A 57,671-nucleotide genomic window follows, 5' to 3' on the forward strand; every position below is an offset into this window, starting at 1 on the left:
CCTTAAGGCATAATGCTGGTAATGTGCCCTTATAGGGCTTAAGGAAAAACCACCAGCTAAGCTGGTGGATATTTATTTTTAAAATGGTTATAACTTCAAGTTAGCTATAATATATTTTAATGTACACTAATTGTGGAGGAAATACTATGGTTGACTATAGAAGTACTGAGTTTGTTGAGATCTTAAAAAGTAAAGAATATAGAATGATAAATAAGGTTATTAGCAAATATGAATTTATCGTTAAGGATATTAAAAAGGTTAGAAGTGCTTATAGAATTGAAACCAATAGTGGAGCGTTTTGTTTAAAAAGAATGAAGCATGGAAGTAAAAAAGCTTATAACGGAAGCTACTTAACGACTGAGCTTAAGAAAAATAACTTTTACAATATAGCAGGTTATATTAAAACTAAAGACAATAAGCTTTTTGTTCGTCATAAAGGATATGTGTTTTATGTTACTGAATGGATAAATGGTGATGAATGTAATATGAACGACATAAAAGAAACTATTAATTGTGCTAAATTGCTTGCTAACTTTCATTCTGCTTGTAAAAATATTGACAAGTCTAAGCTTTATGTAAGAAGTAATACGAAAAATCTAGTGATATTTTTCACTCATTGTGTAAATGATATGAGTAATTACAAAAAACTTATAAGTATAAAAAGATTAAGAAATGAATTTGATGAGGAATATGAAAAGCTTATTGATAAGTACTGCGATATAGGCTCATTATCTCTTAAACTTTTAAATGAATCATCCTATTTAAATTTTTTGAAAAACTATGAAAAAAAACAAACAATATGTCATAATAGTTTCTATTATCAAAACATAATAAAAAAGGACGATAAATATTATATTATAGATTTAGATAGTATAATTGTTGATTTTGAAATAAGTGACCTTGGTAAAATGATTAGAAGACTTATGTTTAAAAAAGAATATAATTGGGATTTTGATAAAGCTAAATTAATTATGGAAGCGTACATGTCAATTAATAAACTTACTATAGAAGAACTTCAAATAATGCTTTCTATTATAATCTTTCCACATAAATTTTGGAAGCTTGGTAAAAAGAGATACGTAAAATGTAAAAATTGGACTGAGAAAAAATATATAAAAAGATTAAATAAAATAATAGATGCTGGTAAATTTCAGGATAATTTTATAGAAAAATATATTGATTACTTAAAGAAATACAATTATAATTGACATAAAAATGCTATTATTTATAATTTTTGTAAGAGGTAGATATGTATAGTTGTGAGATTTTAAATAAATATAATCTTAAATATTTAATATGGTTAAATTCTAAAAGGCATAATTTTAATAAACTTAATATGGATTTCATGGATGAATTTAAAAAAGATAATATGCTAAAAAAACTTTTAATAAAAAAAAATGTACATTTGCTTAAATATGATAATAAATACATAGGCTTCATTTGGGTAAAAAAAGAAAACTCAAAAGAAACTTATAATATAAATTGTATAGAAATGTGCAAAGAGTTTTTCTTTGATACTAATACCTATAATATGCTTTTGGAGTCATTTAAATCGGCTAAAACTTTTATGTATAAATGTGAAAAAAATTTATACAATTATGAAATATTAAAAAAGCTTAATTTTGAAGAAATAGAAGGTAACTATGAACTTGAGATTTCTCTTGAAAAATATTTTGAACTTAAGCATTTTCAAAATATTAAAGTTGAAGCTTTAGTAAAATCTAAGGAAGAAGAAATAAGATGTTATATTCAAAATGAAGTATTTCATAAGGATGGACGTATTCCAATAGCTGTTGATGATATATATTATGATGAAACTCAAAGCTATTATGTGGACGATGGTTCACTCTTCATTAAGTTAAATAATGAGGCTATAGGGTATGGACAATTAATATTCAAAGGTGGTTTGCCATTTGTTGTTAACTTTGGACTGCTATCAAAATACAGGGGAAATGGATACGGAAAATACTTTCTTCAGTATATACTTAATTATATAAAATCAATTGGATATGACAAAGCTTATATTAATGTAGATATAAAGAATTCTATTGCTATTAATCTGTATAAATCAGTAGGATTTGTTGAAAGCAAAGAATGCTGTCTTTGGAAAAAGATTATATAAAAAAGAATGATTAATAAATAAGACTATTAATTGTTCTTTTTTTATTGATGTGATTTAGTTAAAAAGGTGAAGGGAAATATTAAAAGATTCCCCTCACTAAAGGATTTTTACTGTGTATCTTTATTTAGTAAACCATCTATGGGAACATGTAATGATTTATTGTAAAACAACCTTTCACCTGGATACTTTTGAAAATAACACAAATCGCATATAGAATCACTTTTTAAAAGCGAAGCTTCATTAGTTTCTTCATTCTCAAGAAGTTTTGCATCATACATATGAAAACCTCCTTTTTGTTTTTTTTATATTATTAGTATTTTCAGAAGTTTAAAAGTTATTCATAATAAATGTAATTTAATTACTTCAATAATTAAATTACATATGATATAATATTAAATTGACGTTTTATAAAATTTTATATTATGTGTTTTAATAGGAGGAAATATGGAGAGTAAATTTTATATAGAAACATGGGGCTGTCAGATGAATGCTGAAGACTCCGAAAAACTTTCAGGAATGCTTAAAAAACTTAATTATACTAGTACTGAAAATAAAGATGAAGCTGATCTTATTATATTTAATACCTGCTGTGTTAGAGAAAATGCTGAACTTAAGGTCTTTGGAAATTTAGGTGTTTTGAGAAAACTCAAAGCAAAAAACCCCAATTTAATAATAACCGTATGCGGCTGCATGATGCAGGAAAATAAAATGGCAGAAGATATAAAGAAAAGATTTCCTTTTGTAGATATAATAATGGGAACTCACAATATTCAAATGTTTCCTTCATATTTAAAAGAGGTTAAGGAAAGTAGAAAGTCAATACTTGAAATATGGGATAAGGAAGAAGATATAATAGAAGGCCTTCCAATTGATAGAGAAAGTAAAATTAAAGCCTTTGTAACCATTATGTATGGCTGCAATAATTTTTGTACATATTGCATAGTTCCATATGTAAGAGGGCGAGAAAGAAGCAGAAAACCTTCTGATATAGAAGCTGAAATTAAAAAACTAGTTGGAGAAGGTTACAAGGAAGTAACTTTACTTGGCCAAAATGTAAATTCCTATGGAAAAGGTCTTGAAGAAGAGATCAATTTTGCGGGACTTCTAAGAAGAATAAACAAAATTGAAGGACTTCATAGAATAAGGTTTATGACGTCGCATCCAAAGGATTTAACTGATGATGTTATAAAGGCCGTAGCAGAATGTGATAAGGTGTGCGAGCACATACATTTACCTGTTCAATCCGGTTCTTCAGAGATAATGAAAAAAATGAACAGGCATTATGATAGGGATTACTATATGTCTCTAATTAAAAAGATAAAAGAGCAAGTTAAAGATGTAGCTATAACTACAGATATAATAGTTGGTTTCCCTGGAGAAACTGAAAAAGATTTTGAAGATACTTTAAGCTTAGTTGAAGAAGTAAGGTACGATTCAGCCTTTACTTTCCTTTATTCAATAAGAGAAGGTACTCCCGCTGCAAAGCTTCCTAGCCAAATTCCAGAGGATGTAAAGCATGAAAGATTTAATAGGCTAGTAGAAGCAGTAAATAGAATATGTGCAGAAAAGAATAAAGAATATGAAGGCAAAGTCGTAGAAATCTTAGTAGAAGGAAAAAGCAAAAATAATGATGGTAAGTTAATGGGAAGAACAAGAACTGGAAAGCTTGTTAACTTTATAGGTTCAGAAGATGCTATAGGTAAACTTATAAATGTAAAAATAACAAAGGCACAATCTTTTTCTTTGGTAGGAGAAGAAATTTAGTTATTGAGGGATGATATACTTATGGGAATGACTCCTATGATGCAGCAATTTTTAAGTGTAAAAGAAAATTATAAAGATTGCATTCTTTTTTTTAGAATAGGTGATTTTTATGAAATGTTTTTTGAAGATGCTGAAACTGCTTCAAGAGAACTAGAACTTGTTTTGACGGGAAAAGACTGCGGACTTAGTAAAAGAGCTCCTATGTGTGGTGTGCCTCATCATGCATATGCAATCTATGCAAGTAAATTAATATCAAAAGGCTATAAGGTTGCAATAGCAGAGCAGCTTGAAGATCCAGCACTAACAAAGGGTCTTGTAAAAAGGGATGTAATAAAGGTTCTTACGCCTGGAACCTATACAGACTCATCTTTTCTTGAGGACACTAAAAACAATTACATTATGTCAATTTATATAGGAAATGATAAAGCAGCAATGTGCTTTGCAGATATATCTACTGGAGAATTCAAATGTACTGAAACAGACTATGATCCTGATTTAATATATAATGAAATATCAAAGTTTTCTCCAAAAGAAATATTAATTCAAAATACTGCTGATTTGAAGTTGATAAAAAATATGAAGGAAAGATTCTCAGTATCCTATACTGAACTTGAAGATAAGTATTTTGATGAATTTGCAGAAAGTAATTTAAAGACACAATTTTCTAATTACGCTGAAATAAACATGAATTCTCTACTTAAAAGCTGTGCTAATGGACTTTTGCGCTATATAATGGATACACAAAAAATAATGCTTACTCACTTAGATGAGCTAGAGTATTACAATGTAATTGATTTTTTAAGTATAGATTTAAATTCAAGAAGAAATTTGGAGCTTACTGAAACTTTAAGAGACAAAAGTAAAAAAGGTTCTCTCTTGTGGGTACTTGATAAAACTAGTACTGCCATGGGTGCAAGACAGCTTAGAAAGTGGGTTGAACAACCTTTAATAGAAGAAAATAAAATAAAAAATAGACTTGATGCTGTAGAAGAATTAGTAAACAGTGTAAATGCTCATGAGGATTTAAAGGAAGCTTTAAAGCAAATATATGATATAGAAAGACTTGCTGGTAAAATATCCTCTAAGAGTGTAAATGCAAAAGAACTTTTATCACTTAAAAGCTCTATACAAAATCTTCCTACAATAAAACAGCTGATGGCACAATTTAAATCTAATTTTTTGATGAACATGGAAAAAAATCTTGATGATTTGAAGGATATATATCTTTTACTGGACTCAGCTATATTATCAAATCCTTCTTTATCAGTAAAAGAGGGTAATATAATAAAAGATGGATATGACCCTAAGGTTGATGAATTAAGGCTTGCAAAAGCTCATGGTAAAGAATGGATAGCTTCTCTTGAAACAAAAGAAAAAGATGAAACTGGAATAAAATCTTTGAAGGTTGGATATAATAAAGTTTTTGGATACTATATAGAAGTTACTAGATCAAATTTAAATCTTGTTCCAGAGGGAAGATATATAAGAAAGCAAACTCTTGCAAATTGTGAAAGGTATATAACTCCTGAACTTAAGGAAATGGAAGAAAAAATATTGGGAGCAGAAGAAAAGCTCATAGCTTTAGAATACGATATTTTTGTAAAAGTAAGGGATGAAATAGAAAAGCAAATTGACAGAATAAAGCTGGCTGCAAAAATATTATCTAAGATTGATTGCATAAGCTCCTTTGCACAGGTAGCACGTGAAAATAATTACTGCAAGCCTGTGATCAAAAATCACGGTGAAATCAAAATAAAAGAAGGAAGGCATCCTGTTGTAGAAAAAGTAATACCTCATGGTACTTTTGTTTCTAATGATACAGAAATGGATACAAAAGAAAATATGCTTATGCTTATTACAGGCCCTAATATGGCAGGTAAATCTACATACATGAGACAGGTAGCCCTTATAGCTTTAATGGCTCAAATGGGCAGCTTTGTTCCTGCAAGTGAGGCTGAAATATCAATATGTGATAAAATTTTTACAAGAATAGGAGCTTCTGATGATCTTGCAGCTGGAAAAAGTACTTTTATGGTAGAAATGTGGGAAGTGTCTAATATTCTGAAAAATGCTACTAATAATAGTCTCATACTTTTAGATGAAGTCGGTAGGGGAACAAGTACTTATGATGGGCTAAGTATAGCTTGGTCTGTAATAGAATATATATGCACTAATAAAAAAATGAAATGTAAAACTCTTTTTGCTACACACTATCATGAACTTACAAAACTTGAAGGAATAGTAGATGGACTTAAAAATTATTCTATAGCTGTAAAAAAGGTTGATGATGACATTATTTTTTTAAGGAAGATAATAAAAGGTGGAGCAGATGAATCTTATGGAATAGAGGTTGCAAAGATAGCTGGAATTCCTGATGATGTTATTATTAGAGCAAGAGAAATATTAAAAGAACTTGAGAGTAATAATAAAAGTGAAATAGCAGCTGATAAAATCGTAAATAGTGTTGAACCTCAAAAACCTAAAATTGCTAAGAAAGAACAAAGTAAACTTCAAATTGACTTTAATGACATAGAAAGAGATAATTTAATTAAAGAATTGAAAAATACTGAAATTCTTGAAATGAACCCTATTGAATGCATGAATAAGCTGTATGCTTTTATAAAGCAGGCCAAAGACATGGATTAAGGATTTTAAATGTACAGTAAAGAAGGGAAACACTTTGAGAAGAATAAATTTATTAAGCGAAGAAACTTCAAATAAGATTGCTGCAGGAGAAGTTATAGAAAGACCTGCATCAGTTGTAAAAGAACTAATCGAAAACAGCATTGATGCTGAAGCAAAAACCATAAATATAGAGATAGAAAATGGTGGAGAAACCCTTATAAGAATAGTTGACGACGGTCATGGAATTTACAGTGATGACGTTGAAAAAGCGTTTAGGCCTCATGCTACAAGCAAAATTTCTAAAATAGAAGATATATACTCTATAAATACACTTGGCTTTAGAGGAGAAGCTCTTCCAAGTATTGCAGCTGTATCAAATACAATTTTAAGATCCAAAACTAGTGAAAGCGATTTTGGAAGAGAGATATCAATAAGTGGGGGCAGTATAAATTATGTAAAAGATTGCGGCTGCAGTATAGGAACTACCATTGAAGTTAAAAACTTATTTTATAATGTTCCTGCAAGAGCAAAATTTTTAAAATCACCTCAAAAAGAGATGGCCGCTATTTCTGATATAGTTAATAGATTGGCTTTATCTCACAGCAGTGTATCCTTTAAGCTTATAAATAGTGGTAAAAAATCTATAACTACATATTCTACAGATAAACTTATCGATACAATAAGAGAGATATATGGTAAAAAAATAGTTGATAATGTAGTTTATTTTGAAAGGCATTCAGATTTGGTTTCTGTTCACGGTTATGTTGGAAATGCAGAAATAAGTAGAGGAAGCAGAAACAACCAAAGTATATTTATAAACAATAGATATATAAAAAATAGGCTTATAACCACAGCTGTTGAAAATGCAGTAAAATCCTTTACTATGATTAATAAGTTCCCTTTTTTTATAATTTTCTTAGATATTTTTCCTGAATTTGTAGATGTAAATGTTCATCCTACAAAATCTGAAATAAAGTTTAGAAACGAAAGGGAAATATTTAAAATTATATTTGACACAGTTCATGAAGCTTTAAGAGAAAATATCAAGGATAGTTTTCAAATTGATGCTGTAGTTAAAGAGGAAAATGCCATAAATAAACTAAAAAATGAAGTGAAAGATGAAAGTATAGATGTTGTTCAGCTTCCAATTGATTTAAAAAGTTCTTCTATAAATGAAAATAATGTGATAAAACCTAATGAGGCTAATAATGAAAAGATAGAAGTTCCTTATTATAAAACAGAAAATGAAAGGTTGCCTTCTCATGATTTTATCAAAGAAAAAATTGATAATAATATAGAAAGCATTTCCTCAGAGAAAACTCCTAAATTTGAAAAATTAAGAGTAATAGGTCAGTTTGATAACACATATATTTTAGCTGAGGGAATCAAAGTATTTTATGTTATAGATCAACATGCTGCTCATGAAAAAGTGCTCTTTGAAAAATATAGAAATGAAATAAAAAACAGAAATGTGGTATCTCAAATATTGATAACTCCTGCAGTTATTGAATTAATTCCGTCAGACTATGTTTATTATGTTGAAAACAAAAATATATTTGAAAATGCTGGATTTAAGAGCGAAATTTTTGGAGATAACACAATAATAATAAAAGAGGTTCCTATGTTTTTAGGAAAGCCTTATATTAAAGACATGTTTTTAAGCATACTTGATAACCTTAAAAATATGGGAAGTGGAGAAACAATTGAAGTAAAATACATGAAAATAGCAACTTTGGCATGTAAAGCTGCTGTAAAGGCATATAATAAATTAAGCACAGTCGAAATGGAAAAACTCATAGATGATTTAAGATATCTAGATGACCCATTTAATTGCCCCCATGGAAGACCTACTATAATAAAATACACAGTAAATGATTTTGAAAAAAGGTTTAAGAGAATTCAATAGGGTGAAGTTTCACTATATAGATAAAAAGAAGGATGAGTTTGCAATATGAAAAAACTTCTTATAATAGCTGGACCTACAGCTGTTGGAAAAACAGATATATCAATAAAACTTGCTAAAGAGCTAAATGGAGAAATAATTTCAGCAGATTCTATGCAAATTTATAAGCACATGGACATAGGCTCTGCGAAGATATCTTTGGATGAGATGGAAGGGATAAAACATCATCTTATAGATATAATAGATCCCTCAGAGGAATTTAGTGCTGCTGAATTTAAAAGTAGAGCAGAAAATGCAATAGATGATATAATAGCAAGAGGAAAATATCCAATAATCGCTGGAGGAACAGGTCTTTATATTAATTCTATTATATGCAATTATGAATTTACAGGAGCATATAAAGATGAAGAGTATAGAGAGTATTTAAATAAGCTTGCTCTAGAAAAAGGTAAAAATTATGTTCATGAACTTCTCAAAGATATAGATAAGGAATCTTATGAAAAACTATATCCAAATGATTTAAAAAGAGTTATAAGAGCCTTAGAGGTATATAGAGTAACTAAAAAAACTATAAGTTCAATAAATAAAGGGGTTAATTTATATGACATTCCCTACGATATAAGTTATTATGTACTTAATATGAATAGAGAGAAGCTTTATGAGCGCATAGATAAAAGAGTTAATAAAATGCTTCATGATGGTCTTGTAACTGAAGTTGTAAAACTTAAGAATATGGGATATAATTCAGATATGCAGTCAATGAAGGGTATCGGATACAAAGAAATTTTATACTACCTTGATGGTGAATTAAGCTTTGAAGAGGCTGTTGAGCTTATTAAGAAAGGAAGTAGACATTATGCCAAAAGGCAGCTTACCTGGTTTAGAAAAGATAAACGTGCAAAATGGATAAACAAAGACATATATAAAGATGACAATGAGATAGTTGCTAAAATTAAAGAGGATTTATTAAACAATAACTAAAAAGAAGGATTTTATAAAATTTTATAGAATTATATATTTAAAACAAAGCGGAGGGTGAGTAACATGAATAATAAGCCAACAAATAATCTACAGGATATATTTTTAAATAATGCAAGAAAAAATAAAATACCTGTTACAATTCATTTAACTAATGGATTTCAATTAAGAGGAAATGTAAAAGGATTTGATAGTTTTACAATAATATTAGATAACGATAATAAGCAGATGATGGTATACAAACATGCAGTTTCAACTATAACACCATTAAAACCTATACTCTTTAATCAAATCCCACAAGACGAAGAGTAATTTAAAGTGCATTTTTATGCAGTTAAAATAAAAAAATAGGCAGTGGTTTGCCTATTTTTTTTATTGTGATACCATATTTAAGGATGAATTTTCAGGAGGTTTATTTTATTATGCTAAATTTGACAAAAGAAATGTTAATGAATACATACGACATAAGTGAGGAAGTTTTTGACTTATATGAAAAAGCACTTACAGATGTCAAAGATGAATTTGCTTACTATGATGAAATAAGAGAATTTAATCAGCTTAAAGTTTTAAAGGCTCTTCAAGACGAAAAAATAAGTGAATCACATTTTACTAATTCCTCTGGCTACGGTTATGGGGATATAGGAAGGGATTCTCTTGATAAGGTATATGCAAATATATTCAATGCAGAAAGTGCTCTTGTAAGACCTCATTTTGTAAATGGCACTCATGCTATAGGTGCTGCTCTTTTTGGAAACTTAAGAACAGGAGATACTCTTCTTTCTGTATGTGGAATGCCTTATGATACACTTCATGACATAATAGGAATAGGAGATGAAGAAAGGGTAGGATCACTTAAGGAATACGGTGTAAAATATAAAATGATTGATTTAAAGGACGGAAAAGTTGACATAGCTAGGATAAAAAGTGAATTAGAAAATGATCATAGCATAAAGCTAGTTCATATTCAGCGTTCTACAGGTTACGGATGGAGAAAATCCTTAAGTGTAGATGAAATAGAAGAAATTATCAAAAATATAAAATCAGTTAAACCAGAGGTCTTGGTTTTTGTTGACAACTGCTATGGTGAATTTATTGATAAAAAGGAGCCAACTGATGTTGGAGCAGATATAGTTGCAGGTTCACTTATAAAAAATATAGGTGGCGGAATTGCACCAACTGGTGGATACATTGCTGGAAAAGCTGAGTGTGTACAGCAGGCTTCCTACAGACTTACTGTGCCAGGAATAGGAGGAGAGTGTGGCTCTACTTTTGGCGTTATGAGACAGCTTTATGAAGGATTATTTCTTGCTCCCCATGTTGCAATAGAAGCTGTTAAAGGAGCCGTTTTTTGCGCTAGAATAATGGAACTTTGTGGTTTTGAAGTTCTTCCTAAATATAATGATAAGAGAAGTGATATTATTCAGGCAATTAAATTTAACGATAAAACAAAACTAATTAATTTTATAAAAGGAATACAGCACGGATCACCTATAGACTCTTTTGTTGAATGTGAACCATGGGATATGCCTGGGTATGAAGATCAGGTTATAATGGCAGCAGGTGCTTTTATTCAAGGTTCTTCTATAGAACTTTCGGCAGATGCACCTATAAGAGAACCTTACATAGGATATCTTCAGGGAGGACTTACCTTTGATCATGCAAAGATAGGAATTCTTATAGGTTTATCAAAGCTTCTTAAAAACAATTAAAAAAGAGAGTTATACTCTCTTTTTTAATATTTTCTATATATTCCTGTTAATTTACCTACTATTTTGCAATCATTAACAATGATAGGCTCCATAGTATGATTTTCAGGTTGAAGTCGTATTCTACCATCTTCTTTATAAAACCTTTTTATGGTAGCTTCATTTTCTATTAAGGCTACAACAATTTCTCCATTTTCAGCAGAATTTACTTTTTCGATGATAGCTAAATCTCCATCATAAATACCGGCTTCTATCATACTTTCACCGCTGATTTTTAAAATAAATAAGTCGTTGTTTCCTCTAACAAAATTTAGTGGAATAGTAAAGTAATCCTCTATATTTTCAACTGCCAAAATAGGCTGACCAGCTTGAACCTTTCCTATTATAGGAATATCCACCATTTCTTTTTTTGCAATAGGATCTTTAATTATTTCTATAGCTCTTGGCTTTGTAGGATCTCTTTTTATAAGACCTTTTTTTTCAAGTTTTGATAAATGACTATGTACTGTCGAAGTTGAACTAAGACCCACCTTGGCACATATTTCTCTTACAGATGGAGGGTAACCTTTATCTAATACTTCTTGTCTTATAAATTCATAAATTTCGCTCTGTACGTCCTTATCTTTATGTACTGCCATTATTACACCTCTCAAATCTTATTTATATAAAAAATTATAACACAAGTATTATTTCTATGCAAACTAATGTTCGTAATTAAAAATATGCTACGCCTATATTGATTTATTTTTTTTACTTTGATATAATATAGTTTCATGGAAAATATCTTATAAGAGTGTTTTACTATAAATTCTTGAAAATTATAAATTGTAAAGAGGGTAGGTGCTTTATGAAAAAGAATTGTGTCCTTGATTTAAATAAAATATGCAATAACTGTGGTGAATGTGATAAATGTGATTTAGATCCAAATAAAATATGTAATAACTGTGGAAAGTGCTTGAATATCGATGGGTTTGATACACGCTCAATAAGAATAGATGATGTAATAGAGGATGAAACGGAAATCAAAAAAATTCAAGAAGAGCTTGAAGAGGAAAAAACAAATAGTGCAGATTATGATGAGATTAATCAAACAGAACTTTTGAATGATTATGACGATGACTATGTTGATACAGATAAAAAGGAAGAAATCGATTTTGAATTAATTGATGATATAGATGGGTTAAACGAAATATTAGAAGATGAAGAAAAAAGAAAGAAATATATCGAAGAAACTTATCCTGGAATGTTTTCTATTAAAAAAGCGAAATAAATAAAAATACTTACAAGCAGTAAAAACTTGTAAGTATTTTTATTTATTCTAAGGAATTTAATGGATTAGATTTCACTGCTTCTCTTAATTTTTCGTCGTCAACATGAGTATAAATTTGAGTGGTAGAAACACTCTCGTGACCTAGTATTTGTTGAAGACTTCTAATGTCTACATTACCGTACTTATACATAAGCGTTGCAGCAGTATGCCTAAGCTTGTGGGGAGTGAATTTTTCATAGCTGAGGCCTGCTTTAGCAACGTATTTTTTAACCATAAGTTCTATTGTTCTTTTATTTATTCTAGTTAATTTTCTACTTATGAAAAGTGCATCTTTATCTTCTTTATGTATTTTATCAAAAATTTTATTTCTCTCAATTAAGTATGAATTTATAGCTCTTATACAGGAATCATTTAAATAAACAGTTCTTTCTTTGTTTCCTTTACCTACAATAGTAAGGGTGTCACCTTTTATTTTTGATATATCTATACTTACAAGTTCTGATAAACGCATACCGCAGTTTAAAAATAATGTTATTATGCAGTAATCTCTTTCACAAAAGGGGCCGTCTATTACACTTAGAAGCTTTTTACTTTCATCTAACGTTAGATAAACCGGATTCCTCTTGCTGATTTTCGGAGATTCCAATTCTAGGGTAGGGTTTTCTTTTATTATTTTAGCTTTTCCGGTAAGATATTTAAAGAAAGACCTTAAGGTTGCAACTTTTCTGGCTCTTCCATAGGCACTGTTATGTCTATAGTTTTCAACAAAGGACAAAAAAGCATATATATCGCTTAAAGATATAGTCTCTATAAATCTATTATCTATATCATTTATTTTTATATTATTAAAATCTTCATTATTGCTTACAAGTCCTTTATATAATTTTAAAAACCTAAAAAATAAAATTAAATCAATTTTATAATTATATATAGTATTTTTAGATTTGCCGCGAATAGTTCCTAAATAATTTAAAAAGTTATTAACTTCAAAGGGAATATCAGAATCAAAAGCTTGTTTAATATCATATTTCATATAAAAACCTCCTAAAAATTACGCTTATTTCGTCAAATTCACATTTTACGAATAAAATATTCGACGTAAGGGGGGCGAATTCCTTCTTTTGTATAGTATATAGTAATTAATTTGTGATAATTTTTTTAAGTATAGTTTTTTATAAGCCATAGAAATACACTCACTTTAAAAAGTATATTTCTGATTTTTAACAGAATGCAGTTTTACTATACTATAGTAAAACTTATTTTTGTGTCCCCTCCATTCCATTGATAATCAAATGATAAAAATTATCAATAAAACATAAGAGGATATTTGATGCTTTTCAAACAATTAAAATAAAAATCGAAGAGAAATTAAATTTCTTCGACTTTCTGCTTACTTTTATACAGTTTTACTGGTTTCTTTATCAATTATAACACTGTTTATTGCATTTACAAAAGCATAAGCACTAGCTCTTACAACGTCAGTATCAACTGCTTTTGCAGTGTAATCTTTATTTTTATAGATCACTTGAATATCAACTTTTCCTAAAGCCTCTTTGCCTTTTGAAACACTTTTTATTTTGTATTCTCCAAGTTCTATATTTAATTTTATAACATCTCTTATAGCGGTATAAACAGCATCCACAGGTCCGTTGCCTACGCCTTCGCCTTGAAAAACACTATCTTTTCTTTTTATTTTAACAGTAGCTCTTGAAAATAAAATATTGCTCACAACTTCTATGTCTATCAATTCATAAAGCTTGTTTTTAACTTGCAAAAATTCTTCATCTTGTTTACTGCTTTCTTCAAGATTTTTTTCTATAAGATATAAAAGATCATAAGAGTATACTTCTTTTTTCTTGTTAGCAAGTTCAAGAAACTCTTTAAATAAATTTTTGAATTCTTTATTAGTGAACCTATCAAATCCAATTTTAGCCAATCCTTTTTTTAGAGCACTTTCTCCAGAACGTGAAGTTAAGATAAGCTCTGAATTTTCTATTCCGACGTCTTCGGGATGTATTATTTCATAAGTATTCTCAGAATTTGTAATTTCCTTCATTCTTAAATTTGAATAATGCGAGAAAACATTACTGCCGGTTATAGGTTTATTAATTTGTATATCTATCCCCATAAGATAACTAACAAGCTTTGATGTATTATTTATTTCCCTTGTAACGAGTCCTGTATAAGCATTGTAGTATTTTTTGTGAAGCTTAAGTGCCATTGCAACTTCTTCCAAAGCAGTATTTCCGGCTCTCTCTCCAAATCCGTTTATAGTACATTCTATTTTATCTGCACCATTTTTTATTGCAATTAGTGAGTTTGCTGTGGCAAGACCTAAATCATTATGACAGTGAACGCTTAAAATTATATCTTTATCTAAATTTTTAAGCCTATAATTTATCTTATTTATTATTTCACCATATTCATCAGGCACCATAACACTTACCGTATCAGGAATATTTATTATATTAGCTCCAGCTTCAACAACAAGTTTGATTTTTTCCCAAAGAATATCAAAATCTTGTCTTGAAGCATCTGTAAAGGAATATTGAACTTTAGGCAATATTGATTTCGCATATTTTATAGCATCTATATTCTGCATGAATATCTGCTCTTTGTTCTTTCCATTATACAAGTCAGATGATCCTAAAACAATATGAATTATTGGGTCATAAGAATTTTTTACGCAACTATAGACCTCATCAATATCATGTCTTATAGCCCTTGATGGTATAGAAATTGTAGTTTTATCACCGATCTTTTGAGCTATGATCTTGGTAGCTTCTAAATCATTATGAGATAGAGAGGGAAAACTTGTTTCTATTACATCAACATTCATTTTTTGAAGCTGATACGCAATCTTTAGTTGCTCATTAATATTAAGCTTAGTGCCTGGAACCTTTTCACCATCTCTTAAAGTTGTATCCATAATCAATATTTTTTTCATAATACTTTTACCTCCATCATATATTAACTATAGCCGTATATTTGTCTATAAAACAAAACCTCATCTCAAATCAGAGACGAGGTTATAATATCCCGCTGCCAGTGTAAAAACAAATAATTGTATATACTTATGATAATATTTATACTTATGCCTGTCAATAGCTATTTTATTTTTTTAATCTCATATGGAGTTTCCTGATATACATAATAATTAAGCCAATTTGAAAAAAGCAAATTAGCATGCCCTCTCCAAGTAACAACTGCTCCCTTTGATGGATCATCATCTCTAAAATAATTTTTAGGAGGTTTAATATCCATACCTAATTTTAAATCTCTAACATACTCGTCATTTAAAGTATCCTTATCGTATTCAGAATGTCCCATTACAAATATTTGTTTTCCATTCTTGTTTGATACTATATATATGCCTGCTTCATCTGACTCCGCAAGAATTTGAAGATTGGGATTTTTTTCTACATCTTCTTTTTTAACAGTTGTATGCCTTGAATGAGGTGCATAGAAGCTTTCATCAAAGCCTCTTGTAAGCTTAACATGTTCTTTTGTTACAGTATGTTCAAACACCCCAAATAATTTTTCTTCAAGTTCATATTTTTTTATTCCATAATGGTAGTATAAGCCAGCTTGAGCTCCCCAACATATATGAATCGTAGATGTTACATTTGTATTAGTCCATTCAAATATCTGGCAGAGTTCCTTCCAGTAATCGACATCTTCGAATGCCATTGTTTCTACCGGTGCACCAGTTATTATCATTCCATCAAATTTCTCATCTTTAACCTCATTAAAGTTTTTATAAAATGTTAGAAGATGTTCTTGAGATGTATTTTGTGAAGCATGCGTTTCTGTATGAATAAATGTTGGATTCACTTGAAGTGGTGAATTACCAATCAATCTTAAAATTTGGGTCTCAGTAACTATCTTTTTAGGCATTAAATTTAAAATCAAAATATCAAGCGGCCTTATGTCTTGATGATAAGCTCTATTTTCGTGCATAAAAAATATGTTCTCGTTATCTAAAGTTTGCGCTGCTGGAAGATTATCCGGTATTTTTATTGGCATATATATCACCGTCCTACACATAAAATTTAAAGTATAAAAAAATCCGTTTCGCACAAGAAAAACGGATTGTAAGTAATCAAAATACTCAAAACTGTTTTTCTTATCTCTCAAAACAATAAGCTTTGCAGGAATTAACACCGTACATTGAAATGATAATGCCGGTTGTTAGGCTTCACAGGGCCAGTCCCTCCACCGTTCTAGATAAGAATTAATTATATTACTTTTATATTATAATTGTTTGTAAAATAAAATGCAATATTTTTAGTTAGTTTACATAAGATTGCATTTACATAATAATTATTATGTAAATGCAATGCTTTTTATAAAAGACAAAGCATATAAAATTATATGCCTCATCAAAACTCCACTTTTATTGAAGCTGCTATCTTAATATATTTTATAATTTATTAATTATACTTGCATTATATGCTGCACCAAATCCGTTATCAATATTTACTACACTAACACCACTAGCACAGCTATTTAGCATTGATAATAGAGCTGATATCCCTCCAAAATTAGCTCCATAGCCAACGCTTGTTGGGACTGCTATAACTGGCTTATTAACAAGGCCGCCTATAACACTAGCCAGTGCCCCTTCCATTCCTGCAACTACTATAACAACCTTAGCTCCTCTAATAATATCTAGTTTGGCAAAAAGTCTGTGTATACCTGCAACTCCTACATCAATTACTTTAACAACTTTATTTCCTAGTATTTTTGCAGTTTCATATGCTTCTTCTACAACTGGCAAATCAGAAGTGCCTGCTGCAACAATGGCTATATAGCTATCTGTAATCTGCTGTTCTTTTTTTCTTACAGTTATTGTTTTCCCAAGCTCATTATATTCTGCTTCCAAGCATATTTCTTTTACTGCGTTAAACATTTCTTCAGTAGCTCTAGTACCTAATATATTATTGTTTTTTGTAAGCATAAATTTAACAATATCTCTAACTTGAGCGACTGTCTTTCCAGCACAATATATTACCTCTGGATAACCAACTCTAATTTCTCTGTGATTATCTATTTTTGCAAACCCCAAATCTTTAAAAGGCAAGTCTTCTAATTTTTTTAGAGCCTCTTCTACATTTATTTTATTTTCTTTAACTTCGTTTAATAAAATTTTAATTTCATCTTTATCCAATATGTTCACCACCCTATTCAAAATACAGTGTAATCTGTTATCTGTACTCTATTTCTTTAAAATTGTTTCATTAAAGCTTCCTACTCTATATCCTTGAAAATCTAATGCTGCATATTTAAAACCACATTTTTTTATATTCTCAGCAATAGTATCTAAAAGTTTTTCATCAAACAACTTACTTCTATCTTCTTTACTTACTTCAACTCTTGCTAAGTCTCCATGACATCTTACTCTAATAGCTCTAAAACCTATACTCATCATATATCTTTCTGCTTTTTCAATTTTCCTAAAATCCTCTACTTTTAACTCATTTCCATATGGTATTCTTGTCAAGAGGCAAGCATATGGCGGCTTGTCCCAAGTTTTAAGTCCCAATTCTTTAGAAAATGCTCTTATTTCTGCCTTAGTTAGTTTGCATTCCAAAAGTGGGCTTTTTATTTTTAATTCCTTTAGAGCTTTAAGACCTGGTCTATAGTCTTTTGTATCATCAAAGTTAGTTCCATCAATTACATACTCATAACCCTGCTTTTTAGCTATTTCTAATATCATGCTAAAAACTGCAGTTTTGCAAAGATAACATCTATTTTCCGGATTAAATTTAATTGAATCAATGATAGGAGCATCTATGATTTCATGATCAACTCCTAATTCTTTAACTAGTTCCTTTGCCTCTGCTATTTCCCATCTTGGAATATATGGTGACATAATTGTCACTGCCTTTAGGTTATTGCCAAGCGCTTCTTTAGCTGCTCTAAGTAAGAAGGTACTATCTACTCCTCCAGAAAATGCCAAAACTACTCTTCCTAAGCCTTTAAGATATTTGATTAATTCATCATATTTTTCATTGTTTATCATTTATTTTCCCACCTTTTAATTTTAATTTAAATCTTGTTTATATACAGCTTTATATATTTTATCTAAGGGTAATTTTTTCTCTTTTGCTATAGTTTTGCATTCTTCGTACTCTGGTTTGTATTTTACTAACTTTCCTTTATAATAAGCTTTCTTTACTGTAATGTCTCCATATTCTGTATTTACTTTTGAAAATTCTCTATCCAGCATTATCTTTTCAACCTTATATTTTCTAATACCTAAGGAAGTTGTTTCTTCAAAAATAATATCCAAAATACCATTTTCTTTTTTTAACTCGGTTAATACACTTAATTTTATACCTGGTCTTCCTTTTTTCATATATATAGGTGTTTTAAACACATCCAAGGCTCCAGCTTCAAAAAGTTTATCTTCCACATATCCGTAAAGTTCTGGATTCATATCGTCTATATTAGTTTCAAATATATACTGTTCATCCTTTTTTTCACTGGCTTCCTTTTCACCTAAGTATACTCTTAATACGTTCGGTATTTCTAAGTCTCTATGTCCTATTCCATACCCTATCTTCTTAACTTCAAAATCAATATTTTTAGTAAATTCCTCAGCATTTGCAGCAAGTATTGCAGCACCCGTAGGCGTAGTTGTCTCAAATTGTACAATTCCAGTATTCATAGGAATATTTTTTAAAATCTCTGCTGTTGCAGGAGCTGGCACTGGCATAATACCATGGGCACACTTAACAAAACCGCCTCCAACCTGAACTGGCGATGCTATAATTTTATCAACTTTTAGGTAATCTATACAAATAGCTGCTCCTACTATATCTACAATAGAATCAATAGCACCCACCTCATGAAAATGCACTTCATCTATCATTTTTCCATGAACCTTTGCTTCCGCCTCTGCAACCTTCATAAATATATCTAGACTGAGTTTTTTTACTTCATCACTTAAATTGCTTGAATTTATTATATCCTCTACATCCTTTAAGTTTCTATGATGATGCTCATGACTATGTATATGTTCTTCATGACTATGTCCATGCATGTTATTTTTTAATGTAACATCCACTCTAGTTCCTGTTATTCCAAGTTTCATAGACCTTTCAATTCTTATTTCATATTCGGAATTTAAGTTAAGCTTTGAAAGTTCCTCAGTTAAATATTTTTTAGGAACTCCTAAATCTATCAATGCCGCTAAGTTCATGTCCCCACTTATTCCACAAAAACAATCGTAGTATAAAATTTTCATCCTTACCTCTCCTCTTTATCGCTTATTTTTTAACTCATATAATATTATATTTTTTTAAAAATTCCTTATCCTTTATAACATTTTCATACCTATCGTCCCTTATTATTTTATGATCCTCTGAAAAAACTATAGCTCTCTTAAAAACACCTTTTATGTATTCAAAATCGTGAGTTGCGCAAATTATAGTTTTGCCGCTTTTATTTAGAGCTATTAATAACTCTTTTAAAAAGCTTTTTCCTTTTGGATCTATTCCATTCATTGGTTCATCCAAAGTTATTACTTCTGGATTCATAGCAAGTACACTAGCAATTGCAACTCTTTTTTTTTCACCTCCACTTAAATTGTAAGGATGTTCATCTTTTAGCTTATCTACATTAAGAAGTTTAAGACAATCAAAGGTTCTCTTATTTATTTCCTCTACTTCTAATTGCATTTGTATAAGTCCAAATGCAACTTCTTCAAAAACCGTAGAACAAAATAACTGAGCATCAGAATTTTGAAATACAAATCCCAATCTTTTATGAAATAATTTTAAGGCCATAGCATCTTTTAATGCATGTTCATTTATTTCAATATTATCAAATATATACTTGCCTTGGTTAGGAAAAATAATAGCATTCAATAGCTTTAAAAAAGTTGACTTTCCACTTCCATTAGGTCCTATAATTGCTATAGCTTCACCATCCTCTATATGAACATTCACATTATCAAGTGCTATTTTATTTTTGTATGTAAATGAAATATTCTCTAATTTTATCATAAATAATTCTCCTCAATTTTTAATAATCTATAAAAAATAATAACCTCAATCCTTCCATAATTCCCTTGAGAATTTACATTTTACGAATAAGTGAATAAAATTTGTCGAAATAAATAAACATACCATCATTATTATAATACATACAGGACATAAAGTTAAATTTATTGACTAAATTTAACTTTATGTCCTAAGAATAATTTAAATACTTTTAAACCTGTGTTTTCTAGTTATTAAGCTTTTAACTGTATTACAATCATTTAGCTCCTGCCTCATATATTCCTTAAAATATTTATCCAATAGCATTAAATAAAAATACATTATAATAATTCTAATTCACTAAAAGCCTTTATAAATTCTTTCACTCCATAATTTTCAAATTCAACTTCAACCATCATATCATCTTCTTTAATAACCTTTCCAATTCCATATTTCTTATGTTTTACTCGTTTTATGGGAATCTTATTTACTGGTTCAGCTGCTGTCTCGTCTTTCTTGTTTTGATTTTTTTCCTCTTGAATTTGTTTCTTAAGTTCCTGCAAACTTACATTAGAATTTTTAACTTCATCACTTTCAATTAACTGCTGGGGAATCATATGAATGTATAAGCTTTCACCTGGCGTTGCTCTATAATAATCCGGATTCGTATAATAGGAAAGCTCCAAGTAATCCTTTGCTCTTGTAATTCCCACGAAAAATAATCTTTTCTCCTCTTCTTCCTCTTCCATACATTTAGACTGAAGCGGAATCAAACCATAATTTATACCTACAATGAACACATGAGAAAATTCTAGTCCCTTAGAAGCATGGAGTGTCATAAGTTTAACCGATTCTTTATTACTATCTATATCCTTTTTTAAGATATTCACTCCATACAATACAGAAGAATTAATAAAATCTTTAAGTCCATCAAGAAAGGTCATTTTTCTTTCTTTAACATATTCCATAATAATATGGAGCAAAGTACAAATTGCTTCTTTGTCTTCTATGTATGTTGCTGCTGTTGGTCTAATATATTTATCAAAATTAAAATAATTATAAAGTTCCTCTTCTTTAGTTATTTGAGAGCATTTTAAAGTGAATTCTTGCATTTTTATAAATAAATCAGGTTTATCTAGTCTTTGTCCCTTAACTATTTTTCTTGCTTCCTTTTCTGTTATTCTTTCACCATACTCCTTGCTACTAAGCACATATTCTGCTGATGACAAATCATTGGTATTTACAGAAAATCTTAATAGCTTAATAACCCAATTTAGCACTGAAATATCGCGTATGTTTTTCTTTAATGATAATTCATATGGAATCTCATTTTTGAAAAAAACATCTTCAAATACCTTGGACTGATTTTGTAATCTATAAAAAACTGCAATTTCATTATATGGTACCCCTGATTTATGTATTTCTTTAATTTTATCTGCTAAATAGCAAGCTTCATTAAATGGATTATATTGATTTTTTACTACTATTTTGCTTCCCTGCTCTCGTATTCCCTTTAAGCTGTTTCCATCATCTAAAAAACATTTTGCTGCTTCTAAAATAGAAGTACTTGAGCGATAATTAATGGGAAGAGATAGTTCTTTTGCAGCATATTTATTTTTTAAGGTATAAAACACATTAAGTGAGCCTCCACGCCAGCTATAAATAACTTGATTTGGATCACCTACTGCAAACAATTTAGTGCTTCCACTTTTTAATTTATGGATGAACTCAAGCTGCAAATTATCGCTGTCTTGAACCTCGTCAATAATAATCCACTTTGGCCTTACACTGCCATCATCTAATAAAAGATTTGCGTTCTTAAGTATGTCTGAAAATGACATTTTATTTTGTTTTATTTTTTCTTCCTTTAATAGCCTAACAAGTTCAAAAATATCATCATTATACCTAGAAATCTTTTCCTCTCCCTCACTAATGCCTGCAGCCTCTTCAAGCCTTTTTTTTAACCTGTTTTTATATTTAACCTTAAGCTTATTTTCCTGCACTATTTGCATGGCAATATCTAATTCTTCCTCTGGTTCTATTACTAAAAAATCCTTTGTATATCCAATTTTATCAATAGGTAATGCTGACTTTAGTAGATGAAGAGCGGTGCTGTGAAAGGTTCCAAAGTTCTCTAATTCCTCATGTTTAATACTATTATCCAAACTAATTAATCTTTCCTTAATTTCATTTGCTGCTTTATTAGTAAAGGTTAGTACAACCATATCCTTGTAATTTATATTTTTCTCATAATGAAGATATTCAATCTTTGAAATTAATACTGTTGTTTTTCCACTTCCAACATTAGCATTTACTATGCAGGCATTACTTTCATCAAATACGGCTTCCTTTTGGTATTTGTTTAGTCTCTCTAACTCCTTGCTATAATCCATATAACTCTCCTATTCTACAAGGTCTTCATATCTTTTCTGAAGTTTATCTCTTATGTTATTTCTATCCTCTTCTGCTTCTTCTATTCTAATTCTTAGCTCAATTTTTTCTGGAGCATCTGTATGAAAGTAAATAATATTTATTATGCTTCTTTTATTGTTTTCTTCCATTACCCATTCTTTATAAAAAGCATTACTCAAAATTAAAGTTAAAGTATTTCCCTCTACCTCTACTTCTGGAATTGTACTTAAAAATGCTGCAAATGCATCTCCATTTCCCTTCATATATTCACAGAATTCCTTCCATTTTCCCTGAAGCTCACTAAATTGAAAGTGCTTTTTAATAAAAGTTGATGGTGCGTACTCAGCTAATTTAATATCTCTAGGGGCTGCTATTTCATCTAGTAAATTCTTTAATCCCCACAAAACCATAGCCTTATTTAATTTATAATCTCCTATGCATGCGGCACAGCCACTTTCACATTTGCATCCATCAACCATCTTAATAGCATTTTCTATAATTTGTTCAATTAAATCAAAGGCTTTTTCTGCATAACCAAGACCACCTATATACTTATCATAAATAAACATATATACATTGCCTTCAAAATTTCCGCTTAATTCTGATGCATTATTTGACATTGAAACCCCAATATCCTCCTGCTCTGTCATTGTAGCCATCATCGTTGCATTTTTAATTGCATAACATAAGCCTTCGAAATGATTGTTTCTTATATATTTGCCATTTTCACTTTCCTGAAGCATTCTTCTGTAAACTTTAACAACATTATCAGGAATTTGTATCCATGTACTTTCCGTATCAAAAGCTTTAGATAATGATTTTGGTAACTGCTCAAACCCTAAGTTTTGGTGATTGTGAAACTGCAATTTTTTGTACATATAAACTATTTGATCAACATTTACATCTCCAAAAGTAATATGAGTACGCTTGTAATCCATCTCCTTATTGCCTTGAATAATTCTAATATCAGTATTATCTCCAGGCATTGTGTAGTAGTTTCCACTAAAAGGAATTGCGAATGCAGTTTTACTTTCTAAATCAAACCTTATAATCTCGTACAAAACACCATCGTGCATATAAATTGCTCCATCATGAATTTCTCTAAAAGCCTGCATTTCATCCATTTCTGTTATTTCTTTGTTGTTTTCTTTATTAATTAATTTATACCTAACTTTATCTATATTTCTCAAACTAAAATCTCCTGCTGGAAAGGAATTTCCTGACCAAGCGAACTTACCATTTTGACTAGTTAGTTCATTTGCTCTTATTAAAACAGGAATTGTCTCCCCTAAATCGGGGAAAAGAGAAATATCGTCTAAGGTCAATGGAATTTCAGCTGCAGCAGCACGTATGTGTGAAAGCTCTATCAAAAGATTATTTTTATCTATAACTGCATTTTCACTTTCACCTTTAAAAAGCCAATCTGGATTTATTCCAATATACTGGTCAAAAGGAAGGCTATCAAGAATTAAATAATTAGTACACTTTCCTCCGCTTCTACCTGCTCTTCCTGTTTGCTGCCAGAAGGAGGCCTTTGTGCCTGGATATCCAATTACTATTGATGTATCAAGCTTCCCAATATCTATACCAAGCTCTAATGCATTAGTAGATACAAGTCCTTTTAAAACACCTGTAATCATTTTATTTTCAATTTTCTTACGTTCTATTGGAGTGTAGCCTCCCCTATATCCAGATATCTTATCTGCCAAGGATGCTCCAAAAAAGCTTTCTGTTTCTAATTTATCTCTTGCTTCTTTTAATACCACCTCAACATTTCTCCTCGATTTAGCAAAAGCAATGAAGGTATTTCCCCCTTCAACCAATTTAGGTATTAAATCAGCTGCAACTGAAGTAGGCTGTACCTGTCCATAATATTTTTTGTCAGCTCCCATAATCTTTGGCGGCTGCACTAGCACATATTTCCTCTCAGAGGCTGGAGAACCATCTCTGTTTATTTGAATAAATTTTTGTGTGCAAACTTCCTCCGCTAGTTCAAGAGGATTTGCTATGGTTGCTGAACTACAAAGGTACTGCGGCGATGAATTATAATATCTACACACTCTTTTAAGCCTTCTAAAAACATTTGCAAGGTGTGAACCAAAGGCACCTCTATATGTATGAAGTTCATCAATTACAACATACTTTAAATTAGAAAATATAAAATCAAATCCAAATTTACTGTGATTAGGTAAAAAAGCACTGTTTATCATTTCTGGGTTGGTTAAAATAATGTTTGCACTTTTCCTAATTCGGCTTCTTTCATTTACTGGTGTATCTCCATCATACACTCCAGCAGAAATTCTTCCCTCACCAAAGTACTCTAGATACGGTAAAAGAGCACGATACTGATCACTTGCAAGTGCTTTTGTAGGGTATATAAAAATTGCCCTTGCTAGCGGATTTGATAAAACTTCCTGAAGAACTGGTAATAAAAAACTAAGCGTTTTACCGCTTGCTGTAGATGTTGTTATTACTATGTTATTTTTCTTTAAAGCTATTTCAAACATTTCAGCTTGATGGGAGTATAATTTTTCAATTCCATTTTTAGAAAGATAACTGCATAATTCCTGTGATAAACCGCTTGGAAAATCCACATATTCAGCCTCTCTTTTAGGTATTGTTTTTTTATATATTATTAACTCGCGTATATTCATTAATATCGCTCCTATTCAACTTTACTTATCTATAATTATATACCAATTTAACAAGAAAAAATGTACCCATTTTTAGGTGCGCTTTGATTCTTTTAACTTTTTCGTATCATAAAATTTTGATTTATTGGTTTACTTTATAATTCAATTTACATAATCAGTATTATGTAAATCAATGCTGATTGCACTTAATATTTATAAAAACAAAAAAGCTGTGATATTTGTTTATTACCACAGTTTTTTTAAAATTAATATTCGCTTCTACCCTTGGAATCAAATTTGGTTCTTGCACTTTCGGCATTTGGATCATGTTTTATATTTTTCTTTTTAAATATTCCATCTTCTTTTTTATTATTCTGGGTCTTATTTATTTTGTTATCCATTAAAACACACCTCTCTATGCGTATGTTTTCCAACTACACTGCCTTTTATTCCTCTACTATATGGATTTTGTCGTTATCTATGTCGACTACTGCCTTTCCACCGTGAGAAAGCTTACCAAATAAAACTTCATCTACAAAATATGATTTTATATCCTTTTTAATTATTCTAATTATTTCACGTGCACCATATTTTGAACTAAGAGCTTTATCAGCTATCCATTTAATACATTCTTCAGTTATTTCAATCTCTATATCCTTAGCTTTAAGCTTATCTTTAAAATATCTAAATTCTTTTTTTACTATTAGCTCTGCCATTTGTAAATTCATTTCATTAAAGATTATTATATCATCTAATCTATTTCTAAACTCCGGAGAAAAGTATCTATTTACTTCCTTGTCTATATATTCTCCTCCAACTGTTCTATGTCCAAAGCCTATTATACTCTTTCCAACACCAACTGCTCCCTTATTTGAAGTCATAATAAGTATTACATTTCTAAAATCAGCTTTTTTTCCTGAAGTATCTGTTAATGTTGCATAATCCATTATTTGTAGAAGAACATTCAGAATATCTTGATGTGCCTTTTCTATCTCATCTAAAAGAAGCACTGAATATGGATTCTTTCTTATAGCATCTGTCAAAAGCCCGCCCTCTTCATAGCCAACATACCCTGGAGGAGATCCTATAAGCCTTGCTACAGTATGCTTTTCCTGATATTCACTCATGTCAAATCTTATTAGCTTTATGTTAAGTACTTCAGATATTTTTCTAGCTATTTCTGTTTTTCCTACGCCAGTAGGTCCAACAAACAGTAAGTTAGCTATAGTTTTAGATTCATCATTAAGTCCTGCTCTAGATCTTTTTACAGCTTTAACAACTGCTTCTATAGCACTATCTTGACCAAAAATATTTTGCTTTAAAACTTTTTCTAGGGATTTTAACTTTTCAATTTCATTTTCTGATACCTCTGTTACAGGTACTCCTGAAATCGAAGAAATAACACTTTCTATTTCCTTTATATCTATGCTTATAACTTCATTATCCTTTCTCTCCATTTGAGAAAGCGCACCACATTCATCAATTACATCAATAGCTTTATCCGGCAAAAATCTATCATTTATATACTTAGCAGAAAATTTTGCCGCTGCTTCTAATGCATTATCGGTATATCTTACATTATGATACTTTTCATATTTTTCTTTTATTCCTTTTAAAATATCATAAGTTTCTTCTACAGTTGGTTCTTTTACGTCTATTTTTTGAAATCTTCTTGATAGTGCTCTATCCTTTTCAAAAATTTTCTTATATTCATCATAAGTTGTAGAACCTATAAACTTAATTTTGCCTCCAACAAGATAGGGTTTTAGTATATTGGATGCATCTATTGAACCTCCTGAAACTGCACCAGCGCCTATTATAGTATGTATTTCATCTATATAAACAATTGGTTTATCCTGCTTTTCAATATCATTTAATATCTTTTTTATTCTTTCTTCAAAATCTCCTCTGTATTTTGTACCTGCAACCATACTTGCCATATCAAGAGAATATATCTTACTTCCCTTTAGCACTCCTGGAACATCACCTTTTACAATTAATTCAGCTATTCCTTCTGTAATAGATGTTTTTCCAACACCAGGCTCACCAACATGTATAGGGTTATTTTTCCTCCTCCTGCATAAAACTTGAAGAGTTCTTCTAATAATATCTTTTCTCCCTATAACAGGATCAATAAGACCTTTGGCAGCTTTTTCGGTTATATCATCAATAAAATTATTAGAAGCGGTTTTATCATTTTCTTCATAATAGTCATAAGCATAATAATCTTCATCATTTTCTTCATAATCATAAGAATTGTCTAGTTTGCTGTTAACAACAGAAATTCCATGAGTTATATAATTAAGAAGATTTAATCGAGTAATCCCTTGCTTCTTTAAGTAATATCCTCCAAAGGAATTTTCATCATCGTAAATTGCTACGTATACATCTCCAATTGTAATACTTTCATTTCCACTTGAAAAAACATGTTTTGCTGCAGAATTAATTATATTTTGAACTCCTTCTGTCTGAACCGGTTCTCCCTTATCAAGTTTTTCAATATTATCTAAAAAGTACTTTTCAAGCTCTTTTTTTAGATCTTCTACAGAACCTCCGGAGTTTTTTATTATTTTTATACCATCATCATAAAATAGAGAAGCATAAAGTATATGCTCGGGAGTAAAATATTTGTGCATATCATATTTTGCCTCACTATATGCTGCTGTAATAATTTCATCCAAAGTATCATCAAATCCCACGACTATACCCCCTCCATAGTTAATTTCAGCGGATAACCACTTTTACTTGCCATATCTTGAGTTTGTTTAATTTTAGTGGCTGCTATATCATAAGAATATATTCCTGCAACTCCGCTTCCATTTTTATGTACATTAAACATTATCTTAACTGCCTCAGGAACATTTTTTGAAAATACATTTACTAAAACTTCTACTACAAAATCCATAGTAGTATAATCATCATTATATATTATCACCTTATACATTCTGGGTTTTTTAATTTCAAAGATTGTTCTCTCTTGTAATTTTGTTTCATTAGACATAAAAACAGCTCCATACAACTAATTATTTTAATATAAATTATTATATCATTAATTTATATTAAAATATATGTATGCTGTAGCATTTTATTATTATAATAAAGATAAACCACTCTAAAACTTGAAATTTATTTGTACCAAAATGCCGCCATCTATTCATTGAGGTGCACATGAATTTCAATAGTTGAGCTAGTTTCACTATATATAAAAACAAGTTACTATTTTAATTTAAACAGCAACTTGCTTTAAATTCCTAACTATTAAAATTTAGAATCATCTACACTATCAATCCATTTTTCTACAGGATCAATTATAGCTTTCATACTTCCAGGTTTAAATGGAGAAACAAGCTTAGCATTCTTAATTAAATTTAGAAAAGACATACTTCCTCCCAATTTACACAATGCTAAATAATCCTTCCAAGCTTCCTCTCTATTGTCAAGAGACTTTTTCCAAAATTGGAATGCACAAAGCTGAGCAAGAGTATAATCAATATAGTAAAATGGACTTTCATATATATGTCTCTGCTGCTGCCAATATCCACCATTCTCTAAGAAGTCATTATCCTCATAATCTATATAAGGGAGATATTTCTTTTCAATTTCTCTCCAAGCTTTTTTTCTATCTTGCGGAGTCATATCTGGATTTTCATATACAACATGTTGAAATTCATCCACTGCAACACCATATGGTATAAATAAAAGTGCATCACTTATATGGAAGAATCTATACTTTTCCTCTTCTTCCTCAAAGAATAATTTCATCCATGGCCATGTAAAGAATTCCATACTCATAGAATGTATCTCCGCAGCTTCATATGTTGGAAAACTATATTCTGGTATATTTAAATCTCTGCTTGAAAATACCTGAAATGCATGACCTGCTTCATGAGTAAGTACATTTACATCACCTGATGTACCATTAAAATTGGAGAATATAAATGGTGATCTATATTTACTTATATAGGTACAATATCCACCGCTGCCTTTTCCCTTTTTACTTACAAGATCCATAAGCCCATTTTCGGTCATAAATTTAAAAAATTCGTTAGTTTCATCTGAAAGCTCACCATACATTTTTTGTGCATTTTTAACCATCCAGGCTGCATCTCCGTGCGGTTTTGCATTTCCTGACTTAAAATATAACTTAAGATCATAGTATTTTATTTTATCAAGACCAAGCCTTTTTCTCTGTCTTTCAACAAGTTTTTCAGATACTGGCACTATTACCTCTTTAACTTGTTCTCTAAAGCTTTTAACCATCTCAGAATTATAATCTGATCTTAACATCCTCTTGTATGCAAGTTCTACAAAATTATTAAATCCAAGTTTTTTAGCTATTCTAGTTCTTACTTTTACAAGTTTATCATATATATCATCAAATTCCTTACTATTATCTGTAAAGAACGCATATTTCTTTTCACTTGCTTCCTTTCTAGTTTCCCTATCCTTAGATAAAGTAAAAGGAACCATCTGTGAAAGATTTCTCTCTTCTCCTTTATACATTATCTTAGCTGATGCTAAAAGTTTTGTATATTTACTTGATAATTCATTTTCCTCTTTAAGGTCATCTATTACCTCATCAGAAATCGTTGAAATTTGATACTCAGCTATTGTAAATAACTGTTTACCCCACTTTTTCTCAAGTGCATTTCTAAATTTGGAATTTATAAGACATTTATAATAATCAGCTATCATTGCCTCATATGCAGGTGTGTTATTATCCCAAAAACTTTGTTCACCTTCATAAAAAGAATCATTTGTATCAATTGTATGTCTTATTTCTACAATAGTATTCATAGATTCTATTTCATTTCTTAATTCATTAATTTTTTTTATTATTTCATCCTGCTTTTCAAAGCTATCTGCTGCTTTAAATTCCTTTAAAAAATCATTAAATTTATTCTTTATATCATCAATATTTGGTCTCTTATATTCAAATTCCTTAAACTTCATTCACATATCCTCTTTCATACTTATAATTATGTTTTAATATATCCATATAGCAGTTCCCATAGGCATATTATCGTATATATATTTAGCGTTTTGCAAAGCTAATCGTACACATCCATGAGATAAAGATGCACCTAAGGTTCCATCTACAACATTCCCATTCACATCATAAAGTATACTATGAAATAAATAATTTCCTTGTATCTGAGTATAATATTTACATATAACATTATTGGCCGTTTTAAAGGATGGTCCTTTACCTTGTACAAAAAAATGTCCCGTTACTGTAGGGGTTTCTTCTGCTCCAGATGTACATGGAAAAGTATTTATTAAACTCCAGCTGTGATTACTTCCATTAAAAATATATACTCGCTGTTCTTTAAGAGATGCCATTATTAAATATTTTGTGTAACTTGGTAAATCATTTGAATTAGCAGTTTGCTCTGCCGCTGATTTATAACCTTGTACTTCTTGATTAGCTTCTGCCCCAAGATTAGAATTACAAATTTTATCGGGTGTAGGTGTTTCTTTTAGTAATTTCATTGTATTGTCTGAAACAGATCCATCCATAGTTACATCGTGTCTATATTGAAAATCTCTCACAGCCCAATCAGTTTGAACGCCAAATTTACCATCATCAGATACAGGATAGCCGTAGCTAATAAGTTTGTCTTGAATATATTTTACTTCGTCTCCTTTAGAACCAACTTTATACACCTCTGGCTTTTTTTCTTCTGGCTTCTTAACTGCAACTTTTTCCTTTTGCTTTTTTGATGCTAAATTTTCAGATTTAACATTATTCTTTAGGGCATTTTTCGTATTTTTAGAACATCCACAAAAAGATAAAATAATTAATAAAATTAGTACAAAAAAAATGCTTCTTTTTTTCATTGTTAAAACCCTTCATCTCTACATAATATAATAAGTTCATATTCCATGAACTTATTATATACTTTTATAAATGTCATGTAAATACGTTTGTAAATTTTTTACATTCTATACACTAATATTTACAGAAACATTTAAACATTCTTTATTACTTTCGAGAACAGGTTTTACACATTCATTTATATAATCTTCTACTTGCCCTGCTGATCTTCCTGTAAACTTTTTAGGATCTATAATTTCATCAATTTCCTTTTCAGTTAGTTTAAATACAGGATTCTTTTTAATTTTGTCTATCAAATCATTTGTTAATCCTTCTTGCTTTATCCTCTTAGCAGTTTCCATGGAGTACTCTCTTATTACTTCATGCAATTCTTGTCTATCTCCACCTCTTTTAACTGCTTCCATCATTATATTTTCTGTAGCCATAAAAGGAAGTTCATTTTTAACATGAGATGCTATAACTTTTTCATAAACTACCATATTACTTGATACATTTATATAAAGATTTAATACACCATCTAAAGCTAAAAAGCCTTCTGCAACTGAAAGTCTTTTATTTGCAGAATCATCAAGGGTTCTTTCAAACCACTGTGTAGATGATGTTATAGCTGGATTTAAAGCATCTACAATAACGTATCTCGATAATGCACTTATCCTTTCAGATCTCATAGGATTTCTTTTGTATGCCATAGCAGAAGAGCCTATTTGATTTTTTTCAAAAGGTTCCTCCATTTCCTTCATATTTTGAAGTATTCTAAGGTCATTACTAAATTTGTATGCACTTTGAGCAATTTCAGCTAATGTATTTAATACTATAGAATCCACTTTTCTTGGATATGTTTGACCTGTAACATTATATGCATTCTTAAAGCCCATTTTACTTACTACTTTTTTTTCTAACTCTTTAACTTTGCTTTCATCGCCATTAAAAAGTTCCATAAAGCTAGCTTGAGTTCCTGTTGTCCCTTTAACACCTCTTAATTTTAGATTTTCAATTACAAAATCCAAGTTTTCAAGATCTATCATTAAATCTTGTATCCAAAGTGTACACCTCTTTCCAACAGTAGTTAACTGTGCTGGTTGAAGATGCGTAAAACCAAGTGTAGGTAACGCTTTATATTTGAGAGCAAATTCACTTAAATGACTTATTACATTAATCAGCTTCTTTTTTATTATAAGTAATGCTTCTTTCATTATTATTATATCTGTATTATCTCCAACATAACATGATGTAGCTCCAAGATGAATTATTCCCTTTGCAGATGGACATTGAACACCATAAGCATATACATGACTCATAACATCATGTCTTACTATTTTTTCTCTTTCTTCTGCCACCTCATAATTTATATCATCAACGTACTTTTTAAGCTCATCCACCTGATTTTGAGTTATATTAAGTCCAAGTTCCATTTCACTTTCTGCAAGTGCTACCCAAAGTTTTCTCCAGGTTTTAAACTTCATTTCATCAGAAAATAGATAACTCATTTCAGCTGAAGCATATCTTCTATTAAGTGGCGTTTCGTAAGTATTTCTCATAATATACCTCCGTACATAATCTTTATAATTATAATATTCGTTTATAGTATACCATATATTTATTAACAATTTAATATATTTTATTCGTGTTCCTATATGTATTTTTTTAACATAGATAAATTCACTGAAAAAACTTTCTTTTGAATAAGTGAAAAATAAAAGTTATTATTTAAAACAAAACCTTAAAATAAAAACAATGAAAATTTAAATTTTCATTGTTTTTATTTTGAACTATTCATCTAATGATTCTATTAATTTAACGATTTCTTCTGCTGCTAATGCTTCATCATCACCAGAAACTATCAATTTAATTGTACTATCTTTAGTTACTCCTAAAGATAAAACACCTATTAAACTTTTAGCATTTGCCTTTTTACCATTAAACTCCATATTAACATCTGATTTAAAGCTAGAAGCTTTTTTTACAAGTAATGTTGCTGGTCTAGCATGTAAACCAGTTGCACTTTTAACAACAACGCTTTTTGTTACCATTAATAACCACCTCTATTTAATTAATTGTTAATTTAGCTTAGTACAGTATAACATAATACGATAATATATTCAACAAAATTTACACAAATTCCTATTAATCGATAGAAAATTGAGCAAATTCCTTTCCTGCTGCTTTAACAGAGTAATCTACATCATAATTTTTTACTCTTTCAGAGTTTGTTATTACAACAGGAGTAGTTATAGATGCATTCTTTTCTAAAAGTTCTCTATCAAAACTTAATATTTTATCTCCTGCCTTTACATTGTCTCCAACTTTTACATACAAAGCAAAACCTTTTCCTTCTAACTTTGCACTATCGAGTCCAACATGAATAAGTACTTTTATTCCATCTTCGTTTTCTACAGCAACAGCATGATTTGTTTTATATATTAAAACAATTTTACCATCAATCGGAGATAAAACATTACCATCGATTGGTTCTATTGCTGCTCCTTCACCCATTATTTTTTTATTAAACAAATAATCATTTACATCTGACAAAGGAAGTACTTTGCCGTTAATTGGAAGAACCATTTTAATTGTCTTGCTCATAACAGTGCGCCCCTTTACTATCTTTAATTTATTTTAACTTATTTATAAAACTTTCTATTCTATCTAAACCCTCAACAATGTTATCCATAGAAGTTGCATATGAAAGTCTTACATAATTGTCATTTCCAAAGCCTGCACCAGGAATAGCTGCTACATTATTTTCCTCTAAAAGTTTACTACAAAAATCAAATGAACTATTTATAACTGCATTATTTATTTTTTTACCAAAGAGTTCACTTATATTAACCATCACATAAAAAGCACCTTTAGGATTGCTACCACAGTGCACTCCTTTAATACTTTCTATCTTATTAACCATATATTCTCTTCTCTTTTTAAATTCGTCTACCATATGTTTTAAAGCATCCTGGCTACCATTTAAAGCTTCTACACTAGCATACTGCGATATTGAATTAACATTTGAAGTTGTATGGCTCTGAATATTTGACATAAGCTTTATTATCTTCTCATTTCCTGAAGCTGCATATCCTACTCTCCATCCAGTCATAGCATAGGATTTAGACATACCATTTATAACTACTGTTCTTTTAAATGCATCCTCATTAAGACTTGCAATACTTACATGCTTTTCACCATCATAAATAAGCTTTTCATATATTTCATCTGATATAATAATTAAATCTTTTTCTTTAGCAAAATCAGCAATCCTAGTAAGTTCCTCTTTAGTGTATACAGTTCCAGTTGGATTGTTAGGACTATTTATAATTATTGCTTTTGTGTTCTCTGTATAAGCCTTTTTAATATCTTCAATTGTAAATTTAAAATTATTTTCTTCCTTTGTTTCTATAAATACAGAAACTCCATCACTTAATCTTACAAGCTCCGGATATGTAACCCAATATGGAGAAGCAATTATAACCTCATCAAGTGGATTAAGTATTGCTGCAAATACATTTGCTAAACATTGTTTGGCACCTGTTGAAACAATAATTTGAGATATATTATAATTTAAATTATTATCTCTCTTAAATTTGCTTCTTATTGCTTCCTTAAGTTCTTTTATTCCAGAAGAAGGTGTATATTTTGTATATCCCCTATTCATCGCTGTCACAGCTGCATTAATGATATTCTGTGGTGTATTAAAATCAGGTTCACCTGCTCCAAAACCAATTATATTAACACCTTGTTCTTTTAACTCCTTAGCTTTTGCTGTTATTGCCAAAGTTATAGATGGTGATATAGCTTCTGCTTTTTTCGATAAAACCATTTTGTATTTCCTCCAAACTCATAAAATATAGCCTTTTAATTAACTTAATTAGATTATATACTACTTAAAATAAAATATTGCAACTTCACACTCTTTCAATATATCATCAAATATAATTGTTGTAAATGCACTACAATTGGAACTTAAAATAGATTACAATTATTACTGCTAAAAACCAACAAACAATGTTAATTAAAAATGGCGTATCTTTAGTAAAAACATCCTCTGGCTTTCCACCAATATTCGCTTTTTCCATCAAATATTCATATCTAAATATACCGTATAATACAAAAGGTATAGTTATCATCATACTTCTATTTTGTATAGAACTAAAAGTATACAAACAATATGCCATTAGAATTGATGGGGTTACAATTGTAAGCATTTTATCAATTAATTCTACTGAATATTCTTCTAGTATTTTTCGCGTTTTAGTGCTATTTTCTTTCATAGATATAATTTCGCTTTTTCTTTTATTTAAAGCAATGAATAATGCTAATAATACAGTACATAATATTATCCATGGAGACAATTCTACATGGGTCGCCATACCTCCACTTGCAAGCCTCATGACAAAACCAGCAGTTATTATCATGACATCTATTATAACTACATTTTTTAGAATAAAAGAATAAAATATATTCATTATAATATATCCAATTAGTAATATTAATATATTTATATCAACTCTACTTGTAAAAGTGATTATAATAATAAGTAATATTACATCAAAAATTATACCTTGAATTTTTGATACCTTTCCACTAGCTATTGGCCTATTTTTTTTAACAGGGTGCTTTCTATCTTTATCGGCATCTATTATATCATTAAAGATGTACACACTAGAAGATGTCAAACAAAACATAACGAATACAAATAAATTCTCCAAAATAAGTGGCTTATTTGAGAAGTTTCCAGAAAATATAATAGCACCAAATATAAATAAATTCTTAGTCCATTGTTTCGGTCTCATAAGTAATAATAAAGCTTTAAAATTTAATTTCTTCATAACATTCCTCCATACAATAATTTATCATACTTTGGGAATAAATAAAAGAGACTTCAAATAAATTTAAAGTCTCCTTATAAAAATCTTTATTATCTTGGTTGAACTATCAATTTTATTGCCGTTCTTTCCTCACCATCTATTTCAATGTCTGTAAAAGCTGGAATACATACTAAATCTATACCGCTTGGTGCTACAAATCCCCTTGCTATTGCTATAGCTTTTACTGCCTGATTAATTGCTCCAGCACCTATTGCCTGAATTTCGGCAGCTCCCCTTTCTCTTAAAACTCCTGCTAAAGCACCTGCTACTGAATTTGGACTTGATTTTGCTGAAACTTTTAATACTTCCATAATAACCCTCCTACGTTGATAAAATTGTAAATAATTATTTAATAATATAGGTATATAATTCTACATATTTTAAAAAATTCCTTCTAAATACCAAAAAAATTATTTAACATATAAAAATTCCCTTCAAATACTTTGAAAGGAATTTATTTTCTAACATATATTTTTATTTTGCATAATCAACTGCTCGGGTTTCTCTTATTACATTTATTTTAATTTGACCAGGATATTCTAATTGTTCTTCTATATTTTTAACAATATTCCTTGCCATTTCTACTGAACCCGCATCGTCTACTACATCTGGTTTAACCATAATTCTGATTTCTCTTCCAGCCTGAATGGCATATGACTTTTCTACGCCTTCATAAGAATTAGCTATTTCTTCTAATTTTTCTAATCTCTTTATATATGCTTCTAGTGTTTCCCTTCTTGCACCTGGTCTTGCTGCTGATATAGCATCCGCAGCCTGAACTAAAATTGCTTCTAGTGCTTGAGGTTCAACATCTCCATGATGAGCCGCTATAGCATTCACAATTAAAGAAGATTCATGATACTTTTTTGCAACTTCTGCGCCAATTAATGCATGCGGACCTTCAACCTCATGATCTACAGCTTTGCCAATATCATGAAGTAATCCAGCTCTTTTAGCAAATGTAGGATCTATCCCTAATTCAGATGCCATAAAACCTGCTAAATATGAAACTTCTATAGAATGTTTTAAAACGTTTTGACCATAACTGGTCCTATATTTTAATCTTCCTAAAAGTCTAATCAGTTCACTATGTAAGCCATGAACTCCTGTTTCAAATGTAGCCTGTTCTCCCTCTTCTTTAATATTATTTTCAACTTCTTTTTTGGCCTTTTCAACCATTTCTTCAATTCTTGCTGGATGAATTCTTCCATCTAATATTAACTTTTCAAGGGCAATCTTTGCTACTTCCCTTCTTATAGGATCAAACCCAGATAAAATAACTGCTTCTGGAGTATCATCAATTATTAAATCGACTCCTGTCAAAGTTTCAAGAGCTCGTATATTTCTACCCTCTCTACCTATTATTCTACCCTTCATTTCATCATTAGGAAGTGCTACAACATAAACAGTAGACTCAGCTACATGATCTGCTGCACATCTTTGTATAGCATAAGTAATAATTTCTCTTGCTTTTTTATCAGCTTCTTCTTTTGCTTTTTGTTCAACATCTTTAATCATAACTGCTACTTCATGCTTTATTTCTTTTCTTGTTTCTTCTAAAAGCATTTGTTTAGCCTCTTCAGAAGTAAAGCCTGAAAGCTTTTCAAGCTCTTTTCTTTGAGTTACATATAATTCTTCAACACTGCCTTCCTTCTCTTTAATTGAGGATTCACGCTGATTGAGAATGTCTTCTTTCTTTTCTAATACTTCACTTTTTTTGTCTAAGCTTTCTTCTCTTTGAATATTTCTTCTTTCTAATCTTTGAATTTCATTTCTTCTTTCTCTTGTTTCCTTGTCAAGATCTGCTCTGAGTTTATGAACTTCCTCTTTTGCTTCTAGAATTGCTTCTTTTTTAGAAGATTCTGCTTCTTTCAAAGCATCCTCTTTAATTTTCTTAGCTTCTTCCTCTGCCTTTGAAAGTTTTGCCCAGGCATACTTTTTCCTGAAATATAATTCTATAGCCACTAGTACAATTATTATACCTATGGCAATTAAAAATGTATAAATATTATTCATTGCCTCAAAACACCTCCTTGCTTATTTTGTCACATTATTTGAAGTACATGAAAGCTATGAAAAGGTGTCATATTTATTCAATTGGCAATCATTTGAATATGCTAAACCAGTATTTGTATATATTTTATTGTATATTAAATTCACTATTATGTCAAGTTAAAGATAGTGACTTTGATTCTTATTATTCAATAAAAAAAAATAGAACCTCTTTTATTTTAACTTTATAAGTAGGTTCTATTTTTGCAATAATATTTTATATAAAACTACTTGTTCTCTTCTTCTGTAACAGCTGTTTCTTTTTTACTTGAAGGTTTTTCTGTATTTTGTCCATGCAAAGGCAATTCATATTTTTCTCTTATTTTATTTTCAATTTCCAATCTTACTTCAGGGTTTTCCTTAAAGAACTGTTTTGCATTCTCTCTTCCTTGCCCTAATCTTAGTTCTCCATATGAGAACCAAGCTCCACTCTTCTGGATTATTTCTTCTTTTACTCCAACATCTACTATATTGCCTTCGTTTGATATACCTTCATTATACATTATATCAAATTCAGCTTGTTTAAATGGAGGAGCAACTTTATTTTTTACTACCTTTATTCTAGCTCTGTTACCAATGATATTTTCACCCTGTTTTATCGAATCTATTCTTCTTATATCAAGTCTTACAGAAGCATAAAACTTAAGTGCTCTACCTCCAGGTGTAGTTTCTGGATTTCCGAACATTACTCCAACTTTTTCTCTAAGCTGATTAATAAAAATAGCAACACATTTTGTTTTATCTATTGAGCCAGCAAGTTTTCTAAGAGCTTGAGACATAAGCCTTGCTTGGAGTCCAACATGTGAATCTCCCATTTCCCCTTCTATTTCTACTTTTGGAACAAGTGCAGCAACAGAATCCACTACAATTACATCAATAGCGCCAGATCTTACTAATGCTTCAGCAATCTCAAGTGCCTGCTCTCCTGTATCTGGTTGAGATACAATTAAATTTTCTATATCAACACCCAATTTTTTAGCATACTGAGGATCAAGAGCATGTTCAGCATCAATAAAAGCAGCTGCACCACCCTTTTTTTGTGCTTCTGCTACAATGTGAAGTGCTACTGTAGTTTTACCTGAAGATTCAGGTCCAAATATCTCAACAACTCTTCCTCTTGGAACTCCTCCTATTCCAAGTGCAATATCCAAAGATAAACATCCAGTTGATATTGCATCAACATTAAGTGTACTATGTTCTCCTAGTTTCATTATTGAACCTTTTCCAAACTGCTTTTCTATTTGGCTCATAGCCGTATCTATAGCTTTTAACTTATCATTATCCATATTATTCCCCTAAGGGTTCACCAACCTCTCTGTATCGAACATTTGTTCTTTCATATGTTATTATATAATAAAATAAGCTTAAGGTCAACAAATTTCAATAATCTATATATAATTATTTTTTACATTTTTTTGAATTTTAAACATTTTATTTATCATTCATAAAAACTTCTTTGTTTTTAACAAATATTTCAATTCCAGACGCTATTGTAGCAACAACAGCTATAAACATAGTTATATTAGTTCCATAGTGAAAAAAGCTAACTATGACTTTATTATGTATACCAAATATATTTAAATTATCTATTATACGGGCAAACGCTTGGTTTTTTCTTATATTCATATATAAAAGCGCAAAGACAACAGCTACGATTTGACATACAGTTTTTATTTTTCCCCACCAATTAGCTGCCAATATCATTCCTTCCGCTGCCGCTACACTTCTAAGTCCAGTTACAGCAAATTCCCTTGCAATTATTACTATTGCTATTAGTGCATGTATAACATGGAATTCAACTAAAGTTATAAGTGCTGCAGATACAAGTAATTTATCCGCAAGTGGATCCATTATCTTCCCAAATCTAGTTATTTGATTTCTACTTCTAGCTATATACCCGTCAAGTTTATCAGTAATTGCTGCTAGAATGAATATAACAGTAGCTATAGTCTTACCAAATGGAATTCCTTTAGGTACTATGAATACCAAAAATACAGGTATTAAAAAGATTCTTATTAAAGTTAATTTATTTGCAAGATTCATAACATACAACTCCTATTAAATCATATTCTAAACTTTCAGTAATTCTTACATTAATAAATTCTCCATTCTTTATTGATTTATCACATTTAAAAAACACTTGCCCATCAATGTCTGGTGCCATTTCATAGTTTCTTCCATACCAATACTCTCCATTGAAACCTTCAACTAAAACTTTGTATATTCTTCCTATCTTCTGTGAATTAACTTTTTTGGATACCTCTTGCTGAATTATCATTATATCTTCTTGCCTTTTTTCCTTTATCTCTTCATCAATTTGCATTGGCATTTCAGCTGCTTTAGTTCCTTCTTCTCTAGAATACTTAAAAACTCCAAGTTTATCAAATCCAATTTCATTTACAAATTCACAAAGCTCACCAAAGTTTTCTTCAGTTTCTCCTGGGAAACCAACTATTAGTGATGTTCTAAGTGCAACTCCATTTACTTTTTTCTTTATTTGGTTAATCTTTTCAATTATTTCTTCTTTCCTTGTTTTCCTATACATTTTTTTTAGTATATTATTACTTATATGCTGAATTGGCATATCTATATACTTGCATACTTTTGAATTGGAAGCTATTTCATCTATAAGCTCTTCAGTAATTTCTTCTGGATAACAATACATAATTCTAATCCATTCTATACCATCAATTGAAGATATCTTATGCATTAACTCATGTATTAGCTTTCTGCCATATAAATCAGTTCCATATCTTGTAGTATCTTGAGCTATAAGTATCAATTCCTTTGTCCCATTTTGTGCTAAATTTTCAGCTTCTTCAATAATGTCCTCCATCTTCCTACTTCTATATTTTCCCCTTATCTTAGGTATTATACAGTATGAACAAAAATTATTACATCCTTCTGCAATTCTAAGATAAGCTGTATAAGTCGATGTTGTTATAATTCTTTTACCTTCATTAATATTTGCATCACTATAGCTGCAGTATATTTCTTTCCCACCATTTTTAAAGAACTCTGTTATAATTTCATCTAATTTATTATAATTATTTACGCCTAATATGCCATCGATTTCTGGCATAAGTTCCATTAGCTCTTTACCATACCTTTGAGTAAGGCATCCAGTTGCTATAAGCATTTTGCATTTATAATCTTTTTTATATGTACTCATCTCTAAAATAGTATTTATAGATTCTTGCTTTGATGATTCTATAAAACCACAGGTATTTACAAGAATTATATCTGCTTCTCTTGGATCATTTACAATTTCATAATTTTCTTTTGCATTTCCCAGTATTATTTCACTATCTACTCTATTTTTGTCACACCCTAAACTAACTACTCCAAATTTCAACTTGCCCACTATGTTTCCTCCCAGCGAATCTATTTAAATAAATACATGTTATATTTTATTACTTTAAAAGAAATTAAACAAGTAAATTTTATCTTATTTAATAATTGTTAATACATATTTCATGATACACTATTGCATAGCCTCAATTTCTTCCTTGCTTATTAGTATATTTCTCGGTTTGCTTCCGTCCCTTTGTGATATGTAGCCTTTTTCCTCCATCTGTTCTATTATCCTTGCAGCTCTATTATAGCCAATCCTTAACTTTCTTTGAATAAGCGAGGTTGATGCTTGATTACTTTCAATTATTATTTTTAAGGCTTCATTTAAAAGTTCATCATCATTAGAATTAGAGCTTTCTACAGTATTGTTTATTTGTTCCATAATTTCTTCTTTATATTCAGATTTGCCTACCTGATTCTTAATAAATTCAACTACTCTTTCAACCTCTTCTTCCGATATGAAAGCACCCTGTATTCTAAGTGGCTTTGATTCGCCAACAGGATTAAAAAGCATATCTCCCTTTCCAAGTAATTTTTCTGCACCACCTACATCAAGTATAGTTCGTGAGTCTATTTGACTAGAAACTGCAAAAGATATTCTTGATGGTATATTTGCTTTTATAACTCCTGTAATTACATCTACTGAAGGTCTTTGAGTAGCAATAACAAGATGCATTCCAGCTGCCCTAGCCATTTGTGCAAGTCTTCCTATATAATCCTCAACATCATTAGGACAAACCATCATAAGATCTGCTAACTCATCGATTATTATAACAATCCATGGCATTTTGCTTTCCCCAGTTTTACGGCAAAGATCATTATATCCCTCTACATTTCTAACGTTGTTATCTGCAAACACCTTATATCTTCTTGTCATTTCATTAACTGCCCAATTTAGAGCACCTGCAGCTTTTTTAGGATTAGTAACAACAGGTATTAAAAGGTGTGGAATTCCATTATATATATTTAATTCTACAACCTTTGGGTCTATCATTAAAAGCTTAACATCATTAGGGGGATATTTATATAATAAACTAATTATCAAAGTATTTATGCATACACTTTTTCCAGAACCTGTAGCACCAGCTATAAGAAGATGCGGCATCTTGGTTAAATCTGTAACCACACAATTTCCACCAATATCCTTACCAAGTGCAAATGCTAAATTAGACTTCGAGTTTAAAAACGCATCTGATTCAATTACCTCACTTAAAAAAACAGGTGTAAGTTCTTTATTAGGAACCTCTATTCCAATAGCCGCCTTTCCTGGTATTGGTGCCTCAATTCTAACTCCTGCTGACGCTAAATTAAGAGCTATATCATCAGCTAAATTAACTATCTTACTTACCTTTACTCCTGCACTAGGTTGAAGTTCATACCTAGTTACTGATGGACCTCTCGATACTTGTATAACCTTTGCATCAACTCCAAAGCTATTTAAAGTATCTGTAAGTTTTTCAGCACTTGATAAGAGTTCTTTTTTATCGCTTTTATTTAGTTTAACCATTTCATTTTGATTAAGTAAATTTAAGGCTGGATATTCATAGTTAATTTCCACTTCTGGATTTGAATTTTGCTCTATCTCACTTTCTAATTCTTTGCTTATATTTTCATTATCCATTTTACTTAGTGAATCGTTTATTTCAATTTTACTATTATCTTGTCCATCTTTTTCATTAGTTAAATTCCCATCATTTTTAAGAAAATCTACTATTTTAATCTTGTCAGATAACTTTTTAGCTATTGGCTTTTCATACTTACTATCCTCTTGAAGCTTATTATCTTCAAAATTATTTTCTTCTTTAATCACAGGGGCCGATTTAGGTTTTCTCCGAATTCTTTTAGCTATTATATCTCCTAAAGACTTTTGTGAGATTAAAAGGAATGAAACTAGGTATAATGATGCAAATATAACTATACATCCATTGCCAAATAATTTATAAATAGGTATATCAATTAAATATGATACTACTCCACCATGCATTACATCATCATTTATATATAGTTTCTTTATTCCGTCTAAAATATTATTACTCGTGTAGTATTGGTCCAAAACATTCATTTGTATGATCATTAACGTATTTATGAATATCAAAATAATTCCATAAAATCTTTTGCTAAAATTAATTTTTCCTCTTTTGGCTATGTAGCATATTCCAATAAAAATCAAAAATATAGGAAGTATATATGCTCCAAGTCCAACTATTGTAAAGAGAAGCTTTTTCATACCAATGCCTATTATTCCTGTGAAGCTTGTAAAAAACATGCTGAGTGAAGAAAATACTCCAAATCCCAAAATTGCAATTCCTGCTATATCACTATTTAAAGTAGTCTCAGAAGGTTCTTTATATGAATTTTTTTTACTTTTCTTTCTAGACAATAGTATCACCCCCACTGATTTATTTTCTACAAAAAATATTATAATCCTTTTTAGACAAAAATATATCATTAATATTAATTAACCATAGGATAATCCTATGGTTTTTTAGTTTCAATAAGTTCATTTAATTTCTGTATCGATTCCTTTATTCCTCCAACCTCATCAATAAGCCCACATTCAACTGCCTGTTTTCCAATTAATATTGTACCCATATCATTTAACAAGTCATTAGTTCTAGTCATCATTGTCTTCAAGTCCTCTTTATTAACTTTTGAGGTTCTAACTATAAATTCAGTTATTCTTTCTTGCATTTTATTGAAGTACTCAAATGTTTGAGGTACCCCCAGTACAAGGCCATTCATTCTTATTGGATGTACTATCATGGTAGCACTTGGAGAAATAAATGAACAATTCGCTGCTGTAGCTAAAGGTACACCTATAGAATGCCCTCCTCCTATAACAAGCGATACTGTTGGTTTACTTAAACTATTTATCATTTCTGCTATAGCAAGCCCTGCTTCTACATCTCCTCCAACAGTATTAAGCACAATTAATACTCCTTCAACCTTTGTATTGTTTTCCATAGCTATGAGTTCAGGTATAACGTGTTCATATTTTGTAGTTTTAGTCTGTGATGGTAGTACTCCGTGCCCTTCAATCTGACCTATAATTTGTATGAACTGTATTCTTTGATCAGCTTCTGGAACATCTTGCAATCCTAATTCTTTTATATCATCATCTTTTTTATCTTCCATAAAAATCCCTCCTGCACATGTTATATATTGTGTGCAGAAAACATAAAATAATACAAAATATTATTTATTATATAAATTAAATTCATTATGAAGTGAATTTATAGCTTTTTCCTTTTCACTTGATTTTATGAGGCACCAAATGGTAGAGTGTGAATCTGCTGTTTGAAGTACTTCAATATTTTCCTTTGTAAGTGCCTTTAATATTCTTGCCATCACTCCAGGAACACCGCAAATTCTATTGCCAATAATTGAAATTTTGCTGCAATTTTTTATAATAGAATATAATATTTTAAACTTATCCATTATATATTCAAATTTGATCAAATTACTTTCATCAATAGTAAATATACTTTCTCTTGGAAATATATTTATCAAATCTATGCTTATATCGTTTACCGCAAGTATATTCAAAATATCGCTATAATTAGAATTCTCTTCATTATCCCTAAATTTAATTTTAACCTGAATTCTACCGCTTAAATAAGTTATTCCCGTTATTAATTCCTTACTTGCAATTCCTCCAAGTTCATTTATTAAAGTGCCTTTACAGTTACTAAGAGTATTTTTTACTACAAGTGGTACATTTCCATTCATAGCAATTTCTACTGCCCTAGGATGAATAACCTTAGCTCCCTGCTCTGCAAATTCAAATAGTTCACTATAACTTATTTTTTCTATTAAAGAAGCCTCTCTAACAATCCTTGGATCAGCTGTCATTATTCCATCTACATCAGTATATATTTCTATTTTTTCAGCCTTAACAGCACACCCAACAATAGAAGCTGTAACATCGCTTCCTCCTCTGCCCAAAGTGGTAAAGAATCCCTTCTCACTTTTCCCTTGAAAACCAGCTATAACAGGAACTTCACCATTTTTAACTGTTTCCATAAGACAACTAGGATCAACAGTTCTAACAGAAGCATTATTATAGTTATCATCAGTTATAATTCCAGCCTGCCCCCCTGTAAATGGCACTGCTTTAATTCCATTTTCATTAAGTTCACTGCTAACAACTACAGCACTTATAAGTTCACCACAACACATGAGAAGATCAGCTGCAAGTTTATTCTTATTTTTAAATTCTTCATTTACAAGTGAGAGAAGGGTGTCTGTCGCATATGGCTCTCCTTTTCTACCCATAGCAGAAACTATTACTATAGGAGAGTACCCCTGTCTTTGAGCATCAAGAACTTTTTTTACAACACATTTTCTTCTTTCGTGATTGGATACGGATGTTCCTCCAAATTTTTGTACTATGAGTCTCATAATAATCCCCCAAATCACAAACGATTTTTTTTAATGATGGAATTATCAACATCAATAATTACAGTTCTTGCTCCTATTTTTTTTACAAATTGCCATGGCACTTCAAAGAAATCACTTTTACTAAATAGTGAAAAGCCAGATTTATTATCCCCTAAAATTAAAGATTTCATATTTCCGCTATCGTCAATTATTATATCATTATTTTCTATTGATGAATATTTTTCACCATCATTGATATTAATAATTTCATACTTTTCTATTTCACTATAAAGCTTTATATTATCATCCATAACAAATCACTCCTTTTAAACAAATTTTCATTTATTAAATATATTTATATAAAGAATAATTTATTACAGAGAATAATAGACTGTAAAATAAAAAGGCTTTTACGCCCTTCTATCAAAATTAATCTTTTTCTTCTTTTTCTTGTTCTTTAATTGCATCTTTTCTTGATAAATTTATTCTGCCTTGATTATCTATATCAGTAACCTTTACTAATATCTCATCTCCAACAGAAACAATATCTTCTACTTTTTCAACTCTCGAAACATCAAGCTTAGAAATATGAACAAGACCTTCTTTTCCAGGCAATATTTCAACAAACGCTCCAAAGTTAGTTATTTTCACAACTTTTCCTAAATATACTTCTCCTACTTTAACATCCTTTGTCAAATTATCAATCATTTTTAAAGCTTTTGATGCTGATGGTCCATCAGTTGATAGAACAAAAACTTTTCCATCTTCTTTAATATCTATTTTAACTCCAGTTTCATCTATTATCTTATTTATTGTTTTTCCACCAGTTCCAATTAACGTTCTTATTTTTTCTGGAGCTATATTTATAGTATATGCTCTAGGTGCATAAGGTGACAATTCTTCCTTTGGCTTTGCAATACAATTTTTAATCTTATCAAGTATAAATAATCTTGCTTTTCTTGCTCCATTTATAGCATCACGTATACACGTTTGAGACAATCCATGAATTTTAGTATCTACCTGTATAGAAGTAATTCCTTTTTCAGTACCTGCAACCTTAAAATCCATATCTCCAAAGAAATCTTCTAATCCCTGTATATCTGTAATAACAGCTTCTTTACTTAAATCTTCACTCGTTATAAGCCCCATAGCAATTCCAGCAGCTGGTCTTTTTATTGGAACACCTGCATCAAGAAGTGCTAAAGTACTTCCACAAACGCTTGCCTGAGATGTTGAACCATTAGAACTAAGAACTTCTGAAACAAGCCTTATTGTATAAGGGAATTCTTCTTCAGATGGTATTAAAGGTTCTAAAGCTTTTTCTGCAAGAGCACCATGACCTATTTCTCTTCTTCCTGGTCCTCTAAGCGGTTTAACCTCTCCAGTTGAATAAGCTGGAAAATTGTAGTGATGCATATATCGTTTTGATTCCTCAGTTCCAAGTCCATCTAAAACCTGAACATCTCCAAGTGAACCTAAAGTTGCAACAGTCATTACTTGAGTTAATCCTCTTGTAAACAAACCAGTACCATGAGTTCTTGGAAGGAGCCCAACTTCACAGCTTATAGGTCTAATTTCATCAAAAGCTCTTCCATCTGGTCTCTTATGCTCGTTTAAAAGCATATTTCTAACTATTTTTTTCTGAATAGTATAAACTATTTCATCAATATCTGCGCCGTCGTCAGGATACTTTTCAGCAAATTCATCAGAAATTTTAGCTTTAACCTCTTTAAGCTTTTCATTTCTTTTTTCTCTATCAGTTATGTACATAGTTTCCTTTAACATATCAAAAGCAAACTGTGTAACAGCTTCTTCTATTTCCTCTTTAGGATGATAAAGCTCTGGAATATCTTTTTCTTTTCCAAACTGCTTCATTGCTTCTTCCTGAAATTTAACTATAGTTTGACAAGCATCAAATCCAAATTTGATAGCGTTTATCATAGTTTCTTCTGGTATTTCGTCGCCACCAGCCTCTATCATCATTACTCTTTCCTTTGTAGCACATACTGTTAAATTCAAAGTACTCTTATCCCTTTGCTCCTCAGTAGGATTAAGAATATATTCACCATCAATAAGTCCTACAGATACAGTTCCAACAGGTGTTGTAAAAGGAATACTTGAAAGGCATAAAGCCATTGATGCTCCATTCATTGCAAGTATATCTGGTGCATTATCCTGCTCAACAGACATTATTGTACATATTATTTGAACATCATTTCTATATCCCTTTGGAAATAATGGTCTAAGTGGTCTATCTATAGCTCTTGCATGAAGTATAGACTTTTCAGAAGGCTTTCCTTCTCTTTTTATAAACCCTCCAGGTATTTTTCCAACAGAATACAATCTTTCTTCATATTCTACGCTTAATGGAAAAAAGTCTATACCTTCACGAGGTTTTTCTGAAGCATTGACATTCACCATAACAACAGTATCACCATAGCTCATAAATATAGCACAGTTAGAAAGCATTCCTGTTTTGCCGTATTCAACCTTAAGTTTTCTGCCACCAACCATAGTTTCTAATACATGTGACATAAACATACCTCCTTAAAAAGTATAAAATAATTTATTTTGTAAAATAATAGAGCGGTTAAGTACCGCTCCCCGACTTTATTATTTTCTTAAACCTAAGCTTTTAACTATTTCACGATATCTTTCAATATCTACAGATTCAAGATAATTTAAAAGACCTCTTCTTCTACCAACCATCATTAAAAGACCTCTTCTTGAATGGTGATCCTTTTTATGAGATTGTAAATGACCATTTAAATGATTAATTCTTTCTGTAAGTAATGCAATCTGTACTTCTGGAGAACCAGTATCTCCTTCTTTTCTTGCATATTTTGTAATTATTTCTTGCTTTCTTGCTTTATCCATTAATAAAACACCTCCATTAATTATCCCCTTATTCCAAGAATATCGTCGGTGATTCAGTACTCTTAGCATAAGGTTTCCACGTGTAATTATAACAAAGAAACTTGAAAATGTAAATTAAAAATTCTATTTTTTACTAAAATTATTTTCTAAATCTTTTGATTCAGCAAATTTTTTATCACTTTCAAGCTGATGTCTTAATCCCACTAAGCTATCAAATTTAACTTCATTTCTTATTTTTTCAATAAAATTAACTTTTATACTTTTTCCGTATATATCTTCATTAAAATTTAACATATAGCTTTCTACAGAAAAATCGCTGTTCCTTACAGTAGGTGCATAACCCACATCAGTTATAGCTTTATACATTTTCCCGTTATATTCTACGACTGTATAATAAACTCCAACTGCCGGAACTACAAAATTACTATCATACTTTAAATTAGCTGTAGGAAATCCAAGTGTCCTTCCAACTTCTCGTCCATGTACAACTGTTCCTTTAAGCGAATATGGCCTTAAAAGCATACTATTTGCCCTTGCAATTTCACCATTAGCTACATATTTTCTTATGGAAGTACTGCTTACAATTTCACCGTTTACTTTAACAGGTTCTACAATATAAAGTTCAATTCCATACTTTTCACTTAATTTTTTTAGAAGTTCTACATCTCCCTGATTTTTATATCCAAATTTATGATTAAATCCTGTTATTATACCTTTAATGTTATAAGCTTTAATCATGTTCACTACATAATCCTCTGGAGACATTTTCATTATATCGCTAAAATCACATAAATTAAGTACATCTAGCCCATAATCTTCAAGAAGCTGTATTTTAGTTTCATTATCCATAATAAGCTTAGGTGCAATATCCTTGTTAATAGTATTCAGTGGATGTTCTTTAAAAGTATTAACCATACTCTTAACATTATTGCTTTTGCTTAATTGTATCGTTTTATCTATTAAACTTAAATGACCTTTATGAAGTCCATCGAAGCTTCCTATAGTTACATAAGTTTTATATTTGAATTTAACCTTAAAACTATCATTTAAAACTATCATAAAATCATTTCTCCTAAGTTAATAATTTTAAAATTTTAAAACCATTATGAGTTAAAGACGCTAAACCAACTAGTTCATCTCTTTGGTTATGCACCCTATAAACTTTATCACAATCAATATTATCCAAAGCTCTTTTATCTTTAATTGCCACACCATTTATAAGAAGCTTTTCGAATTTTTCATCAAGCCTCACTAATGGATATCCACAAAGACACTCATCTATAGGAGTAATTTTCTGGCTGAAATTCTCTTTCGTTAATTCTTCTAACTTAATACTACTATCTACAGTAAAAATACTTGAAGCACATCTCTCAAGCTCATACATCACAGCACCACATCCAAGCTTTTCTCCTATATCAAAACACAAACTCCTTATATATGTTCCTTTTGAGCATCTTACTGTAAAAGTTACAAAAGGCATATCTATTCCTTGTATATGAATATCATAGATATTGATTTTTCTTGCTTTTCTTTCAACCTCTACTCCCATTCTTGCAAGTTCATAAAGCCTCTTTCCATTAACCTTTAAAGCAGAATACATAGGTGGAATTTGCATTATTTCTCCCCTAAAGCTCATAATAGCATCAGTAACCTCGTTTAAATCACAGAGAACATCAGCTTCACTAATAACTTTTCCCTCTTTATCATAAGTATCAGTTTTTTCTCCAAGCTTCATTTTAACCTTGTATGTTTTCTCTCCCTGCATTATATAATCTACAATTTTTGTAGCTTTACCAATGCATATAGGGAGAACTCCTGATGCTAAAGGATCAAGAGTGCCTGTATGCCCTACTTTTTTTTCTCCAGAAATCTTTTTTATCTTACTAACCGCTTCAAAAGAGGTTATACCAGACGGTTTATATAAGTTTATTACGCCATTCATTATATCAACTCTTTTTCAATTTCACTTACTATGATTTCTTCTGCTTCTTTAATACTTTTTTCCATAGCTAATCCAGCCGCTTTTGTATGGCCACCACCATCAAATTTCTCCGCTATTTTTCTTACATCAACATTGGATTTTGATCTTAAGCTTAACTTAACTACATTATCTTTTTCCTTTAAAAGCACACAAACTTCAGCTGTATCTACCTTTAATCCTATTGAAACTAAATCACCAGTATCCGTCTCATCGGCTCCTGTCTCATCTATCATAGCTTTTGTGACTTTCATTACACATAATCTTTTATTACAAGTTAGATACATACCATTTAATACAAGTGCTTGGAGTTTTAATGCTTCAAACTTTTTATTATCAAATATTCTCCTATGTATCTCACTAAAATCAATACCTGTGCTTATCAATTCACCAGCTATTGAATGAGTGGCACTTGTAGTATTAGAATGTCTAAAAGAACCTGTATCTGTTAATATTGATGTATATAAGCAAGCTGCTATTTCCTGATTTATATTTACATGCATTTCTTTCAAAATACAATACACTATTTCGCCTACTGAGGAAGCCTTAGTATCTACATAATTAATATCACCAAACGACTTATTTGTAAGATGATGATCTATATTTATGACAAAGTAATCTCTATTTTTAAAACTTTCATCGTCTTTTTCATAATTTAACCTTTCTATATCACCACAATCAAGTGTAATAAGCAAATCAGTATCTTGTGATATAGCAGCATTTTCACCCGTTATCTCCGATGCATTAGGTAAAAATGAAAAAGCCTCTGGAAGTTTTTCTTTGCACAATATAGAAACATCCTCTTTTATTGTTCTAAGTCCATATAGAAACCCAAGACTAGCACCAATTGAATCACCATCTGGAGAGACATGAAAAGTAATAGCAATTTTTTTACTAGATTTAATTTTATCTATTATATCACTTACTATCATTTTCCTTATTCTCCTTTATCTTTTCTAAAAGAGCATCTATGTGCATTCCATACTGTATTGATGTATCAAGTTCAAATATTATTTCAGGAGTATATCTCAATTTTACACTCTGCCCTAACTGTCTTCTTATAAATGAAGCGCTATTCTTAAGTATATCTATTGTTTCCTTTTGTTTATCTTCATCTCCAAGAACTGTTATATATACTTTAGCATATCTTAAATCTTTAGTCACATCAACTTTTGTAACACTTACCATAGCTGTAAATCTGGGATCTCTTATGTCATTCTGTATTGTACTACTTATAGCTTTTTTGACTTCCTCATTAATTCTTCCACTTCTATATTTAGCCATACAAATCTTCCCTTCCAAAGCAGTCTACTATTTTTGATTTACTTTAACTTCCTGCATTTCGAATGCTTCTATAATGTCTCCTTCTTTTTCATCATTAAACTTATCAATTGTAATTCCACATTCAAAACCCTGTGCAACTTCCTTAGCATCATCTTTAAATCTCTTTAAGGATGCAAGCTCGCCCTCTAAAATTACAATTCCATCTCTTATTATTCTAACTTGACTATTTCTAGTTATCTTTCCATTAAGTACATAACATCCAGCTACAGTTCCAACACTAGAAATTTTATATACCTGCCTTATCTCAGCTCTTCCTATAATTACTTCCTTGAACTCAGGTTCAAGCATTCCAACCATTGCTGCTTTTATATCATCTATGGCATTATATATAACTCTATATGTCTTAATATCAACATCTTCTTTTTCTGCAAGAGCTGATGCATTGTTATCTGGCCTTACATTAAATCCAATAATTATTGCATTTGAAGCACTAGCTAGTATTACATCTGTTTCAGTTATTGCACCTACTGCTCCATGTATAACCCTTATTTTTACTTCATCAGTTGACAATTTTTCAAAAGACTGTTTAACAGCTTCAACTGAACCTTGAACATCTGCTTTTATTATAAGTCCAAGTTCTTTAACTTTTCCTTCTTTAATTTGATTGTATAAATCCTCTAGAGAAACCTTATGTTTAGCTGCAAGATTTGCATTTCTAAGTTTTTCCACTCTAAGATCAGCCATATTTCTAGCTGTCTTTTCATCTTTTACTACATTAAATTTATCTCCTGCTTCTGGAACATCAGATAATCCAAGTACTTCAACAGGAACTGAAGGTCCAGCTAATTTTATTTTTTTACCCTTATCATCAAACATAGCTCTTATTCTTCCATAAGTAGAGCCAACTATAATTGAATCTCCAACATGAAGTGTACCATTTTGAACAAGAAGTGATGCAACTGCTCCTCTTCCCTTATCTAGTTTTCCTTCAATTACAGTACCCTTTGCCTTACGTTTTGGATCAGCCTTAAGTTCAAGTATTTCAGAAGTAAGTACTGTCATTTCAAGTAAACTATCGATTCCTTCTTTGGTACGTGCTGAAACTGGAACACAAACAGTATCTCCACCCCAATCTTCAGCTATAAGTCCTTCCTCTGAAAGTTCTTGTTTTACTCTGTCTATATTTGCACCAGGTTTATCAATTTTATTTATTGCCACAACAATAGGAACTTTAGCCGCCTTACAGTGATTTATTGCTTCTTTTGTTTGAGGCATAATACCATCATCCGCAGCAACAACAAGAATTACAACATCAGTAATTTGAGCTCCTCTAGCTCTCATTGCAGTAAAAGCTTCATGTCCTGGAGTGTCTAAGAAGGTTACCTTCCCTCCATTAACATTAACTGTATAAGCACCTATATGCTGTGTTATTCCACCTGCTTCTGTTTCTGTAACGCTTGATTTTCTTATAGCATCAAGAAGTGATGTTTTTCCATGGTCAACATGACCCATTACAGTTACAACTGGAGGTCTCTTAACTAAATTCTTATCTAACTCTTCATCTTCATCCTCAAATTCGTCTTCAAATTCACTTTCAAGTTCTTTCTTTTCCTCTTCGTCAGTTTTTATTACAACATCATAATTAAATTTATCAGCAACCTTTTTAGCTGTTTCAATATCTATCTCTTGATTTATGGCAGCAAGCACTCCCATAAACATAAGCTGCTTAATAACTTCAGTAGTTGGCTTTTTTAGTTTTTCAGCTAAATCCTTAACTGTTAAAGTATTATCAACTTCTATAACACCTCTCTCATCTAAATCAGATGAATTGGCATTTGATTTGTTTGAATCATCTTCAAAGTCCTTGCTTTTACTTTTGATTTTTCTATTTTTTCTAACCTTTATGCTGTTGTCAACTATTTCCTCATATTCTTCAACTATATTTGAAGAAGCATTATCATCTTTTTTATCAACTGCTGTTTCTTTTTCATCATCTAATATCATTTCTTTAATAAGTTCTGCATCTTCTTCATCTATTGCACTCATATGATTCTTTACTTTTATTCCAAACTCATCTTCAAGAATGGTAATAAGCTCTTTACTTGATCTACCTAATTCTTTTGATAATTCATATATTCTAATCTTCGACAAATCATACACCCCCGTTTAATCATTTTGCTGTTTCAATATGCTTATTAATTTGCAGCTCATTTTATAGTCAGTAATACATAATACTTTTATTTCTTCCCTACCAAGTATTTTTCCCAAATCTTCACTTAAAAATCCATTACTTATAATAGGTATCTCATATCTAAGAGAATAGTTTTGAAACTTATTCTTAGTATTCTCAGAAGCATCATCAGAAAGTATTATTAATTTTGCCACTCCACTTTTTATAGTTTCTTCGCACTTATTGTATCCTTCGGCAATCTTCCCAGATTTTTTAACTATTCCTAAAAATTGCAGAAATTTATTATTCATTAGTAATCTCATCCTTTAGCTTAGCATATAATTCATCGTCAATTTTTTTTTCAAGATTTTTTTCAAGCCTTTTTTGTTTCACTGCTTTTTCCAAGCATTCTATACTTCTGCATATGTATGCTCCCCTGCCTGGTTTTTTACCTGTAACATCTATAGAAACTTCTCCATCTTTATTTTTAACAACTCTTATAAGCTCCTTTTTAGGCTTCATTTCCATACATCCTGTGCACATTCTTTGAGGTATTTTTTTAACTTTCATTAATACCACCTCCGATAAAATACAATTATGTTTTACTCTTCATCGTCTTTAACTTCAACTTGAGATTTACTCTTAATATCAATTTTCCATCCAGTTAATTTAGCTGCAAGACGTACATTCTGACCTTCCTTACCGATAGCAAGTGAAAGCTGATTATCTTCAACTACAATTTTTGCCGATTTATTTTCCTCGTCAATTTCTACATCAACTACTTTAGCTGGACTTATAGAGTTAGCAATATACTCTTCTGGAAGCTTACTCCATTTAATTATATCAATTTTTTCGTTTCTAAGTTCGTTAACTATATTTTGAACTCTTATACCCTTTTGACCAACACAAGCTCCCATAGCATCTACATTTTCATCATTTGAATAAACAGCTATTTTAGTTCTTGAACCAGCCTCTCTTGCAATACCCTTTATTTCCACAATACCATTATATATTTCAGGAACTTCAAGTTCAAATAATCTTTTAACAAGACCAGGATGAGTCCTTGATATAACAACCTGCGCTCCCTTAGTAGTATTTTTAACTTCAACTATATATAATTTTATTCTAGAATTATACACATAATCTTCACTGGCAATTTGCTCTGATGGTGTAAGAATAGCTTCAATTCTTCCAAGATCAATCAAAACATTTCCCTTATCTTTCCTAAGTACTGTACCAGTTACAATATCAAACTCTTTTTCTTGAAATTCATTATAAATAAGGCTTCTTTCTGCCTCTTTAATTCTTTGGACAACTACTTGTTTTGCAGCTTGGGCTGCTACCCTTCCAAAGCTTTTAGGTGTAATTTCAATATCAACCATATCATCAAGCTGATATACAGAATTTATCTTTTTAGCATCATCTAACGAAATTTCTGTTATATTATCAAAAACCTCTTCTACAACTTTTTTTTGAGAATAAACATGTATTTCTCCATTATCTCTATCTAAAGTTACTTTTACATTATGAACATTTTCTGCTACCTTTGCATAATTCTTTTTATATGCAGCAACTAAAGCATCTTCTATAGTTTCAAAAAGCATATCCTCGCTTATCCCTTTTTCACCAACTATTTCTTTAAGCGCCTGTATAAATTCCTGATTCATCTTTAACCCTCCTCTAAAGCTCCCCTTCTAAAGTTACTCTTTTTATTTTTTTTCTAGGAATTTTTATTATTTCATTGTTATTAACAATGCTTACGCTCTCATCATCAAATCCATTTAGGTTACCTAAAAATTCTTTTTTACCAGTAAAGGTACCTTTTATTTTTAATTTTACCATACTTCCATTATACCTTTTTAAATGCTCATCTGTAAATAAAGTCCTAAATATACCTGCTGATGACACTTCTAAGTAGTAACTGTAAGGAATAGGATCTTTTTCATCAAGAATATCACTTACCTTTCTGCTTACTTTTTCACAATCATCAAGTCCTATTCCATTTGGACTATCTATATATACTCTAAGATAATTTTCTCCTGACTCATTGACAAGTTCTAAATGGTAAAATTCATAACCTAATTCTTCAACTTCTTTTTTAATTATTCCTTCTACTTCTTCTAACATTTTATCCCTCCTCACAACATATGTTTTGCTATTTTAAATATTTTAAACAAATCTTTATGATAGCTTCTAATGAACACATATATTAAAGCAGCTCTATCCTGTAGAAATCACCTTAACGAAAAGCGCAACCTATTATGTTGCGCCTACAAAATTAAAGAGCGGGTTTTGAACCCACTCTTAAAAGCAAAATCTATAAGTAAACTTTAAACTGCTTCTAGTGTATCACACTCAACTAAAAATTTCAATAAAAAGTTAAAAACTTATGAAGTACCCAATTACATACTAAATGAAGAAAGCCAACTTGTTTTTGGAAAATTATATTATTTGTAATTATTTTAACCTATGCTTAGAAAACTACATATTATCAATTTCTTTCATAAGTTCATCTACTAAGTATTGTTCTTTTACTTTTTTAACTATTTTCCCTTTTTTAAATATAAGACCTTCTCCTTTTCCTCCTGCTATTCCAATGTCAGCTTCTCTAGCTTCACCAGGCCCATTTACAACGCATCCCATTACAGCAACCTTTATATTTTTATTGCAGTTTTCAAGTTTCTTTTCAACTTCATTTGCAATTTTTATCAAATCAATTGAGGTTCTTCCACAAGTAGGGCATGAAACAAATTCCACTCCACTATTAATGTAACCAAAAGTTTTAAGTATTTCTCTTCCTACTTTTACTTCTTCTACAGGATCTCCTGTCAAAGATACTCTAATAGTGTCGCCAATGCCTTCACTTAAGAGTGCCCCTATACCAATTGAAGATTTTATAGTTCCTCTCCATATAGTTCCTGCTTCTGTAACTCCAAGATGCAGTGGATAATTAACCTTTTTAGATATTAACCTGTAACTTTCTATCATCATCTGAACATTAGAAGATTTAATGGATATTACAATATCATCAAAATTCACGTTTTCAAGTATTTTGACATGCTTTAAAGCACTCTCAACTAATCCTTCTGCTGAAACTCCATTATACTTAGCTAAAAGTTCCTTCTCAAGTGAACCAGAGTTAACTCCAATACGTATTGGTATATTTTTTTCCTTAGCACGAGATGCCACTAACTCTACTCTCTCTTTTGATCCTATGTTTCCTGGATTAATTCTAAGAGCAGAAATTCCATTTTCTATGGACTCAAGTGCTAATCTGTAATCGAAATGTATATCCGCAACTACTGGCATCTTGGTATTTTTAGTGATCTCCTTTAATGCTTTAGCAGCCTCAATATCTGGTACAGCACATCTTACTATGTCGCAACCTGCCATTTCAAATCTTTTTATTTGTTCTATAGTTGATGCAGAATCTCTAGTATCAGTATTAGTCATAGATTGAACAGATACTGGTGAATC

The 57,671-nt window shown here is 30.4% G+C and carries 51 protein-coding genes and 1 riboswitch (1 of these 52 running past the window's edge); of the genes, 9 read left to right on the forward strand and 42 right to left on the reverse strand.

Annotated elements, in window-relative coordinates; genetic code table 11:
• Window positions 1–146: 146 nt before the first annotated feature.
• Window positions 147–1,208 carry a CotS family spore coat protein gene (locus ACJDT4_RS05185; RefSeq protein WP_406786478.1) on the forward strand — a complete coding sequence of 354 codons (1,062 nt, stop codon included), beginning with the start codon at window positions 147–149 and terminating at the stop codon, window positions 1,206–1,208.
• Window positions 1,209–1,249: 41 nt separating this feature from the next.
• Window positions 1,250–2,122 (forward strand): GNAT family N-acetyltransferase, encoded by an 873-nt coding sequence (locus ACJDT4_RS05190; protein WP_406786479.1) that lies wholly within the window; start codon window positions 1,250–1,252, stop codon window positions 2,120–2,122.
• Between the two features lie 107 nt (window positions 2,123–2,229).
• Here ACJDT4_RS05190 and ACJDT4_RS05195 read toward each other — a convergent pair whose 3' ends face one another.
• Window positions 2,230–2,400, reverse strand: coding sequence for a hypothetical protein (locus ACJDT4_RS05195; protein ID WP_406786480.1), 171 nt, complete (start codon window positions 2,398–2,400; stop codon window positions 2,230–2,232).
• Window positions 2,401–2,566: 166 nt separating this feature from the next.
• Between ACJDT4_RS05195 and miaB the strand changes: the two genes are divergently transcribed.
• The 6 genes from miaB (at window position 2,567) to ACJDT4_RS05225 (ending at window position 11,101) form a co-directional block, all read left to right on the forward strand.
• Window positions 2,567–3,886 carry a tRNA (N6-isopentenyl adenosine(37)-C2)-methylthiotransferase MiaB gene (gene miaB, locus ACJDT4_RS05200; protein ID WP_406786481.1) on the forward strand — a complete coding sequence of 440 codons (1,320 nt, stop codon included), beginning with the start codon at window positions 2,567–2,569 and terminating at the stop codon, window positions 3,884–3,886.
• Window positions 3,887–3,907: 21 nt separating this feature from the next.
• Window positions 3,908–6,532 carry a DNA mismatch repair protein MutS gene (gene mutS / locus ACJDT4_RS05205; RefSeq protein ID WP_406786754.1) on the forward strand — a complete coding sequence of 875 codons (2,625 nt, stop codon included), beginning with the start codon at window positions 3,908–3,910 and terminating at the stop codon, window positions 6,530–6,532.
• A gap of 34 nt (window positions 6,533–6,566) precedes the next feature.
• Entirely contained in the window at window positions 6,567–8,417 is a 1,851-nt protein-coding gene (gene mutL, locus ACJDT4_RS05210; protein ID WP_406786482.1) for a DNA mismatch repair endonuclease MutL, read from the forward strand.
• A gap of 45 nt (window positions 8,418–8,462) precedes the next feature.
• The gene (miaA, locus tag ACJDT4_RS05215; protein ID WP_406786483.1) at window positions 8,463–9,395 is read left to right on the forward strand and encodes a tRNA (adenosine(37)-N6)-dimethylallyltransferase MiaA; all 933 of its coding nucleotides are present in this window, start codon (window positions 8,463–8,465) and stop codon (window positions 9,393–9,395) included.
• Between the two features lie 63 nt (window positions 9,396–9,458).
• Window positions 9,459–9,704: an RNA chaperone Hfq gene (gene hfq / locus ACJDT4_RS05220; protein ID WP_406786484.1), complete on the forward strand. Its 246-nt coding sequence runs from the start codon at window positions 9,459–9,461 to the stop codon at window positions 9,702–9,704.
• Between the two features lie 110 nt (window positions 9,705–9,814).
• Window positions 9,815–11,101: a methionine gamma-lyase family protein gene (locus ACJDT4_RS05225; RefSeq protein WP_406786485.1), complete on the forward strand. Its 1,287-nt coding sequence runs from the start codon at window positions 9,815–9,817 to the stop codon at window positions 11,099–11,101.
• Between the two features lie 23 nt (window positions 11,102–11,124).
• Here the strand turns inward: ACJDT4_RS05225 and lexA are convergent, their stop codons facing one another.
• On the reverse strand, window positions 11,125–11,736 hold the full coding sequence (gene lexA / locus ACJDT4_RS05230; RefSeq protein WP_406786486.1) for a transcriptional repressor LexA: 612 nt from the start codon (window positions 11,734–11,736) through the stop codon (window positions 11,125–11,127).
• Between the two features lie 209 nt (window positions 11,737–11,945).
• Between lexA and ACJDT4_RS05235 the strand changes: the two genes are divergently transcribed.
• The gene (locus tag ACJDT4_RS05235) at window positions 11,946–12,368 is read left to right on the forward strand and encodes a hypothetical protein (protein WP_406786487.1); all 423 of its coding nucleotides are present in this window, start codon (window positions 11,946–11,948) and stop codon (window positions 12,366–12,368) included.
• Between the two features lie 43 nt (window positions 12,369–12,411).
• On the opposite strand, the gene ACJDT4_RS05240 is transcribed toward ACJDT4_RS05235, so the two are convergent.
• The 40 genes from ACJDT4_RS05240 to ispG all read right to left on the reverse strand — a co-directional run.
• Complete coding sequence (locus ACJDT4_RS05240; protein ID WP_406786488.1) at window positions 12,412–13,401, reverse strand: tyrosine recombinase XerC; 990 nt, start codon at window positions 13,399–13,401, stop codon at window positions 12,412–12,414.
• A 363-nt stretch (window positions 13,402–13,764) separates the two neighbouring features.
• A complete protein-coding gene (locus ACJDT4_RS05245) occupies window positions 13,765–15,315 on the reverse strand; it encodes a 2-isopropylmalate synthase (protein WP_406786489.1) in 1,551 nt (516 codons plus the stop codon).
• A gap of 161 nt (window positions 15,316–15,476) precedes the next feature.
• Window positions 15,477–16,394 carry a homoserine O-acetyltransferase MetA gene (metA, locus tag ACJDT4_RS05250; protein ID WP_406786490.1) on the reverse strand — a complete coding sequence of 306 codons (918 nt, stop codon included), beginning with the start codon at window positions 16,392–16,394 and terminating at the stop codon, window positions 15,477–15,479.
• A 97-nt stretch (window positions 16,395–16,491) separates the two neighbouring features.
• Window positions 16,492–16,602, reverse strand: a riboswitch (SAM riboswitch).
• A 189-nt stretch (window positions 16,603–16,791) separates the two neighbouring features.
• Window positions 16,792–17,538 carry a nickel pincer cofactor biosynthesis protein LarB gene (gene larB / locus ACJDT4_RS05255; RefSeq protein WP_406786491.1) on the reverse strand — a complete coding sequence of 249 codons (747 nt, stop codon included), beginning with the start codon at window positions 17,536–17,538 and terminating at the stop codon, window positions 16,792–16,794.
• Between the two features lie 48 nt (window positions 17,539–17,586).
• Window positions 17,587–18,393, reverse strand: a complete 807-nt coding sequence (gene larE, locus ACJDT4_RS05260; RefSeq protein ID WP_406786492.1) for an ATP-dependent sacrificial sulfur transferase LarE — start codon at window positions 18,391–18,393, stop codon at window positions 17,587–17,589.
• 21 nt (window positions 18,394–18,414) lie between these two features.
• Window positions 18,415–19,620 carry a nickel pincer cofactor biosynthesis protein LarC gene (gene larC, locus ACJDT4_RS05265; protein ID WP_406786493.1) on the reverse strand — a complete coding sequence of 402 codons (1,206 nt, stop codon included), beginning with the start codon at window positions 19,618–19,620 and terminating at the stop codon, window positions 18,415–18,417.
• A gap of 34 nt (window positions 19,621–19,654) precedes the next feature.
• On the reverse strand, window positions 19,655–20,380 hold the full coding sequence (locus ACJDT4_RS05270; protein ID WP_406786494.1) for an energy-coupling factor ABC transporter ATP-binding protein: 726 nt from the start codon (window positions 20,378–20,380) through the stop codon (window positions 19,655–19,657).
• A gap of 317 nt (window positions 20,381–20,697) precedes the next feature.
• Window positions 20,698–22,749: an ATP-dependent helicase gene (locus ACJDT4_RS05275; protein WP_406786495.1), complete on the reverse strand. Its 2,052-nt coding sequence runs from the start codon at window positions 22,747–22,749 to the stop codon at window positions 20,698–20,700.
• A gap of 9 nt (window positions 22,750–22,758) precedes the next feature.
• Entirely contained in the window at window positions 22,759–25,422 is a 2,664-nt protein-coding gene (locus ACJDT4_RS05280) for a DEAD/DEAH box helicase (protein ID WP_406786496.1), read from the reverse strand.
• Between the two features lie 245 nt (window positions 25,423–25,667).
• The gene (locus tag ACJDT4_RS05285; RefSeq protein WP_406786497.1) at window positions 25,668–25,802 is read right to left on the reverse strand and encodes a CPC_1213 family protein; all 135 of its coding nucleotides are present in this window, start codon (window positions 25,800–25,802) and stop codon (window positions 25,668–25,670) included.
• Window positions 25,803–25,847: 45 nt separating this feature from the next.
• Window positions 25,848–28,100, reverse strand: coding sequence for an ATP-dependent Clp protease ATP-binding subunit ClpA (gene clpA / locus ACJDT4_RS05290; RefSeq protein ID WP_406786498.1), 2,253 nt, complete (start codon window positions 28,098–28,100; stop codon window positions 25,848–25,850).
• A 2-nt stretch (window positions 28,101–28,102) separates the two neighbouring features.
• Window positions 28,103–28,402 (reverse strand): ATP-dependent Clp protease adaptor ClpS, encoded by a 300-nt coding sequence (locus ACJDT4_RS05295; protein WP_406786499.1) that lies wholly within the window; start codon window positions 28,400–28,402, stop codon window positions 28,103–28,105.
• Window positions 28,403–28,659: 257 nt separating this feature from the next.
• On the reverse strand, window positions 28,660–30,354 hold the full coding sequence (locus tag ACJDT4_RS05300) for a M3 family oligoendopeptidase (RefSeq protein ID WP_406786500.1): 1,695 nt from the start codon (window positions 30,352–30,354) through the stop codon (window positions 28,660–28,662).
• 33 nt (window positions 30,355–30,387) lie between these two features.
• Window positions 30,388–31,242, reverse strand: a complete 855-nt coding sequence (locus tag ACJDT4_RS05305) for a L,D-transpeptidase family protein (RefSeq protein ID WP_406786501.1) — start codon at window positions 31,240–31,242, stop codon at window positions 30,388–30,390.
• Window positions 31,243–31,347: 105 nt separating this feature from the next.
• Window positions 31,348–32,778: an adenylosuccinate lyase gene (gene purB, locus ACJDT4_RS05310; protein ID WP_406786502.1), complete on the reverse strand. Its 1,431-nt coding sequence runs from the start codon at window positions 32,776–32,778 to the stop codon at window positions 31,348–31,350.
• 231 nt (window positions 32,779–33,009) lie between these two features.
• Window positions 33,010–33,270: an HPr family phosphocarrier protein gene (locus ACJDT4_RS05315; RefSeq protein WP_406786503.1), complete on the reverse strand. Its 261-nt coding sequence runs from the start codon at window positions 33,268–33,270 to the stop codon at window positions 33,010–33,012.
• 94 nt (window positions 33,271–33,364) lie between these two features.
• Entirely contained in the window at window positions 33,365–33,823 is a 459-nt protein-coding gene (locus ACJDT4_RS05320) for a PTS sugar transporter subunit IIA (RefSeq protein WP_406786504.1), read from the reverse strand.
• A 28-nt stretch (window positions 33,824–33,851) separates the two neighbouring features.
• Window positions 33,852–35,051, reverse strand: coding sequence for a pyridoxal phosphate-dependent aminotransferase (locus ACJDT4_RS05325; RefSeq protein ID WP_406786505.1), 1,200 nt, complete (start codon window positions 35,049–35,051; stop codon window positions 33,852–33,854).
• A gap of 130 nt (window positions 35,052–35,181) precedes the next feature.
• Window positions 35,182–36,060, reverse strand: a complete 879-nt coding sequence (locus tag ACJDT4_RS05330) for a decaprenyl-phosphate phosphoribosyltransferase (RefSeq protein WP_406786506.1) — start codon at window positions 36,058–36,060, stop codon at window positions 35,182–35,184.
• 89 nt (window positions 36,061–36,149) lie between these two features.
• Window positions 36,150–36,410 carry a stage V sporulation protein S gene (locus tag ACJDT4_RS05335; protein WP_053241904.1) on the reverse strand — a complete coding sequence of 87 codons (261 nt, stop codon included), beginning with the start codon at window positions 36,408–36,410 and terminating at the stop codon, window positions 36,150–36,152.
• Window positions 36,411–36,573: 163 nt separating this feature from the next.
• Window positions 36,574–38,115: a ribonuclease Y gene (gene rny, locus ACJDT4_RS05340; RefSeq protein WP_406786507.1), complete on the reverse strand. Its 1,542-nt coding sequence runs from the start codon at window positions 38,113–38,115 to the stop codon at window positions 36,574–36,576.
• A gap of 263 nt (window positions 38,116–38,378) precedes the next feature.
• Window positions 38,379–39,437 carry a recombinase RecA gene (gene recA, locus ACJDT4_RS05345; protein ID WP_406786508.1) on the reverse strand — a complete coding sequence of 353 codons (1,059 nt, stop codon included), beginning with the start codon at window positions 39,435–39,437 and terminating at the stop codon, window positions 38,379–38,381.
• 145 nt (window positions 39,438–39,582) lie between these two features.
• Window positions 39,583–40,194, reverse strand: coding sequence for a CDP-diacylglycerol--glycerol-3-phosphate 3-phosphatidyltransferase (gene pgsA / locus ACJDT4_RS05350; protein WP_406786509.1), 612 nt, complete (start codon window positions 40,192–40,194; stop codon window positions 39,583–39,585).
• Window positions 40,178–41,515, reverse strand: a complete 1,338-nt coding sequence (gene rimO / locus ACJDT4_RS05355) for a 30S ribosomal protein S12 methylthiotransferase RimO (RefSeq protein WP_406786510.1) — start codon at window positions 41,513–41,515, stop codon at window positions 40,178–40,180. Before rimO ends, pgsA begins: the two co-directional genes overlap by 17 nt.
• A 120-nt stretch (window positions 41,516–41,635) precedes the next feature.
• Window positions 41,636–43,954, reverse strand: coding sequence for an FtsK/SpoIIIE family DNA translocase (locus ACJDT4_RS05360; protein WP_406786511.1), 2,319 nt, complete (start codon window positions 43,952–43,954; stop codon window positions 41,636–41,638).
• A 26-nt stretch (window positions 43,955–43,980) separates the two neighbouring features.
• On the reverse strand, window positions 43,981–44,640 hold the full coding sequence (locus ACJDT4_RS05365) for a ClpP family protease (protein ID WP_406786512.1): 660 nt from the start codon (window positions 44,638–44,640) through the stop codon (window positions 43,981–43,983).
• 60 nt (window positions 44,641–44,700) lie between these two features.
• Window positions 44,701–45,906, reverse strand: coding sequence for an aspartate kinase (gene dapG / locus ACJDT4_RS05370; protein ID WP_406786513.1), 1,206 nt, complete (start codon window positions 45,904–45,906; stop codon window positions 44,701–44,703).
• A 14-nt stretch (window positions 45,907–45,920) separates the two neighbouring features.
• Window positions 45,921–46,196 carry a YlmC/YmxH family sporulation protein gene (locus tag ACJDT4_RS05375; protein WP_406786514.1) on the reverse strand — a complete coding sequence of 92 codons (276 nt, stop codon included), beginning with the start codon at window positions 46,194–46,196 and terminating at the stop codon, window positions 45,921–45,923.
• Window positions 46,197–46,314: 118 nt separating this feature from the next.
• Entirely contained in the window at window positions 46,315–48,420 is a 2,106-nt protein-coding gene (locus tag ACJDT4_RS05380; protein WP_406786515.1) for a polyribonucleotide nucleotidyltransferase, read from the reverse strand.
• A 78-nt stretch (window positions 48,421–48,498) separates the two neighbouring features.
• Window positions 48,499–48,762 carry a 30S ribosomal protein S15 gene (gene rpsO, locus ACJDT4_RS05385; RefSeq protein WP_406786516.1) on the reverse strand — a complete coding sequence of 88 codons (264 nt, stop codon included), beginning with the start codon at window positions 48,760–48,762 and terminating at the stop codon, window positions 48,499–48,501.
• A 123-nt stretch (window positions 48,763–48,885) separates the two neighbouring features.
• On the reverse strand, window positions 48,886–49,821 hold the full coding sequence (locus ACJDT4_RS05390; RefSeq protein WP_406786517.1) for a bifunctional riboflavin kinase/FAD synthetase: 936 nt from the start codon (window positions 49,819–49,821) through the stop codon (window positions 48,886–48,888).
• A gap of 13 nt (window positions 49,822–49,834) precedes the next feature.
• Window positions 49,835–50,704 (reverse strand): tRNA pseudouridine(55) synthase TruB, encoded by an 870-nt coding sequence (gene truB / locus ACJDT4_RS05395; protein ID WP_406786518.1) that lies wholly within the window; start codon window positions 50,702–50,704, stop codon window positions 49,835–49,837.
• Window positions 50,704–51,672, reverse strand: coding sequence for a DHH family phosphoesterase (locus ACJDT4_RS05400; RefSeq protein ID WP_406786519.1), 969 nt, complete (start codon window positions 51,670–51,672; stop codon window positions 50,704–50,706). Before ACJDT4_RS05400 ends, truB begins: the two co-directional genes overlap by 1 nt.
• Window positions 51,659–52,024 (reverse strand): 30S ribosome-binding factor RbfA, encoded by a 366-nt coding sequence (gene rbfA / locus ACJDT4_RS05405; RefSeq protein WP_406786520.1) that lies wholly within the window; start codon window positions 52,022–52,024, stop codon window positions 51,659–51,661. Before rbfA ends, ACJDT4_RS05400 begins: the two co-directional genes overlap by 14 nt.
• 27 nt (window positions 52,025–52,051) lie before the next feature.
• Complete coding sequence (gene infB / locus ACJDT4_RS05410; RefSeq protein WP_406786521.1) at window positions 52,052–54,175, reverse strand: translation initiation factor IF-2; 2,124 nt, start codon at window positions 54,173–54,175, stop codon at window positions 52,052–52,054.
• 15 nt (window positions 54,176–54,190) lie between these two features.
• Window positions 54,191–54,505: a ribosomal L7Ae/L30e/S12e/Gadd45 family protein gene (locus tag ACJDT4_RS05415; protein WP_406786522.1), complete on the reverse strand. Its 315-nt coding sequence runs from the start codon at window positions 54,503–54,505 to the stop codon at window positions 54,191–54,193.
• Window positions 54,498–54,764, reverse strand: a complete 267-nt coding sequence (gene rnpM, locus ACJDT4_RS05420) for an RNase P modulator RnpM (RefSeq protein ID WP_406786523.1) — start codon at window positions 54,762–54,764, stop codon at window positions 54,498–54,500. The genes ACJDT4_RS05415 and rnpM overlap by 8 nt, the downstream gene beginning before the upstream one ends.
• 32 nt (window positions 54,765–54,796) lie before the next feature.
• The gene (gene nusA / locus ACJDT4_RS05425; RefSeq protein WP_406786524.1) at window positions 54,797–55,861 is read right to left on the reverse strand and encodes a transcription termination factor NusA; all 1,065 of its coding nucleotides are present in this window, start codon (window positions 55,859–55,861) and stop codon (window positions 54,797–54,799) included.
• Between the two features lie 13 nt (window positions 55,862–55,874).
• A complete protein-coding gene (rimP, locus tag ACJDT4_RS05430; protein ID WP_406786525.1) occupies window positions 55,875–56,321 on the reverse strand; it encodes a ribosome maturation factor RimP in 447 nt (148 codons plus the stop codon).
• 354 nt (window positions 56,322–56,675) lie between these two features.
• On the reverse strand, window positions 56,676–57,671 hold the 3' portion of the coding sequence (gene ispG / locus ACJDT4_RS05435; protein ID WP_406786526.1) for a flavodoxin-dependent (E)-4-hydroxy-3-methylbut-2-enyl-diphosphate synthase. The gene runs 54 nt beyond the window's last position; 996 of the gene's 1,050 nt are visible here — the last part of the coding sequence; the start codon falls outside the window, past its right edge — the gene reads right to left on this strand; the stop codon is at window positions 56,676–56,678.

Source organism: Clostridium neuense, assembly GCF_045310695.1.
GTDB classification, from domain to species: domain Bacteria; phylum Bacillota; class Clostridia; order Clostridiales; family Clostridiaceae; genus Clostridium_S; species Clostridium_S neuense.

Bases quoted from the DNA above. Each gene is read 5' to 3' on its own strand.
- ACJDT4_RS05185 (WP_406786478.1), top strand. From the start codon at position 147: ATGGTTGACTATAGAAGTACTGAGTTTGTTGAGATCTTAAAAAGTAAA.
- ACJDT4_RS05190 (WP_406786479.1), top strand. From the start codon at position 1,250: ATGTATAGTTGTGAGATTTTAAATAAATATAATCTTAAATATTTAATA.
- ACJDT4_RS05195 (WP_406786480.1), bottom strand. From the start codon at position 2,400: ATGTATGATGCAAAACTTCTTGAGAATGAAGAAACTAATGAAGCTTCG.
- miaB (WP_406786481.1), top strand. From the start codon at position 2,567: ATGGAGAGTAAATTTTATATAGAAACATGGGGCTGTCAGATGAATGCT.
- mutS (WP_406786754.1), top strand. From the start codon at position 3,908: ATGGGAATGACTCCTATGATGCAGCAATTTTTAAGTGTAAAAGAAAAT.
- miaA (WP_406786483.1), top strand. From the start codon at position 8,463: ATGAAAAAACTTCTTATAATAGCTGGACCTACAGCTGTTGGAAAAACA.
- hfq (WP_406786484.1), top strand. From the start codon at position 9,459: ATGAATAATAAGCCAACAAATAATCTACAGGATATATTTTTAAATAAT.
- ACJDT4_RS05225 (WP_406786485.1), top strand. From the start codon at position 9,815: ATGCTAAATTTGACAAAAGAAATGTTAATGAATACATACGACATAAGT.
- lexA (WP_406786486.1), bottom strand. From the start codon at position 11,736: ATGGCAGTACATAAAGATAAGGACGTACAGAGCGAAATTTATGAATTT.
- ACJDT4_RS05235 (WP_406786487.1), top strand. From the start codon at position 11,946: ATGAAAAAGAATTGTGTCCTTGATTTAAATAAAATATGCAATAACTGT.
- ACJDT4_RS05240 (WP_406786488.1), bottom strand. From the start codon at position 13,401: ATGAAATATGATATTAAACAAGCTTTTGATTCTGATATTCCCTTTGAA.
- ACJDT4_RS05245 (WP_406786489.1), bottom strand. From the start codon at position 15,315: ATGAAAAAAATATTGATTATGGATACAACTTTAAGAGATGGTGAAAAG.
- metA (WP_406786490.1), bottom strand. From the start codon at position 16,394: ATGCCAATAAAAATACCGGATAATCTTCCAGCAGCGCAAACTTTAGAT.
- larE (WP_406786492.1), bottom strand. From the start codon at position 18,393: ATGATAAACAATGAAAAATATGATGAATTAATCAAATATCTTAAAGGC.
- larC (WP_406786493.1), bottom strand. From the start codon at position 19,620: ATGAAAATTTTATACTACGATTGTTTTTGTGGAATAAGTGGGGACATG.
- ACJDT4_RS05270 (WP_406786494.1), bottom strand. From the start codon at position 20,380: ATGATAAAATTAGAGAATATTTCATTTACATACAAAAATAAAATAGCA.
- ACJDT4_RS05275 (WP_406786495.1), bottom strand. From the start codon at position 22,749: ATGGATTATAGCAAGGAGTTAGAGAGACTAAACAAATACCAAAAGGAA.
- ACJDT4_RS05280 (WP_406786496.1), bottom strand. From the start codon at position 25,422: ATGAATATACGCGAGTTAATAATATATAAAAAAACAATACCTAAAAGA.
- ACJDT4_RS05285 (WP_406786497.1), bottom strand. From the start codon at position 25,802: ATGGATAACAAAATAAATAAGACCCAGAATAATAAAAAAGAAGATGGA.
- ACJDT4_RS05295 (WP_406786499.1), bottom strand. From the start codon at position 28,402: ATGTCTAATGAAACAAAATTACAAGAGAGAACAATCTTTGAAATTAAA.
- ACJDT4_RS05300 (WP_406786500.1), bottom strand. From the start codon at position 30,354: ATGAAGTTTAAGGAATTTGAATATAAGAGACCAAATATTGATGATATA.
- ACJDT4_RS05305 (WP_406786501.1), bottom strand. From the start codon at position 31,242: ATGAAAAAAAGAAGCATTTTTTTTGTACTAATTTTATTAATTATTTTA.
- purB (WP_406786502.1), bottom strand. From the start codon at position 32,778: ATGAGAAATACTTACGAAACGCCACTTAATAGAAGATATGCTTCAGCT.
- ACJDT4_RS05315 (WP_406786503.1), bottom strand. From the start codon at position 33,270: ATGGTAACAAAAAGCGTTGTTGTTAAAAGTGCAACTGGTTTACATGCT.
- ACJDT4_RS05320 (WP_406786504.1), bottom strand. From the start codon at position 33,823: ATGAGCAAGACAATTAAAATGGTTCTTCCAATTAACGGCAAAGTACTT.
- ACJDT4_RS05325 (WP_406786505.1), bottom strand. From the start codon at position 35,051: ATGGTTTTATCGAAAAAAGCAGAAGCTATATCACCATCTATAACTTTG.
- ACJDT4_RS05330 (WP_406786506.1), bottom strand. From the start codon at position 36,060: ATGAAGAAATTAAATTTTAAAGCTTTATTATTACTTATGAGACCGAAA.
- ACJDT4_RS05335 (WP_053241904.1), bottom strand. From the start codon at position 36,410: ATGGAAGTATTAAAAGTTTCAGCAAAATCAAGTCCAAATTCAGTAGCA.
- rny (WP_406786507.1), bottom strand. From the start codon at position 38,115: ATGAATAATATTTATACATTTTTAATTGCCATAGGTATAATAATTGTA.
- recA (WP_406786508.1), bottom strand. From the start codon at position 39,437: ATGGATAATGATAAGTTAAAAGCTATAGATACGGCTATGAGCCAAATA.
- pgsA (WP_406786509.1), bottom strand. From the start codon at position 40,194: ATGAATCTTGCAAATAAATTAACTTTAATAAGAATCTTTTTAATACCT.
- ACJDT4_RS05360 (WP_406786511.1), bottom strand. From the start codon at position 43,954: ATGATATATTTTTGTCTAAAAAGGATTATAATATTTTTTGTAGAAAAT.
- ACJDT4_RS05365 (WP_406786512.1), bottom strand. From the start codon at position 44,640: ATGGAAGATAAAAAAGATGATGATATAAAAGAATTAGGATTGCAAGAT.
- dapG (WP_406786513.1), bottom strand. From the start codon at position 45,906: ATGAGACTCATAGTACAAAAATTTGGAGGAACATCCGTATCCAATCAC.
- ACJDT4_RS05375 (WP_406786514.1), bottom strand. From the start codon at position 46,196: ATGGATGATAATATAAAGCTTTATAGTGAAATAGAAAAGTATGAAATT.
- ACJDT4_RS05380 (WP_406786515.1), bottom strand. From the start codon at position 48,420: ATGTCACATGTATTAGAAACTATGGTTGGTGGCAGAAAACTTAAGGTT.
- rpsO (WP_406786516.1), bottom strand. From the start codon at position 48,762: ATGGATAAAGCAAGAAAGCAAGAAATAATTACAAAATATGCAAGAAAA.
- ACJDT4_RS05390 (WP_406786517.1), bottom strand. From the start codon at position 49,821: ATGATAGTTTTAAATGATAGTTTTAAGGTTAAATTCAAATATAAAACT.
- truB (WP_406786518.1), bottom strand. From the start codon at position 50,704: ATGAATGGCGTAATAAACTTATATAAACCGTCTGGTATAACCTCTTTT.
- ACJDT4_RS05400 (WP_406786519.1), bottom strand. From the start codon at position 51,672: ATGATAGTAAGTGATATAATAGATAAAATTAAATCTAGTAAAAAAATT.
- rbfA (WP_406786520.1), bottom strand. From the start codon at position 52,024: ATGGCTAAATATAGAAGTGGAAGAATTAATGAGGAAGTCAAAAAAGCT.
- ACJDT4_RS05415 (WP_406786522.1), bottom strand. From the start codon at position 54,505: ATGAATAATAAATTTCTGCAATTTTTAGGAATAGTTAAAAAATCTGGG.
- rnpM (WP_406786523.1), bottom strand. From the start codon at position 54,764: ATGAAAGTTAAAAAAATACCTCAAAGAATGTGCACAGGATGTATGGAA.
- nusA (WP_406786524.1), bottom strand. From the start codon at position 55,861: ATGAATCAGGAATTTATACAGGCGCTTAAAGAAATAGTTGGTGAAAAA.
- rimP (WP_406786525.1), bottom strand. From the start codon at position 56,321: ATGTTAGAAGAAGTAGAAGGAATAATTAAAAAAGAAGTTGAAGAATTA.